The sequence below is a fragment of the Enterobacter bugandensis genome (genome assembly GCF_900324475.1).
Classification (GTDB): Bacteria; Pseudomonadota; Gammaproteobacteria; order Enterobacterales; family Enterobacteriaceae; genus Enterobacter; species Enterobacter bugandensis.
Genome location: NZ_LT992502.1, coordinates 4,643,112 through 4,700,782 on the forward strand (window position 1 = coordinate 4,643,112; position 57,671 = coordinate 4,700,782).

The following is a 57,671-nucleotide window of genomic DNA, read 5'->3' on the forward strand; positions in this document are numbered from 1 at the left end:
AGGGGGAAGTTCCGGCCATTCATACTTTACGCCTCCGTCCCGGTGGCGCTGGTCGCGACGGCGCAGTTTATGGCCAACGACTTTAGCCTGACGGTCAAAACGGCGCTCGCCACCGTGCTCTTCATGATGTTTGGGCTCTGCTACAGCCTGATGAACTGTGCCTACGGTGCGATGGTCCCTGCCATCACCAAAAACCCGAACGAGCGCGCGCAGCTGGCGGCGTGGCGACAGGGCGGCGCCACGGTGGGGCTGTTGCTCTGCACCGTCGGCTTTATGCCCATTCAGGCGCTGTTCGTCCACCAGCCCTCCCTCGGCTATCTGGTGGCTGCGCTGGTGTTCGTCACCGGCGGCCTGTTCTGCATGTGGTGGTGCTACAGCGGGGTGAAAGAGCGCTATGTCGAGATAACGCCCGATCACCATAAGCCCGGCATTCTGAAATCGTTCTGCGCGATTTTTCGCAATCCGCCGCTGCTGGTGCTGTGCATTGCCAACCTGTGTACTCTCGCCGCGTTCAACATCAAGCTGGCGATTCAGGTCTATTACACCCAGTACGTGCTGAACGATCTGCATCTGCTGTCGTGGATGGGCTTTTTCAGCATGGGCTGCATTCTGATTGGCGTGTTTCTGGTGCCCGGCGCGGTGAAGCGCTTTGGCAAGAAGCCCGTCTATCTGGGCGGGCTGGCGCTGTGGGCGGTGGGCGACGTGCTGAACTTCTTCTGGGGAACCAGCTCCCTGCTGTTTGTTCTCTTTTCCTGCATGGCCTTTTTCGGCACCGCGTTTGTGAACAGCCTGAACTGGGCGCTGGTGCCGGATACCGTTGATTACGGCGAGTGGAAAACCGGCATTCGCGCCGAGGGATCGGTTTACACCGGCTACACCTTCTCGCGCAAAATCTCCGCCGCTCTCGCCGGCTTCCTGCCCGGCATCATGCTGACCCAGATCGGTTACGTTCCTCATGCCGTGCAGAGCGCGGGCACGCTGCTGGGTTTGCGTCAGCTTATTTTCCTCTGGCCGTGCGCCCTGGCAATCGTCGCCGCCGTGACCATGGGGCTGTTTTATAAACTCAACGAAGCGCGCTTCGCCTTTATTATCGAGGAGATTGGAAAACGGAAAAAACAGTCAGCGAATACCCCTGAGATAACACCCAACAATAAAGCGTCAGCAGTCACTTTATAACAATAAATTCGGCCCGTATTTCCTTCCTGTTCATCAGGAGGGAGGCCTTTCTGTACCTGATACATGGACAAATTATGAAAAGAATCATCACTGTACTGATCGTGTCGTCTGTGTCCTGCCCGGTATTCGCCGGGGCCTATGTCGAAACCCGTGAAGCCTACAATACGGCCTCTGAGCTGCACGAAGTGATCCTGCGTGCTGGCTATAACTTCGATATGGGCGCGGGGTTGATGTTCACCAACGCCTACAACGTGGGGAGGTGGGATGAGCTCAAGCACAGCTATAACGAAATAGAGGGGTGGTATCCGCTCTTTAAACCGACCGACAAACTCACCTTCCAGCCGGGCGGGTTGATCAACGACAGCAGCGCCGGTTCGGGTGGCGCGGTTTATTTAGATACCAACTATAAATTCACGGACGGGTTTAATCTGACGTTCCGCTATCGCTATAACCATAACAATTACGATACGCCGGACTATAACGGGCAGATGGATAAGAACGACACGCACGAATTTGCCAACTACTGGAATTTCAAGGTGACGGATGCGTTTTTCTACACCTTTGAGCCGCATTTTTTCCAGCGGATAAATGATTACCACAGCAAAAATGGCAAAGACCATCACTGGGAAATTACCAACAAGTTCAGCTATAAGATCGACAGAAACTGGCTGCCGTATCTTGAGCTGCAGTGGCTGGACAGATGGAATGATTACAACCGCGAGCAGTACAGGATCCGCCTGGGGTTACGTTATTCGTTCTAATAAAAAAGCCGCTGATTTCTCAGCGGCTTTTTTTACTACGGATTGACCGTATTAGTCTTCTTTCGCACCGCGCATAGCACGTTTACGATCGTTCTCGGTCAGGTGACGTTTACGGATACGAATTGACTGTGGAGTCACTTCTACCAGTTCGTCATCATCAATGAACTCCAGAGCTTGCTCCAGGGTCATCTTGATCGGTGGAACCAGAACCGTTGCTTCGTCAGTACCGGACGCACGCATGTTGGTCAGCTTCTTACCGGTCAGGCAGTTTACCGTCAGGTCGTTAGAACGGCTGTGAATACCGATGATCTGGCCTTCGTAAACTTCAGCACCGTGACCCAGGAACAGCTTACCGCGATCCTGCAGACCGAACAGCGCAAACGCAACCGCTTTACCCTGACCGTTGGAGATCAGTACGCCGTTGTTACGCTGGCCCACTTCGCCCGGACGAACGTCGTCGTAGTGGCTGAAGGTGGAGTACAGCAGGCCGGTACCGGAGGTCATGGTCATGAACTCAGAACGGAAGCCGATCAGGCCACGGCTTGGGATCACGTAGTCGAGACGTACGCGGCCTTTGCCGTCTGGATTCATGTTTTTCAGGTCGCCTTTACGCTCGCCCAGCGCCTGCATCACAGAACCCTGGTGCTGCTCTTCTACGTCCAGCGTTACGTTTTCGAACGGCTCTTGTTTACGGCCATCGATTTCGCGGAAGATTACTTTCGGACGGGAAACCGCCATCTCGAAACCTTCACGACGCATGTTTTCGATCAGAACAGACAGGTGCAGCTCACCACGACCGGAAACGCGGAATGCATCAGCGTCTTCGGTTTCTTCAACGCGCAGCGCAACGTTGTGCACCAGCTCTTTGTTCAGACGGTCAAGGATCTGACGAGAGGTAACGAACTTACCTTCTTTACCACAGAACGGAGAGGTGTTGACGTTGAAGAACATGGATACGGTTGGTTCATCAACGGACAGGGCTGGCAGCGCTTCGACGTTCTGCGGATCGCAGATGGTGTCGGAGATGTTCAGCTCACCCAGACCGGTGATCGCGATGATGTCGCCCGCTTCAGCGATGTCGCTCTCGATACGCTCAAGACCCAGGTGAGTCAGGACTTTACCGACTTTACCGTTACGGGTTTTGCCTTCGCTATCGATGATAGTGACCTGCTGGTTAGGCTTCACTTTGCCGCGCTTGATACGGCCAATGCCGATTACGCCAACGTAGTTGTTGTAGTCGAGCTGGGAGATCTGCATCTGCAGGGTGCCTTCCAGGTCAACGTTTGGCGCAGGCACACGGTCAACAATCGCCTGATACAGCGGGGTCATGTCTTCAGCCATGTCTTCGTGGTCCAGACCTGCGATACCGTTCAACGCAGAGGCGTAAACGATAGGGAAGTCCAGCTGCTCGTCGGTCGCGTCGAGGTTAACGAACAGGTCGAAGACCTGGTCAACAACCCAGTCAGGACGCGCGCCAGGGCGGTCAACTTTGTTGATAACAACGATTGGCTTCAGACCATGGGCAAAAGCTTTTTTGGTCACGAAGCGCGTCTGTGGCATTGGGCCATCCATTGCGTCAACGACCAGCAGAACGGAGTCTACCATGGACATTACACGTTCAACTTCACCACCGAAGTCGGCGTGCCCTGGGGTATCAACGATGTTGATACGGTAGTCATTCCATTTAATCGCGGTGTTTTTCGCGAGGATGGTAATCCCACGCTCTTTCTCCAAATCGTTGGAGTCCATCACGCGTTCTTGGGTTTCGGCACGCGCATCAAACGTACCGGATTGCTGCAGCAGCTTATCAACCAGGGTAGTTTTACCATGGTCAACGTGCGCGATGATGGCGATGTTACGCAAATTTTCGATCACAACTTTGCCTCAGGCATTTAGAAATAGCGCGTTATTGTACACGGATTAATCGCACTACAAAACAGGATCACAAACATCCCCCGCAAACAAGTATTGCAGAGATGCTTTGTGATCGCTTTCACGGAGCGGTAAAAGGGCACTTTAACGTAAATTGCACCAATATGGTGCTTAATGTTCACATTGAAGCACTATACTGGTGCAACAAATCCATCATGGTGCAGCCCTTTTGCACTATGGTGCGCATGATAACGCCTTTTTGGGGTGTTTTAAAAGTTGGCACAGATTTCGCTTTATAAAAAATACATGGCAACAGCCAGTACCAACAGAAATTGAAGACCTCGTTACCACGACGACAATGACCAATCTGGAGAGTTAAGTATGTCCGCTGAACACGTTTTGACGATGCTGAACGAACATGAAGTGAAGTTTGTTGATCTGCGCTTCACCGATACCAAAGGTAAAGAACAGCACGTCACAATCCCTGCTCATCAGGTGAACGCCGAATTCTTTGAAGAAGGCAAAATGTTTGACGGCTCCTCCATTGGTGGCTGGAAAGGCATTAACGAATCCGACATGGTTCTGATGCCAGACGCAACCACTGCGGTCATTGATCCGTTCTTCGAAGAACCAACCCTGATCATCCGCTGCGACATCCTCGAGCCCGGCACGCTGCAGGGCTACGACCGCGACCCACGTTCTATCGCAAAACGCGCTGAAGAGTACCTGCGTTCTACCGGCATCGCGGACACCGTTCTGTTCGGGCCAGAGCCAGAGTTCTTCCTGTTCGACGACATCCGCTTCGGTGCCTCTATTTCTGGCTCCCACGTGGCTATCGACGACATCGAAGGCGCATGGAACTCTTCCACCAAATACGAAGGTGGTAACAAAGGTCACCGTCCTGGTGTGAAAGGCGGTTACTTCCCGGTTCCTCCGGTCGACTCTGCGCAGGACATTCGTTCCACCATGTGTCTGGTGATGGAAGAGATGGGCCTGGTTGTTGAAGCGCACCACCACGAAGTGGCGACTGCGGGTCAGAACGAAGTGGCAACCCGCTTCAACACCATGACCAAAAAAGCGGACGAAATTCAGATCTACAAATACGTTGTGCACAACGTTGCGCACCGTTTCGGTAAAACCGCGACCTTCATGCCAAAACCAATGTTTGGCGACAACGGTTCCGGTATGCACTGCCACATGTCTCTGTCCAAGAACGGTACCAACCTGTTCTCTGGCGACAAATATGCCGGTCTGTCCGAGCAGGCGCTGTATTACATCGGTGGTGTTATCAAACACGCTAAAGCGATCAACGCCCTGGCGAACCCAACCACTAACTCCTACAAGCGTCTGGTCCCGGGCTACGAAGCGCCAGTTATGCTGGCCTACTCTGCGCGTAACCGTTCTGCTTCCATCCGTATCCCGGTGGTGGCGTCGCCAAAAGCGCGTCGTATCGAAGTGCGCTTCCCGGACCCAGCGGCTAACCCATACCTGTGCTTCGCTGCGCTGCTGATGGCCGGTCTGGACGGTATCAAGAACAAGATCCACCCAGGCGAAGCGATGGACAAAAACCTGTACGACCTGCCGCCAGAAGAAGCGAAAGAGATCCCACAGGTTGCTGGCTCTCTGGAAGAAGCCCTGCAGGCGCTGGATGCAGACCGCGAGTTCCTGACTGCGGGTGGCGTATTCACTGACGACGCTATCGATGCTTACATCGCCCTGCGTACTGAAGAGAACGACCGCGTGCGTATGACTCCGCATCCGGTTGAGTTCGAACTGTACTACAGCGTTTAATTTAGTTGTTTTACCCGGCGTCAAAAGCGCCGGGGGTAGTTGCCGTGGAAACTTTTAGCCCATCTCCGGATGGGCTTTTTTCTCCACCAACAACCTGATCTCTCGCGCTTTTTACGCCGAAACCGCTATACTGCACTAAAACAGTGCAACGACTCCAGGAGACTGCTGAATGGCAACTGGCACGCTGCCCGATGCTGGGCAGATCCTCAATTCTTTGATTAACAGCATCCTGCTGGTCGACGACGAGCTGGCCGTCCACTATGCCAACCCGGCGGCTCAACAGCTGCTCGCCCAGAGTTCACGCAAACTGTTTGGCACCCCGCTTCCTGAATTGTTGAGCTATTTCTCGCTGAATATTGGCCTGATGCAGGAAAGTTTGCAGGCCGGTCAGGGGTTCACCGATAACGAAGTCACGCTGGTGATCGACGGGCGCTCACATATTCTTTCCCTTACCGCGCAACGTTTGCCGGAAGGACTGATCCTGCTGGAAATGGCGCCGATGGATAATCAGCGTCGCCTGAGCCAGGAGCAGCTTCAGCACGCGCAGCAAATTGCCGCCCGTGACCTGGTGCGCGGTCTCGCGCATGAAATCAAAAACCCGCTGGGTGGGTTACGCGGCGCGGCGCAGCTTCTGACCAAGGCCCTGCCCGACCCTGCGCTGGCGGAGTACACCAACGTCATCATTGAGCAGGCGGACCGCCTGCGTAACCTGGTCGATCGCCTGCTCGGGCCGCAGCAGCCGGGTATGCACGTTTCAGAAAGCATTCATAAAGTCGCTGAACGGGTGGTGAAGCTCGTCTCCATGGAGCTGCCGGAGAACGTCACGCTGGTGCGTGATTACGACCCAAGCCTGCCGGAACTGGCGCATGACCCGGACCAGATTGAGCAGGTTCTGCTGAATATTGTGCGCAATGCCCTGCAGGCGCTGGGGCCGGAAGGCGGCGAGATTATTTTACGCACCCGCACCGCCTTCCAGCTTACGCTGCACGGCGTGCGCTATCGTCTGGCGGCACGCATCGACGTTGAGGATAACGGGCCTGGCATTCCTTCTCATCTGCAGGACACCCTGTTCTACCCAATGGTAAGCGGGCGCGAAGGCGGTACGGGACTGGGCTTATCTATCGCCCGCAGCTTGATCGATCAGCACTCCGGAAAAATTGAATTTACCAGTTGGCCGGGACATACCGAGTTTTCGGTTTTCCTGCCGATTAAAAAATAAAGGTGACGTTTATGCAACGAGGGATAGTCTGGGTAGTCGATGACGATAGCTCCATCCGTTGGGTGCTTGAACGCGCGCTCACAGGGGCAGGTTTAAGCTGCACGACGTTTGAGAGCGGCAGCGAGGTGCTCGACGCACTCACCACCAAAACGCCGGACGTTCTGCTGTCGGATATTCGCATGCCGGGCATGGACGGGCTGGCGCTGTTAAAGCAGATCAAACAGCGCCATCCTATGCTTCCGGTCATCATAATGACGGCTCATTCCGACCTGGATGCCGCGGTGAGCGCCTATCAGCAAGGGGCATTCGATTATCTGCCCAAACCGTTCGATATCGACGAAGCGGTGGCGCTGGTTGAGCGCGCGATTAGCCACTACCAGGAGCAACAACAGCCGCGCCACGCGCCCGATTTTGGGCCAACCACTGACATCATCGGGGAAGCGCCGGCGATGCAGGACGTGTTTCGCATTATTGGCCGTCTGTCCCGCTCGTCCATCAGCGTGTTGATTAACGGGGAATCGGGTACAGGTAAAGAGCTGGTGGCGCATGCGTTACATCGCCACAGCCCGCGGGCAAAAGCGCCGTTTATCGCCCTCAATATGGCGGCGATCCCGAAGGATTTGATTGAGTCCGAGCTGTTCGGCCACGAAAAAGGGGCGTTTACCGGCGCGAATACCATTCGCCAGGGGCGCTTTGAGCAGGCTGACGGCGGCACGCTGTTCCTGGACGAGATCGGCGATATGCCGCTGGACGTTCAAACTCGCCTGCTGCGCGTGCTGGCCGACGGGCAGTTTTACCGCGTGGGCGGCTATGCGCCGGTGAAGGTGGACGTGCGTATTATCGCCGCGACGCACCAGAACCTGGAGCTGCGCGTGCAGGAGGGCAAATTCCGTGAGGATTTATTCCATCGCCTGAACGTGATCCGCGTCCACCTGCCGCCGCTGCGCGAGCGTCGGGAAGATATCCCGCGCCTGGCGCGTCATTTCCTGCAGGTGGCGGCCCGCGAGCTGGGCGTGGAAGCCAAGCAGCTTCACCCGGAAACCGATGCCGCCCTCACCCGTCTGGCGTGGCCGGGCAACGTACGCCAGCTGGAAAACACCTGCCGCTGGCTGACCGTGATGGCCGCCGGCCAGGAAGTGTTGATTCAGGATCTCCCTGCCGAACTGTTTGAAGCCACCGCGCCCGAAAGCAGCACCGGGCACGCGCTGCCAGACAGCTGGGCAACGCTGCTGGCGCAGTGGGCCGACCGCGCGCTGCGTTCCGGTCATCAAAACCTGCTGTCTGAGGCTCAGCCAGAGATGGAGCGTACGCTGTTGACCACCGCGCTTCGTCATACGCAGGGCCATAAGCAGGAAGCCGCGCGCCTGCTGGGATGGGGTCGTAATACCCTGACGCGCAAGCTGAAAGAGCTGGGAATGGAGTGAACGTACGCCGCTGTGTAAAGGTTATTAATTGAGCGCAAATTGCCGTTATTTTGCGCTTTACTGTTCCGATGAGTTTTGTATGATCGTGCCCGGAAATTGGGGGGAACCATCATGCTGGAATCATTAGTGACTTTACTGTCGAGCGGAGCAGCTGAAAGCCACACGCCACAAACTGCCGTTGCGGCGGTATTATGTGCGGCGCTGGTTGGGCTGTTTAGCTAGCAGGTTGAAATGTAAAAGCCGGGTAGCGGCTTCGCCTTACCCGGCTTTGCGCCTTAAATCACCCGTGAAAACTGCTGCATACGCGCCTTCTGGCGCAGATACGCGTCAAAGCACATGCAGATATTACGGATCAACAGACGCCCTTTCGGCGTGACCTCAATCGCGTTTTCTGACACATCCACCAGCCCGTCTTTCGCCAGCGGTGCAATCAGCTTCAGGTCTTCCGCAAAATATTCGCTGAATGTCAGATCCCACTGTGCTTCCACGTCGCTAAAGTCGAGACGGAAGTTGCAGATAAGCGCCTTAATCACATCACGACGAATGCAGTCGTCACGGCTCAGCGCGATGCCGCGCCACAGCGCGTTGCCGGTTGCATCAACCTGCTGGTAGTAGAGCTTCAGCTCTTTCTGGTTCTGCGCGTAGCTATCACCGATCATGCTGATGGCGGAGACACCCATGCCGAGCAGATCGGTATCGCCCTGAGTGGTGTAACCCTGGAAGTTGCGGTGCAGAACGCCGTCACGCTGGGCAATCGCCAGCTCGTCATCCGGACGGGCAAAGTGATCCATGCCGATAAATTGATAGCCGCTCTCCGTCAGAGAGGTGATAGTTTCCTGCAGGATATCCAGCTTCTGCTGGGCAGAAGGCAGATCGGCATCTTTGATTTTGCGCTGGGCGGCAAATAGCGTCGGCAGGTGCGCATAGTTAAAGACGCTCAGGCGGTCTGGGCTAAGTTCAGCCACGCGCTTCAGCGTGAAGGCGAAGCTCTCCGGCGTCTGCTTTGGCAGGCCGTAAATCAGGTCGATGTTGGTCGAGGTAAAGCCGATATCACGCGCGTGGTTGAGTAAGGCGAAGATAAATTCCTCGTCCTGCTCGCGGTTGACCAGACGCTGCACCTCTTTATTGAAATCCTGCACGCCCATGCTCAGACGATTAAAGCCTTCGGCGCGTAAGTGATCCAGTACATCCAGCTCAATTTCACGCGGATCGACTTCGATCGAGATTTCAGCGTCGTCGTTAAAATTGAAATTTCCGCGCAGCAGCGTCATCAGGCGGCTTATTTGCGCCTTATTGAGATACGTTGGCGTGCCGCCCCCCCAGTGAAGCTGGCTGACGTGACGACCTTTAAAAAGCGGCGCGCGGTGCACAATTTCCTGTTCGAGCGCATCGAGGTATTGGTCGGCTTTATGCTGCTGACGGGTCACGATTTTATTGCAGCCGCAGAAGTAGCAGAGCTTGTGGCAGAACGGAATATGGACGTAGAGCGACAGCGGACGCTCTGGATAGCGCGTGACGGCCTGCTGAAAATCCTCCTCGCCGAAGGCATCGGAGAACTCCAGCGCGGTGGGGTATGAGGTATAACGCGGCCCGGAATAGTTATACTTCTGGATTAGGGCCAAATCCCAGTCGATAGTTGGTGCTGACATGCTCACTCCTTCCGTTGGTGTCGCGTTCGTATACGGCGGCCCGTTCTGGCCCCATCGCGGGCCATCATTCGGGTGCGCAGCCACTTCTGTCGCCGCGACAACCGCCGTAGTTTAACGAATAACCACACCAGATAACATATAACCGGAAGGGTTATAAGCAGGACTATCGTGCCTGCCGGGTGCAAATGTTAGTTTCCACCTTTCAGAAGACGCATCATATCTTCCTGCTTTTCTTCTTCCTCTTCGTCGTCTTCGTCATCGTAAGACAGACCCAGCTTCTGCATCAGCTCATCAATGCGGTCCAGTTTGGCATCTACCCATGACTGCTCTTCGGCGGTCAGGGTTTCACCCTCTTCAAGACGTTCCAGCAGCGCGTCCAGGCGCTCATCGTTCTCCAGCATATCCAGCTCAGCCTGCGGTGAAAGCATAGGTTTCTCGCTCTTTGGTTTGTGCTGCTTAGTGACCGGGGTGTCTGTCACGCCCAGTGGAATGGGAGTTTTACTGCCGATACGAGGGTCTTTCTGCTGTTTGCCTTTTGCAGAAGCGCCCGCTGCACCACCGCCGTTGGCACGGCTACCCGCAGCATGACCGCGATGTTTTTTGTCGCGTTTGCGGTCGCGCGCTTCCTGGTTCAGTTCTTCGCGCGTTTTGCGGCGTGCTTTTGCAGGGCGTTTCGCGCCCGCAGCGGAGGTTGGTTTTTTCATGATGTTTTATCTTAAAGTCGTTTTCTTCAGTATAGAATTGCGGCGAAATCTAGCAGAAAGCAAGCAAAGAAAAAAGGCGACAGAGCAATCTGTCGCCTTTTTTCCTGACTCACAACCCTTAACGGGTCAGACGTTCCATGTTTACCAACAACACACCCTGTTTATCCTTTGGCTGATACCGTCCGTGTATGGTTCCATTTCCTGTTAAAACGCCTCCAGGCGCTGGTCGTCCTGACTATCCTGCGTCTTCGCCTCCTGGCGCTCCTGACCCTAATCCTTAAGTCGATTTCCTGTTGGCTTCCTCGCCTTGCCGCATACTTTACCTTGTTCCGTTAAACTAACAAGCAACTAAACGGTACAAATACGGATTTTCAGATAATTACCTGGAAATAAGATTATGATTTAAAACAGTTTGCATTTTTTAACGCCTGCGAATTCTCTGAAATCTCCCATAGCAACATTAGCCGATCTCTTACAGCCGTTTGGGCATTCGCCTGCAAGCCTCGTGCAATCAGAAAAGCCTTTTGCCCGCATTCGGGTATAATCCCTCCAGATTACGATTTTTGGAGACGACCACGTGACTACCTGGAACTACCAACAGACGCATTTTGTCACCAGTGCGCCCGATATTCGCCACCTGCCTTCTGATACCGGTATTGAAGTGGCATTTGCTGGCCGCTCAAATGCGGGGAAATCCAGCGCCCTGAATACGCTGACCAATCAGAAGAACCTGGCGCGTACCTCAAAAACACCTGGCCGTACCCAGCTGATTAACCTCTTTGAAGTGGCTGAAGGCAAACGCCTCGTAGACTTGCCGGGATACGGTTATGCGCAGGTGCCGGAAGAGATGAAGATCAAGTGGCAGCGTGCGCTGGGCGAATACCTGGAAAAACGCATGTGCCTGAAAGGTCTGGTGGTGCTGATGGATATTCGCCATCCCCTGAAAGATCTGGATCAGCAGATGATCGACTGGGCGGTGGCAAGCGATATTGCCGTGCTGGTACTGCTGACGAAAGCCGACAAGCTGGCAAGCGGCGCGCGTAAAGCGCAGGTGAATATGGTTCGCGAAGCGGTACTGGCCTTCAATGGCGATGTACAGGTTGAGCCTTTCTCTTCGCTGAAAAAACAGGGCGTGGACAAGCTGCGTCAGAAGCTCGACAGCTGGTTTAACGAGCTGGAACCCGCGACGGAAGCGGAAGAAGAGTAATACCGAGCGCGGCGATGTCCGCGCTTTTTTTTGCCCGAACTTTTCTTTGCCGCAATAAAAAACGCCCCAGTCATTACTGACTGGGGCGGCTAAAATATTCAGCCAAATCCGATTACGTGAAGTAAAAGGTCTGAAAGATAGAACATCTTACCTCTGTACCCTACGTCGATAACTCTACCCCTTTTTTTGCTGTAGAAAAAGCACTTTTTGTAGTTTTTTTTCATTCTTTACATAGGGAATTCTAATGATCGTCACAAAACGCGCGTTGTTATGTTGCTAACTTACATAAAAAGCGCGTTATTCACAGAACCTTTAGTGAGCCTGATCCCAGTTTTCACCACTTCCTACTTCCACCAGCAACGGCACGTCCAGCGTCATGCTGCTTTCCATCAGTTCGTGGATCTTCTTCGACACGGCGTCGAGGTCGTCCTTGTGCACTTCAAATACCAGTTCATCGTGTACCTGCATGATCATTTTCACGCGCGGCTTCTCTTTCTCCAGCCAGGCATCAACGGCGATCATTGCGCGCTTGATGATGTCCGCTGCGGTACCCTGCATCGGGGCGTTGATCGCAGCACGCTCTGCACCAGCGCGGCGCGCCGCGTTACTGGATTTGATGTCCGGGAGATAGAGACGACGGCCATCCAGGGTTTCAACGTAACCTTTCTCTTTCGCCTGCGCGCGGGTGCGTTCCATATATTCCAGAACGCCCGGATAACGCTCGAAGTAAAGATCCATATACTTCTGCGACTCTTTGCGCGGAATGTTTAGCTGGCGTGAAAGGCCAAACGCGCTCATGCCGTAGATTAGACCGAAGTTGATCGCTTTTGCACTGCGGCGCTGTTCGTTGGTCACGTTGTCCAGCGGTAAACCAAAGACCTCCGCCGCGGTCGCCCGGTGGATGTCTTTTCCTTCCGCAAATGCCGTCAGCAGACCTTTATCGCGGGACAGGTGCGCCATAATGCGCAGTTCAATTTGCGAGTAGTCAGCCGAGACAATCAGGTAGTCATCAGGGGCTATAAAGGCCTGACGAATGCGGCGCCCTTCCTCGTTACGCACCGGAATATTCTGCAGGTTAGGATCGGTTGACGAGAGACGCCCGGTTGCCGCTACCGCCTGATGATACGACGTGTGCACACGGCCCGTTTTCGGGTTGATCATCAGCGGAAGTTTGTCCGTGTAGGTAGACTTCAGCTTCGCGAGACCGCGGTACTGCAGAATCACTTTTGGCAGCGGGTAGTCCAGCGCCAGCTCTTCCAGCACCTCTTCAGAGGTTGAAGGCGCACCGCCAGGGGTTTTCTTCAGCGGCTTGATGCCCTGCTTTTCAAACAGAATGGTTTGCAGCTGCTTCGGTGAAGAGAGGTTAAACGGCTCGCCGGCAAGGTCATGCGCTTTCTGCTCGAGCTCGGTCAAACGCTGCGCGAGCTCGCCAGAGTGGTTTTGCAGCACCGTTGGATCGATCTTAACGCCATTGCGTTCGATACGGGACAGCACGGGCACCAGCGGCATTTCAATATGCTGGAATACGTTCAGCGGACCTTCGTGCTTCTGCAGTTTTGGCCACATCTTCAGATGCAGTTGCAGCGTGACGTCGGCATCTTCCGCCGCGTAGCGCCCTGCTTCTTCAAGAGCAATCTGGTTAAAGGTGAGCTGATTTTTCCCTTTACCGGCAATCTCTTCAAAGGTAATGGTTTTGTGCTTGAGCCAGCGGTCAGATAAGGAATCCATATCATGGCGGCCCGCCACGCTGTCCAGAATGTAGGATTCGAGCATAGTGTCAAAGGCAATCCCGCGCAGCTCAATGCCGTAGTTCTGCAGAATGCCGCGGTCGTACTTGAGGTTTTGACCAACCTTCAGCGCCTTTTCGTCTTCCAGAATCGGCTTCAGTAGCTCGAGCGCGCGCTCGCGGGAGATCTGCTCCGGCGCATCCAGGTAGTCGTGCGCCACGGGAACGTAGGCGGCAATACCCGGCTCTGTCGCAAAGGACAATCCCACCATATTGGCTGAGATGTTGTCGAGGCTGTCTGTTTCGGTGTCAAAGGCAAAGACCGGCGCTTTTTTCAGTTTCTCGATCCAGGCGATCAGCTGTGACTCTTCCAGAATGGTTTCGTAGTTGTCGAAGGAGAGCGCTGCGGCTTCTTCTTCCGCCTGATCTTCGGCATCAACGACAATCGTCTCTTTCGGCTTAGCAGCAGGTTTGGCCCCTTTAGCCTGCAGCCATTTACCGGCTTCCACGTCAGTGGTCCAGCGCTTGAATTCGTATTTCTTAAACAGGTTCAGCAGGTCGTCAGCGGAAGGCTGTTGCACTTCCAGCTGCTCACAGCCCAGCTCCAGTTCCACATCGGTTTTGATTGTTGCCAGCTTATAGGAGAGATAAGCCACCTCTTTGTTCTCTTCCAGCTTCCCGGCCATGGTTTTTGCGCCACGGAAGGAAAGTCCGGCGATTTTGTCTGGCTCAGCGTAGAGCGTGTCCAGACCACCCAGCCCCTGAAGCAGCGCCTGCGCGGTTTTTTCACCGACGCCAGGAACGCCAGGTATGTTATCCGAGGAGTCGCCCATCAACGCGAGGAAGTCGATAATCAGCTCTGGCGGCACGCCATACTTAGTGACTACTTCTTCTGGCCCCAGAATGGTGTTGGTCATGGTGTTGATCAGGGTAATACCTGGAGTCACCAGCTGCGCCATATCTTTATCACCGGTGCTGATCAGCACCGGACGGCCCATTTTTTCAGCTTCACGCGCCAGCGTACCGATGACGTCGTCAGCCTCCACGCCAGAGACGGCCAGCAGCGGCAGGCCCATTGCTTTCACCATGGCGTGCAGTGGCTCAATCTGCGCACGCAGATCGTCAGGCATTGGCGGACGATGGGATTTGTAATGTTCGAACAGCTCATCGCGGAAGGTTTTGCCTTTCGCATCAAAAACGACAGCCGCATGGGTGGGCTGATACTGAAGAATCAGGCTGCGCAGCATGTTCAGCACGCCGTACATCGCGCCGGTAGGTTCCCCTGCGCTATTGGTCAGAGGAGGAAACGCATGGTACGCCCGATACAGGTAAGAAGAGCCGTCGACGAGAATAAGTGGGTTTTCTGGGATCTGAACCATAATGTCCGTGCCTTTAATCAATTTATGCGTAAAGGATGCCACAGAAGGATGAAAACATCAGTTATTCAGGTTCGATACAGAAAAAGATTTTGCGATCGTGAGGATCGCTCGCAAAATTCAAACTGTGGATAAGTTTGTGAATATTTTCACTTCAAATGAAAAACAGATACAAAAAGCAGGCACGCGCTGATAATAAATTATTATATATCATAATGTTAACAACTAACACTGCATGAAAATAGCCTGCTGATGGCAATTTAGTCTATGTGGATATAAGTCCTGATTAGCGCACAATAATAGAGAAATCTTCTGCTTCAGGGGAAAAGCCGTCTATTGACGATATGAAAGCGCCATAATTTTGTCACTTTTCTGATAAAATCAGCCCCCAGCGCCGTATCATCGGCCGGTCCATTAAAGCTAACCACCTGAAAAAGCTCATCATGTCGAGATTGCTCGCTGCAATAACATTACCGCTAAGCATCATTTTAACTATTCTGGTGACGATTGCGTGTTCTGTGCCAATCATTATCGCCGGGGTCGTTAAACTGCTGCTGCCTGTGCCTGCGGTGTGGCGATCCGTCTCTGCGTTTTGTAATTTCATGATGTATTGCTGGTGTGAAGGGCTAGCGATCCTGCTGTGCCTGAATCCGCATCTGAAGTGGGATGTCGAAGGGCTGGAGAGCCTCAACAAAAAGAACTGGTACCTGCTGATTTGCAATCATCACAGCTGGGCGGACATCGTGGTGTTATGCGTGCTTTTTCGCAAACATATCCCGATGAACAAGTACTTCCTCAAGCAGCAGCTCGCCTGGGTGCCCTTTATCGGGCTGGCCTGCTGGGCGCTTGATATGCCGTTTATGAAACGCTATTCGCGCAGCTATCTGATTCGTCATCCGGAGCGTCGCGGTAAGGATGTGGAGACCACGCGCCGCTCCTGTGAAAAGTTTCGCGCACATCCAACGACCATCGTGAACTTTGTTGAAGGCTCACGGTTTACGGAAGATAAACGTCAACAAACACGCTCCCCTTATCAGAACCTGCTTCCGCCAAAGGCGGCGGGTATTGCGATGGCACTTAACGTGCTGGGTGCACAGTTCGATAAACTTCTGAACGTTACGCTCTGCTATCCGGAAAATGACAGGACGCCATTCTTCGATATGCTCAGCGGCAAGCTGACGCGGATTGTTGTTCGGGTGAATTTAGTGCCGATCGATACCGGGCTGCACGGTGACTACGTTAACGATAAGAATTTCAAACGTGGTTTCCAGCAGTGGCTTAATACGCTCTGGAAAGAGAAAGACGAACAGATAGACAGCATTAAATCTTCATACAAAAACGCCGGTCAGTGACCGGCGTTTTCATATCAACGAAATTACTTCTTCTCAACCAGGTATTTCACGGTGTCAGCATACTGCTGTACGAAAATATCCATGCTGCTGGTGTCCATGCCCTGCATGTTCAGCTGATATTTGCCGTTAACAAACATCGCCGGAACGCCCTGAAGCTGCAGATCAGCGGCCGCTTTTTCCTGCTGAGCAACCAGAGATTTCACTACAAAGCTGTTCCACGCGGCGTCGTACTCTTCACCTTTCACACCGGCATCAACGAACACTTTGCGGATATCCGCAGTGGTCTGAACGGTCTGGGTTTTCTGTACGGCTTCGAACATTGGAGCAGTGATTTTATCTTCCACGCCCAGCGCCATCGCAACCGCCCACGCCTGAGTCAGGTCTTTACCCAACGGGCCCAGGAACTCAACGTGGTACTTGGTCATTTTGGTGCCTTCCGGCAGCTTCTTCTTCACGTTGTCAGAAACATGCAGCACCTCTTCGAATTGATAGCAGTGCGGGCAATAGAATGAGAAGAACTCCAGAACCTGTGGCTCGCCAGCAACCGGCTTTTCCAGCGTGATAAACTGTTTACCGTCGGTAAACTGCGCAGCAGAAGCGCTAAATGCCAGAATCATACCTGCCAGCGCCAGCCAAATTTTTTTCATGATTAACTCTCTCCTGGGTGTGTCCAATTAATACATCGGCGTTAATTGCAGAGGGGGTTCCTGAAGAACCTTAACCTGCTGAGTGAATGTAGATATCTGGCTGCGCCAGTAATCTTCTCCGGTAAGCCACGGGAAATTACGAGGAAATGCGGGGTCGTCCCAACGCCTGATTAACCATGCGAGATAATAAACAAAACGCATCGCACGTAAAGGCTCAATCAGGGCAATTTCGTCTGAATTAAACGGGCTAAATTCTTCATAGGCTTCAATAATCGTTTCAAGCTGCATGCGCTGCTCGGCTTTGTCGCCATTGAGCAGCATCCACAGATCCTGAACCGCTGGTCCCATGCGCGCATCGTCGAGATCGACAAACAGTGGACCATCGCGCCAGAGAATATTTCCGGCGTGACAATCGCCATGCAGGCGCAGAACGGAAATATCATCACGCCAGCAGGTTTTCACCGCAGCAATAAGCTTATCGGTGGCGTTGAGGAAATCATCCTTTAACGCAGCGGGGATCAGCGCAGACGTTTCGAATATCTGACGTGGTTCGGTGAGATATTCATGAATCCCGATCGTTGGTCGGACAGTGAACTCTGTTTTACGTCCCGTCTGATGAATGCGTCCCAGATAGCGAGCAACCCACTCCATCTGATCGATATTATCCGCTTCAAACTGGCGGCCACCCAGACTGGGGAATACGGCGTAGTAAAACCCTTCATGCGTGAGCAGCGTTTGGTTATTGAACTTTATCGGCGCGGCAACGGGAACGTCATCAACCAGCAGATCGTGAGCAAACTGGTGCTCCTCCTGAATTTGCTGTGCAGACCAACGTTCAGGGCGATAGAACTTTACGACGAAGCGCTGACGATCCTCGTCCTGAAATTGATAGACGCGGTTTTCGTAGCTGTTTAACGGAGTTAGCCCGGAATCCACACGAATACCCTGTTCAAACAGGGCATCCATAATGGTATCCGGGTGTAGTGTCTGGAAAGTAAAAGCCTGGTCGTTCATCCGATCATCCGGAAATTATACGAATGATTCAGGATATCATCTTGTAGCGATTTCGGTGGCTCCGCTTACAAGCTTTTACTCTTTAATTACGCCTCGGGCGCGCAGCAATGCAGTTTTAAAATCTTCCTCATAATCCTTCTGAATACCAGGAATAACAGCATCTTTGGCTGAGTCGCGCATTTTGAGGTGGTAGATCAGGATGTCGTCAGAAAGGTCTGCCAGATCGCCGTCAAAACCTGACTCTTTTGCCAGTTTCTGTAAGAATTGCATCAGATTCAGCTCTGGCTCTTTTTGCCAGGCCGGCTGGAGGAGTTCAATGACTTCATTCAGACGTTTACATTTCATGGTGGTGCTCCTTTCATTTAGAGTGACACGTTAGCAGGGTCAATCCCACAATAAAAGAGGCGATATTCGTGAATCTTAGCCTGGAAATCACTGGGGTCGTTCTGGCAGGCGGCAGAGCTACACGTATGGGCGGGGAAGATAAGGGACTACAGCTCCTGAAAGGCAAGCCCTTATGGCAGCATGTCGCTGATACGCTTGTCGATCAGGTATCGGCAATGGCGCTGAGCGCAAATCGCCATATCGATATTTACCAGCGCAGCGGGTTTCCCGTTTATCAGGATAATCTTGCTGATTTTCCGGGGCCGCTGGCCGGCATGCTTTCGGTGATGCAGCAGTCGCAGGGAGAGTGGTTTATCTTTTGTTCGTGTGATACGCCATTTATACCCACCTGCCTGGTGGAACGGATGGTGCAACAGCGAGGTGATTCACCTGTGGTCTGGGTGCATGACGGCGAGCGCGACCACCCAACTATCGCGCTCATTAACCGATCCTTGATTCCTGCTATGAGCGACTATCTGGCTTCCGGAGAACGAAGAGTGATGGTGTTTATGCGTAAGGTCGGCGGACATGCTGTTGATTTTAGCGACATGAAAACATCGTTCGTGAATGTGAACACATTAGAAGATTTACAGGCCATGCAGGAGAAGAGATGAACTCTGTTTTAGCCATTTCAGCCTGGAGTGGGACAGGAAAAACCACGTTGCTGAAAAAACTGATACCCGCTCTGTGCGCCCGCGGTATTCGTCCAGGCTTGATTAAGCATACTCACCATAATATGGATGTCGATAAGCCGGGTAAAGATAGCTATGAGCTGCGCAAAGCGGGTGCCGCGCAGACAATGGTAGCAAGCAACCAGCGTTGGGCATTGATGACAGAAACGCCGGATGAGGCACCGCTGGATCTCGCGTATCTGGTGAGCCGGATGGATCACTCCACGCTGGATCTGGTGCTGGTTGAGGGATTTAAGCATGAGGCCGTGCCTAAGATCCTGCTGTTCAGAAGTGATGCCGGGCATGACATCAGCGAGTTAACGCTGGATGAGCATGTGATTGCGGTGGCCAGCGATGTTGCTCTCGATATTGAGGTTCCGGTGCTGGATTTAAATGATGAGGATGGGATTGCTGAGTTTATTGTGAAGTGGTGTGCGGTCTGACTTGCCGGGTGGCGGCTTCGCCTTACCCGGCCTACATTTTTCGGTATATAAACGCAAAAAGGCCATCCTTTCGGATGGCCTCTTCACTTAATTGATGCCTGGCAGTTCCCTACTCTCACATGGGGAGACCCCACACTACCATCGGCGCTACGGCGTTTCACTTCTGAGTTCGGCATGGGGTCAGGTGGGACCACCGCGCTAAAGCCGCCAGGCAAATTCTGTTAATCTGTATCAGGCTGAAAATCGTCTCTCTCACCGCCAAAACAGCTTCGGCGTTGTAAGGTTAAGCCTCACGGTTCATTAGTACCGGTTAGCTCAACGCATCGCTGCGCTTACACACCCGGCCTATCAACGTCGTCGTCTTCAACGTTCCTTCAGGAGACTTATAGTCTCAGGGAGAACTCATCTCGGGGCAAGTTTCGTGCTTAGATGCTTTCAGCACTTATCTCTTCCGCATTTAGCTACCGGGCAGTGCCATTGGCATGACAACCCGAACACCAGTGATGCGTCCACTCCGGTCCTCTCGTACTAGGAGCAGCCCCCCTCAATTCTCCAGCGCCCACGGCAGATAGGGACCGAATGGTCCGACGTTCTAAACCCAGCTCGCGTACCACTTTAAATGGCGAACAGCCATACCCTTGGGACCTACTTCAGCCCCAGGATGTGATGAGCCGACATCGAGGTGCCAAACACCGCCGTCGATATGAACTCTTGGGCGGTATCAGCCTGTTATCCCCGGAGTACCTTTTATCCGTTGAGCGATGGCCCTTCCATTCAGAACCACCGGATCACTATGACCTGCTTTCGCACCTGCTCGAGCCGTCACTCTCGCAGTCAAGCTAGCTTATGCCATTGCACTAACCTCCTGATGTCCGACCAGGATTAGCTAACCTTCGTGCTCCTCCGTTACTCTTTGGGAGGAGACCGCCCCAGTCAAACTACCCACCAGACACTGTCCGCAACCCGGATTACGGGTCCACGTTAGAACACCAGCCATTAAAGGGTGGTATTTCAAGGATGGCTCCACGCAGACTGGCGTCCACGCTTCAAAGCCTCCCACCTATCCTACACATCAAGGACCAGTGTTCAGTGTCAAGCTATAGTAAAGGTTCACGGGGTCTTTCCGTCTTGCCGCGGGTACACTGCATCTTCACAGCGAGTTCAATTTCACTGAGTCTCGGGTGGAGACAGCCTGGCCATCATTACGCCATTCGTGCAGGTCGGAACTTACCCGACAAGGAATTTCGCTACCTTAGGACCGTTATAGTTACGGCCGCCGTTTACCGGGGCTTCGATCAAGAGCTTCGCGTTGCCGCTAACCCCATCAATTAACCTTCCGGCACCGGGCAGGCGTCACACCGTATACGTCCACTTTCGTGTTTGCACAGTGCTGTGTTTTTAATAAACAGTTGCAGCCAGCTGGTATCTTCGACTGATTTCAGCTCCGTCCGCAGGGACTTCACCTACATATCAGCGTGCCTTCTCCCGAAGTTACGGCACCATTTTGCCTAGTTCCTTCACCCGAGTTCTCTCAAGCGCCTTGGTATTCTCTACCTGACCACCTGTGTCGGTTTGGGGTACGATTTCGTGTTACCTGATGCTTAGAGGCTTTTCCTGGAAGCAGGGCATTTATCACTTCAGCACCGTAGTGCCTCGTCATCACGCCTCAGTGTTAAAGTGAACCGGATTTGCCTGGAACACACACCTACACGCTTAAACCGGGACAACCGTCGCCCGGCTGACATAGCCTTCTCCGTCCCCCCTTCGCAGTAACACCAAGTACAGGAATATTAACCTGTTTCCCATCGACTACGCCTTTCGGCCTCGCCTTAGGGGTCGACTCACCCTGCCCCGATTAACGTTGGACAGGAACCCTTGGTCTTCCGGCGAGCGGGCTTTTCACCCGCTTTATCGTTACTTATGTCAGCATTCGCACTTCTGATACCTCCAGCATGCCTCACAGCACACCTTCGACGGCTTACAGAACGCTCCCCTACCCAACAACGCATAAGCGTCGCTGCCGCAGCTTCGGTGCATGGTTTAGCCCCGTTACATCTTCCGCGCAGGCCGACTCGACCAGTGAGCTATTACGCTTTCTTTAAATGATGGCTGCTTCTAAGCCAACATCCTGGCTGTCTGTGCCTTCCCACATCGTTTCCCACTTAACCATGACTTTGGGACCTTAGCTGGCGGTCTGGGTTGTTTCCCTCTTCACGACGGACGTTAGCACCCGCCGTGTGTCTCCCGTGATAACATTCTTCGGTATTCGTAGTTTGCATCGGGTTGGTAAGCCGGGATGGCCCCCTAGCCGAAACAGTGCTCTACCCCCGAAGATGAGTTCACGAGGCGCTACCTAAATAGCTTTCGGGGAGAACCAGCTATCTCCCGGTTTGATTGGCCTTTCACCCCCAGCCACAGGTCATCCGCTAATTTTTCAACATTAGTCGGTTCGGTCCTCCAGTTAGTGTTACCCAACCTTCAACCTGCCCATGGCTAGATCACCGGGTTTCGGGTCTATACCCTGCAACTTAACGCCCAGTTAAGACTCGGTTTCCCTGCGGCTCCCCTATACGGTTAACCTTGCTACAGAATATAAGTCGCTGACCCATTATACAAAAGGTACGCAGTCACACCACGAAGGTGCTCCCACTGCTTGTACGTACACGGTTTCAGGTTCTTTTTCACTCCCCTCGCCGGGGTTCTTTTCGCCTTTCCCTCACGGTACTGGTTCACTATCGGTCAGTCAGGAGTATTTAGCCTTGGAGGATGGTCCCCCCATATTCAGACAGGATACCACGTGTCCCGCCCTACTCTTCGAGTTCACAACCTGTGCATTTTCGTGTACGGGACTGTCACCCTGTACCGTGCGACTTTCCAGACGCTTCCACTAACACACAAGCTGATTCAGACTCCGGGCTGCTCCCCGTTCGCTCGCCGCTACTGGGGGAATCTCGGTTGATTTCTTTTCCTCGGGGTACTTAGATGTTTCAGTTCCCCCGGTTCGCCTCGTTAACCTATGTATTCAGTTAACGATAGTGTGACGAATCACACTGGGTTTCCCCATTCGGACATCGACGGGTCAAAGGTTCATATCACCTCGCCGTCGCTTTTCGCAGATTAGCACGTCCTTCATCGCCTCTGACTGCCAGGGCATCCACCGTGTACGCTTAGTCGCTTAACCTCACAACCCGAAGATGTTTCTTTCGATTCATCATCGACTTGCGAAAATTTGAGAGACTCGAACACACCTTAAAGATGTGTCGTTTCAATTTTCAGCTTGATCCAGATTTTTAAAGAGCAAATATCTCAAACATGACTCGCAAGTCAGTTTTGAGATATGACGGCAGGTGACTTTCACTCACGAACCAGCAAGTGGCGTCCCCTAGGGGATTCGAACCCCTGTTACCGCCGTGAAAGGGCGGTGTCCTGGGCCTCTAGACGAAGGGGACACTGAAGTCTCAATCGCAAGACGCCTTGCTGTTTACTTTTCATCAGACAATCTGTGTGGACACTACAAAGGCAGGTTCTTTAAGGTAAGGAGGTGATCCAACCGCAGGTTCCCCTACGGTTACCTTGTTACGACTTCACCCCAGTCATGAATCACAAAGTGGTAAGCGCCCTCCCGAAGGTTAAGCTACCTACTTCTTTTGCAACCCACTCCCATGGTGTGACGGGCGGTGTGTACAAGGCCCGGGAACGTATTCACCGTGGCATTCTGATCCACGATTACTAGCGATTCCGACTTCATGGAGTCGAGTTGCAGACTCCAATCCGGACTACGACGCACTTTATGAGGTCCGCTTGCTCTCGCGAGGTCGCTTCTCTTTGTATGCGCCATTGTAGCACGTGTGTAGCCCTACTCGTAAGGGCCATGATGACTTGACGTCATCCCCACCTTCCTCCAGTTTATCACTGGCAGTCTCCTTTGAGTTCCCGGCCTAACCGCTGGCAACAAAGGATAAGGGTTGCGCTCGTTGCGGGACTTAACCCAACATTTCACAACACGAGCTGACGACAGCCATGCAGCACCTGTCTCAGAGTTCCCGAAGGCACCAATCCATCTCTGGAAAGTTCTCTGGATGTCAAGAGTAGGTAAGGTTCTTCGCGTTGCATCGAATTAAACCACATGCTCCACCGCTTGTGCGGGCCCCCGTCAATTCATTTGAGTTTTAACCTTGCGGCCGTACTCCCCAGGCGGTCGACTTAACGCGTTAGCTCCGGAAGCCACGCCTCAAGGGCACAACCTCCAAGTCGACATCGTTTACGGCGTGGACTACCAGGGTATCTAATCCTGTTTGCTCCCCACGCTTTCGCACCTGAGCGTCAGTCTTTGTCCAGGGGGCCGCCTTCGCCACCGGTATTCCTCCAGATCTCTACGCATTTCACCGCTACACCTGGAATTCTACCCCCCTCTACAAGACTCTAGCCTGCCAGTTTCGAATGCAGTTCCCAGGTTGAGCCCGGGGATTTCACATCCGACTTGACAGACCGCCTGCGTGCGCTTTACGCCCAGTAATTCCGATTAACGCTTGCACCCTCCGTATTACCGCGGCTGCTGGCACGGAGTTAGCCGGTGCTTCTTCTGCGGGTAACGTCAATCGACAAGGTTATTAACCTTATCGCCTTCCTCCCCGCTGAAAGTACTTTACAACCCGAAGGCCTTCTTCATACACGCGGCATGGCTGCATCAGGCTTGCGCCCATTGTGCAATATTCCCCACTGCTGCCTCCCGTAGGAGTCTGGACCGTGTCTCAGTTCCAGTGTGGCTGGTCATCCTCTCAGACCAGCTAGGGATCGTCGCCTAGGTGAGCCGTTACCCCACCTACTAGCTAATCCCATCTGGGCACATCTGATGGCAAGAGGCCCGAAGGTCCCCCTCTTTGGTCTTGCGACGTTATGCGGTATTAGCTACCGTTTCCAGTAGTTATCCCCCTCCATCAGGCAGTTTCCCAGACATTACTCACCCGTCCGCCACTCGTCACCCGAGAGCAAGCTCTCTGTGCTACCGTTCGACTTGCATGTGTTAGGCCTGCCGCCAGCGTTCAATCTGAGCCATGATCAAACTCTTCAATTTAAGTTTGATGCTCGTGAATTAAACTTCGTAATGAATTACGTATGTTCACTCAGAGACTTGGTATTCATTTTTCGTCCGAGGACGTTAAGAATCCATGTCACTTTGAGTGCCCACACAGATTGTCTGATAAATTTTTAAAGAGCAGTGCCGCTTCGTTTTCGCTGCGGCGCGGGGTGTGCATATTACGCTTTCCCGCTTCAGAGTCAAGCGTTTATTTCGCTTTTCTCTGCTGACCCGGCGGCGTGTGTGCCGTTGTTCCGTGTCAGTGGAGGCGCATTATAGGGCGTTATTCTTAAGTGACAAGAGGAAATTCAAAAAAAGTTTCTGACCGTGTTTTTTTTCACCAACAGAGGTGATATCAAGCTACAAATTGTTCTATTTGATGTATCTGCAACCATAATCACATTCGAGGTGGCATAATTAACAGCATGAAACATTAAGGAATAAAAGCGATGCCATTAAGCGCACAACAGCTGGCCGCCCAAAAAAATCTGTCCTATGTGCTGGCAGAAAAGCTGGCGCAGCGGATTTTAGCGGGGTAAATATGCCCCGGGGAGCATCCTGCCGGGTGAATTGGAGCTGGGTGAGCAGTTTGGAGTAAGCCGTACCGCGGTTCGCGAGGCGGTGAAAACCCTGACGGCAAAAGGCATGGTGCTTCCACGCCCTCGTATTGGCACGCGCGTGATGCCACAGAATAACTGGAATTTTCTCGATCAGGAGCTGCTCTCCTGGTGGATGACCGAAGACAACTTTCATCAGGTCGTCGATCACTTTCTGGTAATGCGCAGCAGTCTTGAACCTCAGGCATGCCTGCTTGCCGCCACGCTCGGGACAGCAGAGCAGAAAGCGCAGCTTAACGCACTCATGGAAGAGATGGTATTCCTGAAAAAACACTTCAACCGGGAACGATGGATTGAGGTCGATATGGCCTGGCATGAACATATCTATATGATGAGCGCCAATCCGTTCCTCACTTCCTTTGCTTCGTTATTCCATTCGGTGTACCACACCTACTTTACCTCTATTACACAAGACGAAGTGGTAAAGCTGGATTTGCATCAGGCGATAGTAGATGCCATTCAGGAGAGCGACGGGCAGCGAGCCCTGACTGCATGTCAGGCATTGCTGACCGCACCAACCCACCAGCAGGTAAATAAATGACAGAGAAAAAAGCGCGCAGCATGGCCGGATTGCCGTGGATTGCAGCCATGGCGTTCTTTATGCAGGCACTGGATGCCACCATCCTCAATACGGCGCTTCCCGCCATTGCGCAAAGCCTTAACCGCTCCCCGCTGGCAATGCAGTCCGCCATCATCAGCTACACCCTCACGGTGGCGATGTTGATCCCGGTAAGTGGCTGGCTGGCCGATCGCTTCGGTACCCGCAGAGTTTTCATGCTGGCCGTAACGCTCTTTACGCTCGGTTCACTGGCCTGCGCGCTCTCCACTTCATTAACGGAGCTGGTTATCTTTCGCGTACTGCAGGGAATAGGCGGCGCGATGATGATGCCGGTGGCGCGCCTCGCTTTGCTGCGTGCCTACCCACGCAGCGAACTGCTCCCCATACTCAACTTTGTCACCATGCCAGGGCTGGTCGGCCCAATACTTGGCCCGGTCCTCGGGGGTGTGCTGGTTACCTGGGCAAGCTGGCACTGGATTTTCCTGATTAATATTCCGATTGGCGTGGCAGGGCTGATCTATGCCCGCAAATATATGCCGAACTTCACCACGCCAAGGCGCAGCTTCGATATGGGCGGCTTTTTCCTGTTTGGACTGAGCCTGGTGCTGTTCTCCAGTGGCATGGAACTCATTGGCGAGAAGCTCGTTGAAACGTGGCTGGCGCTCGCCGTCATCCTCAGTGGTATTCTGCTTTTCCTTCTTTATATACGCCATGCGCGTCGTCACCCGACACCGCTTATCTCTTTATCTCTCTTTAACACCCGAACCTTTTCCGTCGGGATCGCGGGCAATATTGCCTCACGTCTGGGCACGGGCTGCGTACCGTTCCTGATGCCATTGATGCTGCAGGTGGGGTTCGGCTACCCGGCGCTGATTGCCGGCTGCATGATGGCGCCCACGGCAATGGGTTCCATTCTGGCGAAATCAACGGTCACGCAGGTACTGCGCTGGTTTGGCTATCGTAAAACGCTGGTTGGCGTGACGGTCTTTATCGGTCTGATGATTGCGCAGTTCTCGCTGCAATCCGCGGCGTTACCGGTCTGGATGTTGATCCTGCCGCTGTTTGTGCTGGGAATGGCGATGTCAACGCAGTTCACGTCGATGAACACCATCACCCTTGCGGACCTGACCGACGAGAACGCGAGCAGCGGCAACAGCGTACTGGCGGTGACCCAACAGCTGTCGATCAGCCTCGGGGTAGCCGTGAGCGCGGCGGTGCTGCGGTTTTATGAAGGGTTTGGCGGCACGAATACCGTTGAGCAGTTCCACTATACCTTTATCACCATGGGCGCGCTTACCGTGGTGTCGGCGCTGGTCTTTATGTTGTTAAAACCGAAAGATGGCCGGAACCTGATTAAAGAGCGTCACAAAGAGAAAGCTAAACCGAACCGCGTTCCATCAGAACAGGAGTAAGCTGCAAACGTTGCTGTTGCAGCGTGGGCTGCGCCATACGGTGGATCAACACGTCGATGGCCAGCTCACCCAGTTCATCCTTCGGCTGATGGATCGTGGTCAGCGGCGGCGTCATGTAGCGCGCCAGTTCGATATCATCGTAGCCCACGATAGCCATATCGTCCGGAACGCGCAGTCCCGCCTGATACAGCGCCTGATAGGCACCAAACGCCATCGCATCGTTGCCGATAAACACCGCCTGCGGGCGAGGCTCTTGCGCCAGCAGCGTCTGCATTGCCTCGAAACCGCCGTTAAACTCGAAATCGCCGGTGATGCGATAGCCATCAGGAATGGCAAGCCCTGCCCGCTCCATTGCCGAAAGATAGCCTTCCAGACGCAAGCGCGCCGGGGTTTTATCCAGCGGGCCGGTAATGCAGGCAATGCGGGTATGGCCTTTATCAATCAGGTGCTGCGTCGCCATATCGCCGCCCAGCAGCGAGTTATCCTGAATCAGATCGCTGGTCCCGTCGAACGGCGCCCAGTCCATCATTACCGTGGGAATAGAAGGATAGCGCTGAATGATCTCTTTTGAAGGTTGATGCGTTTCGGTACAGAGCAGCAGCAGCCCGTCGACGCGTTTTTGCATCAGCGTTTCCAGGTTGCGGTTCATGCGCTGCTCGTCGCCTTCAGTATTGCACAGCACCAGACTGTAGCCACGCTCGAAGCAGCTGCGCTCTACGCCACGAACAAGTTCAGAATAGAAAGGATTGGTACTGGCCGTGATCAGCATGCCGATGGTGCGCGTCTGGTTAAGCTTCAGACTGCGCGCCAGCGCCGACGGCGCATAGTTGAGATCTTTTACTGCGGCTTCGACTTTCTCCCGAATCGCCTCGCTGACGAAGCGGTCGTTATTAATAACGTGAGAGACGGTCGAAGTAGAAACGCCCGCCATGCGGGCGACATCTTTCATCGTAGCCAAGCGTTACCCCTGCTGACTTAAGAATTCATCGATCTCTTTACGCCACGGAACGGAAGGCTGTGCGCCTTTGCGCGTCACCGCAATCGCGGCGGCGGCATGCGCAAAGCGGATCGCGTCATCCATCGCTTTTCCTTCCAGCAATGCCGTCACCAGCGCACCGTTGAAGGTGTCTCCAGCGGCGATGGTATCAATGGCTTTGACCTTAAAGCCCGGCACGCGACGGCCTTCGCCATTGACGCTAGCCCACACCCCGCGGCTACCAAGAGTAATGATAACGGTCCCGATGCCTTTTGCATGCAGCACTTTCGCCGCACGCGCGGCATCATTGTCATTTTCAACGCGAATGCCCGTCAGCTTTTCCGCTTCGGTTTCGTTCGGCGTAATGATGTCTACCAGCGCCAGCAGTTCATCTGATAATACACGGGCAGGCGCAGGGTTAAGTACGACAGTGGTATGATTTTCATGCGCAATTTTCGCGGCGGTCAGCACGCTTTCAACCGGAGACTCCAGCTGCATCAGCAGGGCTTCCGCTCCGGCGATGATCCCACGCTGCGCTTCGACGCGTTCAGTCGTTAACGCGGCGTTAGCCCCCGCATGAATACCGATGACATTCTCACCTTCCGCATTGACGAAGATCAGCGCCACACCGGTAGATTCCCCTTCAACAACGCTGACGGGTGCAGTATCGATGTTGTCACTTGCCAGCTGCTTGCGTACGCGCTCGCCGGTATCGTCATCACCCGTACAGGCGATAAACGCGATATTCGCCCCGCTGCGCCCGGCGGCAACTGCCTGGTTTGCGCCCTTACCGCCGAACGCGACCTGATACTGATTACCGGTGACGGTTTCGCCCGGAGTGGGGAACGTTTCAAGGTTAAGAATGTGATCGGCATTGATACTGCCAAGGACGACGAGGTTGCCTGCGGTTTTCATGTATTGAGGTGTCCATCTGAGAGCGCCACCGGTATTACCCGGTGGCGTATGCCACACTTTTCTTTTATTTGGTGTCCCTCAGGCAGCCAGCGACTGCCTGAATCGCCTTTACTGCTTAATGACCAGCTTCAGGTCAACAGGATATTTGGCCTGAACTTTTTCGCCCTTCAGCACTTTGTCGGCAGTTTCAACGCCAGTCGCGCCAATCTGCTCAGGCAGCTGAGCGATAGTCGCAGCCAGTTTGCCATCATTTACTGCTTTTTCACCATCCGGCGTGCCGTCAAATCCGACAACCATCACATCTGATTTACCTGCGGTCTGCAGGGCACGCAGCGCACCCAGCGCCATTTCATCGTTCTGTGCAAATACCGCCTGCACATCTGGATGCGCGGTCAGCAGGTTCTGCATGACGTTCAGACCCTTAGTACGGTCGAAGTCTGCCGGCTGGCTGGCCAGCACGTTGAATTTGTGTGCAGCCACGGCCTGCTGGAAGCCTTCACCACGTTCACGGGCCGCGGAAGTCCCGGCAATGCCCTGCAGTTCGATAACTTTCGCGCCTTCACCGGCTTTCTTCGCGATGTAGTCACCAGCAATTTTACCGCCCAGCACGTTATCAGACGCAATGTGGCTCACAACTTCGCCTTTCGTTGCCTGACGGTCCAGAGTGATCACCGGAATTTTCGCCTGGTTTGCCATCTTCACGGCGTTGCCTACGGCATCAGAATCGGTTGGGTTGATCAGCAGAATTTTGGTGCCACGAACGGTTAAGTCCTGAACGTTAGCCAGCTCTTTCGCCGGGTTGTTCTGTGAATCCAGCACCACCAGGTTGTAGCCCAGTTTGTCCGCTTCTTTCTGCGCACCGTCCTTCAGGGAGACGAAGAACGGGTTGTTCAGGGTAGAGACAACCAGCGCGATGGTGTCTTTCGCCATGGCGTTAGCACTTACGGTTGCGCTCAGCGCGACAGCGGAAACCAGGGTAGCCAGTTTTTTCATGTTCATATCTAAGATGTCCTGTAGTGTCGTCAGTTACTGTTTTTTGTTGTCTACCAGTACCGCCAGCAAAATCACCACTGCCTTAACGATCATCTGGTAATAGGAGGAAACACCTAACAAATTCAAACCATTATTCAGGAAACCGAGGATCAGTGCGCCGATCAATGTCCCAACAATGCGACCTTTACCGCCCGCAAGGCTCGTACCGCCCAGAACCACCGCCGCGATGGCATCCAGCTCGTACCCCGTCCCCGCCGTTGGCTGTGCGGAAGAGAGGCGCGCCACTTCGATGATGCCCGCCAGAGAGGCCAGCAGGCCGCACAGGGAGTACACGATAATTTTGACTTTATTAACGCTGATACCGGACAGGCGCGTGGCCGCTTCGTTACCACCCAGCGCATAGATATAACGGCCCAGGCGGGTATGGTGCAGCATGTACCACGCCGCCAGGAAGACGATAGCCATGATCCAGACCGGGGTCGGGACACCTAGCGGGCGACCGATACCGAACCAGCCAAACAGATCCGCGTTATCCGTAAACCCGGTATTCACCGGGCTACCGTTGGTGTAAACCATGGTCACACCGCGCAGCAGCAGCATCATCACCAGCGTGGCGATAAACGCCTGAACGCGGCCTTTTGCCACAATCACGCCAGTTACGGCACCAATCGCCGCGCCAGCCGCCAGTGCAGCCGCAACGGCCACCAGCGCGTTGACCTCAATTCCCACAATTGAAGCGGCGATCGCACCGGTGAGCGCCAGCAGGGAACCGACGGACAGATCGATACCCGAGGTCAAAATCACCAGCGTCATGCCGACCGCCATAATGGCGTTCACCGACGTCTGCTGCAGAATGTTGAACAGATTATTGACGGTAAAAAAGTTCGGGCTCATGGTCGAGACAATCGCGATCAGCACCAGCAGGGCAATCAGCGATTTTTGTTCCATCAGCCATGCCTTTGTGAAATAGCGGCGACCAGAAACAGCCTGGGTAGTCATCTTCTTACTCCTGATTCACGCGATTAAGCTTGCCCACAGCGGCAGCCATCAGAACTTCCTGGGTGGCCTGCTCGCGAGTGAATTCACCGCCGAGATGCCCTTCATGCATGACGATAATGCGATCGCTCATGCCTAATACTTCTGGCATCTCGGAAGAGACCAGAATGATGCTCAGACCGTCGGCCTTGAACTGGTTAATCAGCTGATAGATCTCTTTTTTCGCGCCCACGTCCACGCCGCGGGTTGGCTCGTCGAGGATCAGCACCTTCGGGCGCGTCATCAGCCCGCGGGCAATCGCCACTTTCTGCTGATTCCCGCCGGACAGCAGGCCAATAGCCTGCTCCATCGACGGGGTTTTAACGTTGAAGAGACGGATAAAATCGCTGACCGCCTGCTGCTCATCTTTATGCTTCAGGCTGCCGCCGCTATGGCTGAAATAGCGCAGCGCGGTGAGGGACATATTCTCTTTCACCGACATGCCCAGCACTAAGCCGTCGCGCTTGCGGTCTTCGGAGATATAGACGATGCCGTTCGCCAGCCCGTCCTGCGGCGAGCGGGTCACCACTTCATGGCCGTCAAGAGTAACGTAACCGCTGGTGCGCGGCAGTGCGCCGTACAGCACTTTCATCAGCTCGGTACGGCCCGCGCCCATCAGGCCCGCCACGCCCAGGATCTCGCCCTGACGCAGGGTAAAGGTCACATCGTTTACGCCTGGGCCGCAGAGGTTATCTACCTTCAGGCGGATCTCGCCCGGCGCTTTGTCCAGATGCGGATATTGGTCTTCGAGCTTACGTCCCACCATCATTTCGATCAGCGTATCTTCGGTCAGCGTCGCCACTTCGCGCTCGGCGATAAACTGGCCGTCGCGGAAGACGGTCACGTCGTCGCAAATTTCGAAGATCTCTTTCATGCGGTGAGAGATATAGACAATGCCGCGCCCCTGCGCTTTCAGTTCGCGGATCACGCGGAACAGGGATTCGGTTTCGGTATCGGTCAGGGCATCGGTCGGTTCATCCATAATGATGACCTTCGACTCGAAGCTCAGCACCTTCGCGATTTCCACCATCTGCTGATCGCCGATGGAGAGGTCGCCCACCAGACGGTCACTCTTAAAGCGCAGGTTCAGCTTCGCCAGCAACTTGTCCGCTTCGGCGTACATGGTTTTCCAGTCGATTTTGCCGAACCGGTTCACGAACTCGCGGCCCAGGAAGATGTTTTCCGCAATGGTCAGTTGCGGGATCAGGTTCAGCTCCTGGTGAATAATGCCGATGCCCGCTTCCTGAGAGGATTTCGGGCCGTTAAAGGTGGTTTCTTTACCCAGCCAAACGAGTGAACCGGCATCGCGCTGGTAGATCCCGGTCAGCACTTTCATCATGGTGGATTTGCCGGCACCGTTTTCGCCCACCAGCGCCATCACGCGTCCTGGGTAGACGTTAAGCGCCGCACCGGAGAGGGCTTTTACGCCCGGGAACGACTTATCGATCCCTTTGAGTTGCAGTAATGCGTCCATGATGGCCTCAGAAGGTGACGCCAGCACAGAGAATGATATTCGCATACGGGGAACACTCCCCGCTGCGAATCACCGCCTGACTGTCTGCGGTTTGTTGTTTGAACTGTTCGTGCGTTGTGTAACGAATTTCTATGGTGTTTCCCTGGTGTTGTTGCAGTTGCTCAATGTGGCTGAGCAACGTTTCGTGGAGTTGCGGATTATGTTGTTTGATTTCCGCCGCGAGAATGGCCGCCTCAACCTGCATCTCCGCCGTCACTACCTCCAGTACCTGCATAAACGAGGGCACGCCCTGCGTTAACGCCATATCGATACGGGTTGTGCTGCGCGGAACCGGTAAGCCTGCATCGCAAACCACCAGCGTATCGGTATGCCCAAGACGGGAAATAACCGATGAGATTTCTGAGTTGAGAACCGTGCCTTTCTTCATTTTCTTGCTCCACTAGCGAAACGTTTCGCTAAAAATAGTGTAGCCGCATAAATGTTCAGAAAACCATCATGACGTAACGGATTTGTGATCAACGTCGAAACGTTTCGCTAAGTGAAATGGAGGGGAGGTAAATGCAAAACGGTAACCGTCAGGTTACCGTTTTAGATGTTTGCGCCCTCTCCCTGTGGGAGAGGGACGGGGTGAGGGCATCAGGCCGCACGGAGACTTAAATCTCGACCTGCGTCCCCAGCTCAATGACGCGGTTAGGCGGGATCTCAAACTGGTCAGGGGCGCGCAGGGCGTTACGCTGCAGGATCAGATACAGCTTACCGCGCAGACGCAGATACCATGGGCGCTTGCCGATGATCAGCGACTCGTGGGACATAAAGAACGACGTCTCCATCATCCGGCAGCTTAACCCTTCCAGACCGCAGCGGTGGAACACCTCTTCCACGTTCGGCGTTTCGCGCCAGCCGTAGCTCGCCACCACGCGCCAGAAGGTCGGGGACAGCTGCTCAATCTGTACGCGGCGCACGTTGTGAACGTACGGCGCATCTTCGGTGCGCAGCGTCAGCAGGATCACGCGCTCGTGCAGCACTTTGTTGTGCTTAAGGTTATGCATCAGCGCAAACGGGATCACATTCAGGGCACGAGACATGTAAACCGCGGTACCCGGCACGCGCACCGGCGGGGATTTCTCAAGCGACGCGATCATCGCCTCCAGAGAATTACCGTGCTCATGCATGCGGCGCAGCAGGCGGAAGCGCTCGCTTTTCCATGTGGTCATGACAATGAACATCAACAGGCCCAGCGTCAGCGGCAGCCAGCCACCGGAGACAATTTTGTCGAGGTTCGCAGAGAACAGCGGCACGTCAATGCACAGGAAGCCCACCAGAATCATCCCCACGAGGAACTTATTCCAGTGCCAGTTGCGGTACGCCACCGTGGTGGAGAGAAGCGACGTCAGCACCATCGTACCGGTCACGGCAATACCGTAGGCCGCCGCCAGATTACTGGAGTGTTCGAAGCTAACAATCACGATCACAACAGCGAAGTAGAGCAGCCAGTTAACGAACGGGATGTAGATCTGGCCCGACTCCATCTCTGAGGTATGGATGATGCGCATTGGCGAGAGATATCCCAGACGAACGGCCTGACGGGTCAGAGAGAACACCCCGGAAATCACCGCCTGAGAGGCAATCACGGTCGCCAGCGTTGCGAGGATCAGCATAGGCACCAGCGCCCAGTCAGGTGCCAGCAGGAAGAATGGGTTCTTAATCGCTTCCGGGTTCTTGAGCAACAGCGCGCCCTGACCGAAGTAGTTCAGCACCAGCGACGGGAGCACCACAATAAACCATGCCACGCGGATAGGCAGCTTCCCGAAATGCCCCATGTCAGCATAGAGCGCCTCCACACCGGTGATGGAGAGCACGACAGCTCCCAGCGCCACGAAGGAAACCACTTTATATTCAAGGAAGAAATGCACCGCCCAGTAAGGGTTCAGCGCATGCAGCACTTCCGGGTTCGCAATAATGCTGCGCAAACCGAGCGCCGCCAGGATCAGGAACCAGGCCAGCATAATCGGCGCAAACAGTTTGCCCACCAGCCCGGTACCGTGTTTCTGGATCATGAACAGCAGCGTCAACACGATGATTGCCAGCGGGACAACCCAGGCATCAAGCTGCGGGGCAATAATCTCCAGCCCTTCAATCGCCGAGAGCACCGAGATAGCCGGTGTTATCACCACTTCCCCGTAGAAGAAGCTGCCACCTATCAGGCCGATAATCACCAGCACAGACGTCATTCTGGCCGAGGTATTGCGACCGGCAAGGGACATCAGGGTCAGGATCCCGCCTTCGCCCGCATTATCTGCACGCATAACGAAGGAGAGATATTTAACGGAAACGACCAGGATCAGCAGCCAGAAGATGAGGGACAGGAAGCCAAACACGGCATCGCGCTCAACACCAAAGCCAAACTGGCCGGACAAACATTCACGAAGCGTATAAAGCGGGCTGGTGCCGATATCACCGTAGACAACCCCGATCGCCGCAAGCGTTATTGCGGGTAATGATTGCTTATTATCAGTGCTCATAGACTAGTCTTTTCGTTTAAATAACAAATGTGTTCCTGTCCCTTGGTCCACAAAAAGCGCACAGTATGCACGATTCATTGCAAAATCGTACCCCTAAATGCAACCGCATTAATGTAGCGCAAAGAAAATTGCGCCGCACTTCAGCCTATTACCAGCCCTGACTGAAACGTCTATACTCGCTTCAATTGGCCGCCACAACGGCGAAAGGATGCAAAACTATTATGGCTCACTCACATTTATTAGCAGAAAGAATTTCCCGCCTCAGCAGCGCGCTGGAGAAAGGCCTTTACGAGCGTAGCCACGCCATTCGCCTTTGCCTGCTGGCGGCATTGAGCGGTGAAAGCGTATTTCTGCTGGGACCGCCGGGCATTGCCAAAAGTTTGATTGCACGCCGCCTAAAGTTCGCTTTCCAGAACGCTCGCGCATTTGAATATTTGATGACGCGCTTCTCCACGCCAGAAGAAGTTTTCGGCCCGCTTTCTATTCAGGCGCTGAAAGATGAAGGGCGCTATGAGCGTCTGACGGCGGGCTATCTCCCGGAAGCGGAAATCGTCTTTCTTGATGAGATCTGGAAAGCCGGCCCGGCCATTCTGAATACCCTGCTGACGGCAATCAACGAACGTCGCTTCCGCAACGGCGCGAGCGAAGAGAAGATCCCCATGCGCCTGCTGGTGGCCGCGTCAAACGAACTGCCCGAAGCCGACAGCAGCCTGGAAGCGCTGTATGACCGCATGCTGATCCGCCTGTGGCTGGATAAAGTCCAGGATAAATCAAACTTCCGTTCAATGCTGGTGAGCCAGCAGGACGAAAACGAAAACCCGGTGGCACCTTCACTGCAGGTGACGGACGAGGAGTACCATCAGTGGCAGGACGAGATCGGCAAAATTAAGCTGCCCGACGCCGTCTTTGAGCTGATCTTCATGCTGCGCCAGCAGCTTGATTCCCTGCCTTCCGCCCCGTACGTCTCAGATCGTCGCTGGAAAAAAGCGATCCGTCTGCTCCAGGCCAGCGCGTTGTTCAGCGGTCGCGACGCGGTCGCCCCTATCGATCTGATCCTGCTAAAAGACTGCCTCTGGCACGACGCAGAAGGCATGAACCTGATGCAGCAGCAGCTGGACGTTTTGATGACCGGGCACGCCTGGGGGCAGCAGGCGATGCTCAACCAGCTGGGGGCGATTGCCCAACGGCGCATTCAGCTCCAGCAGCAGCAAAGCGATAAAACCGCGCTAAAAGTGAACCGACTGGGCGGCATGTTCGCCCGCAAACCGCATTACGAGCTACCCGCCGATCTGACCGGCACGACGCTGACACTGCTGCTCCAGCAGCCCCTCAAGCTGCATGATATGCAGGTGGTGCACATTACGATTGAACGCGAGCCGCTGGCGCAGTGGCTGGATAAGGGCGGGGAGATCCGCGGAAAGCTCAACGGCATCGGTTTCGCGCAGCCGCTGAATATGGAAGTGGACAGCAGTCAGCACCTGGTGATCCGCGACGTGAGCCTTCAGGGATCGCGTCTTGCGCTTCCCGGCACCGCCTCGGACAGCGTGCCGGAAGAGATTAAACAGCAGCTGGAAGCGCTGGATACCGAATGGCATCAGCAGCACACCCGCTTCAGCGAGCAGCAAAAATGCCTCTTTATTCATAGCGACTGGCTAGGTCGCATTGAAGCCAGCCTGCAGGACGTCAGCGCGCAGATCAAACAGGCGCGTCAATGCTAACGCTGGACACGCTCAATATGATGCTGGCCGTCAGCGAGGAAGGGTTGATCGAGGAGGTGGTGATTACCCTTCTGGCATCGCCGCAGCTGGCGGCCTTCTTTGAAAAATTCCCGAAACTCAAAAAAGCGATGACGGACGATCTCCCGCGCTGGCGCGACAATCTGCGGCAGCGGTTTAAGGAGACAGAAGTCCCGCCTGAACTGACGGAGGAAGTCGCGGCCTATCAGCAGTGTCAGCGGCTATCGACGCCACAGTTTATCGTCCAGATCCCGCAAACCCTTACCCTGCTCGATAAAGTCCACTCTCCGTTTGCCAGCCAGGCCAGAACGCTGGTCACAGAAAACGTCACCTTTACCCCGGCGCTGCACACCCTCTTTTTACAGCGCTGGCGCCTGAGCCTGGTCGTCCAGGCTACCACGCTGAACCAACAGCTTCTGGATGAAGAACGGGAACAGCTGCTCAGCGAAGTCCAGGAACGCATGACGCTGAGTGGCCAGCTCGAGGAGGTGCTGGTAGAAAATGAAAACGCCGCTGGTCGCCTCTGGGATATGAGCGCCGGGCAGCTGCGGCGCGGGGATTATCAGCTGATCGTGAAGTACGGCGACTTTCTTACCCAGCAGCCGGAGCTGATGAAGCTCGCGGAACAGCTCGGCCGCTCGCGAGAGGCCAAATCGGTCCCAAAGAAAGATGCCCCGATGGAAACCTTCCGCACCCTTGTACGCGAACCGGCTACCGTGCCGGAGCAGGTCGACGGACTCCAGCAAAGCGATGACATCCTGCGCCTGCTGCCGACCGAGCTAAGCACGCTGGGGATGACCGAACTGGAGTATGAGTTTTACCGTCGGCTGGTGGAAAAACAGCTTCTCACCTATCGGCTGCACGGCGAAGCCTGGCGAGAGAAGCTCAGCCAGCGCCCGGTCGTGCATCAGGACTTTGATGAGCAGCCGCGCGGGCCGTTTATTGTCTGCGTGGATACGTCCGGATCAATGGGTGGCTTTAACGAGCAGTGTGCGAAGGCGTTCTGTCTGGCGCTGATGCGCGTGGCGCTCGCTGACCGCCGTCGCTGCTTTATCATGCTCTTCTCCAGCGAAGTCGTGGGCTACGAGCTGACGAACCAGCAGGGCATTGAGCAGGCCATCCGCTTTTTAAGCCAACGTTTTCGCGGCGGCACCGATCTGGCCAGCTGTTTTCGCAGCATTGTAGAACGGATGCAGGGCGGCGACTGGTACGACGCTGACGCGGTGGTGATTTCCGATTTCATTGCCCAGCGGCTGCCGGAAGATGTGGTAAATAAAGTGAAGGAGCTGCAGCGCGTGCACCAGCATCGTTTTCATGCCGTGGCGATGTCCGCACATGGAAAACCCGGCATCATGCGCATCTTCGATCATATCTGGCGCTTTGATACCGGGTTGCGTAGCCGTCTGCTCAGACGCTGGCGGCGTTAATTAAAGAAGAGAATCGACGCTTTCACGTACCTGCTGCGGCCAGACTCCACATTGCACCTGACCAATGTGAGACAGTTGCAGCAGCAGCATGGTCAGACGGGACTGCCCGATACCGCCGCCGATGGTCTGCGGCATTTCACCGCGCAGCAGCGCCTGATGCCACTCTAATTTAAGGCGATCTTCATCACCGGTCACCGCCAGCTGGCGCTTCAGCGCCTCTGCATCCACGCGGATCCCCATCGAAGAGAGCTCAAACGCATCTTCCAGAACCGGGTTCCAGACCAGAATATCGCCGTTCAGACCGGCATATTCGCTTTCGCCCGCGGTGCTCCAGTCATCATAATCCGGCGCACGAACGTCGTGACGTTTGCCATCAGACAGTTTGCCGCCGATGCCAATCAGAAATACCGCGCCCAGTTCTTTGGCGATCGCCCGCTCGCGGCCTTTGGCATCAAGATCCGGGAAGCGGCTCAGCAGTTCCTGGCTGTGGACAAAGTGGATCGTATCCGGCAGGAACGGTACCAGACCAAACTCTTTGCTCACGGCCGCTTCGGTCGCTTTGATCCCCGCGTAGATCGCCTCAACGGTGGATTTCAGCGTGCCGACGTGGCGTTCACCATCTCCCATTACTCGCTCCCAGTCCCACTGGTCAACGTAGACAGAGTGAATTGGGGAGAGGCGGTCTTCATCGGGGCGAAGGGCTTTCATGTGCGTGTAGAGCCCTTCGCCCGCGCTGAAGTCGTGTTGTCCCAGGGTTTGACGCTTCCACTTCGCCAGGGAATGCACCACTTCGAACTGGGCGTCTGGCAGTGTTTTCACTTTCACCTGTACCGCTTTTTCGCATCCAGACAGGTTATCCTGCGTCCCGTCACCCACGCGGCTAAGAATCGGCGCCTGAACTTCAATAAGACCAAGCTTCTCTTCCAGCTGGCGGGAAAAATGGGATTTTACGAAACTGATCTGGCGTTGTTTTGCGATGTAAGCGGTTTTCATTATTTATACTCCTGCGTCCTGTTGATAATGATTAAGCAACAGAACCGGCACTTAATTCAATAACCCATCAACAAAAAGCCACCTTAACTTTTGATTCGTTAAAATAAGACGCTAGAATAGACGTATTCATTAATCTTCATAAGAAAAAGCTATGGAAAATTATCAGATCGACAATCTGGACCGCGGCATCCTTGAGGCCTTAATGGCCAATGCCCGTACAGCCTACGCTGAACTGGCGAAACAGTTTGGCGTCAGCCCGGGAACCATTCACGTTCGCGTAGAGAAGATGAAGCAGGCAGGGATCATTACCGGTGCGCGCATCGACGTCAGCCCGAAGCAGTTGGGTTACGACGTCTGCTGCTTCATCGGCATTATTCTTAAAAGCGCAAAAGACTACCCCTCCGCGCTGGCAAAGCTGAACGCACTCGATGAAGTCACCGAGGCGTACTACACCACCGGGCACTACAGCATCTTTATCAAGGTGATGTGCCGCTCCATCGATGCCCTCCAGCAGGTACTTATCAACAAGATCCAAACAATCGATGAAATTCAGTCCACCGAAACACTGATCTCCCTGCAAAACCCGATCATGCGTACCATCCGCCCGTGATCGGGCAAATTCATTCCCACATTTTCCACAGGTAGATCCCAGCTCGTTCACAGCGTACAATGATCCCCTCTTTATCTGAGCGAGCGATCAATGGCGGACATTACCCTTATCAGCGGCAGCACTCTTGGCGGTGCGGAATACGTAGCGGAACATCTGGCTGAAAAGCTGGAAGATGCAGGCTTTTCTACACAAACGCTGCACGGGCCGCTGCTTGAAGATCTCCCGGCTGACGGGGTCTGGCTGCTGATCACCTCCACGCACGGCGCGGGCGATCTGCCGGATAACCTGCAACCTTTATATGACGAACTGCTGGAACAGCAGCCCGACCTGTCAAACGTCCGTTTTGGCGCAGTGGGGATCGGCAGTCGTGAATATGACACCTTTTGCGGGGCAATAGAGAAGGTCGAAGCCGCTGTTACCGCTTGCGGAGCAAAACAGCTGGGTGAAACGCTCAAGATCAACATCCTCGATCATGACATTCCGGAAGATCCAGCCGAGATCTGGCTCGCGGAATGGAAAAATTTACTCAAAAACGATTAAAGATCGCGCGAACAGATGTGGATAACTCTGGTTAAAAGCTCGTATTAACCCGTAGTTATCCAAAGAACAACCCTAGCGTCGTTTTTGGCCTGTGTATAAAGTCGCGATCTGATCCCAGCTTATACGGTCCTGGATCACTGATCATTCACAGCAAACGATCCTTCCTAACTGCATGATCTTATTTGCAGGATCGGACTTATCCACACGTGTCCGCGATCCTAATAAGAGATCACAATAGAACAGATCTCTAAATAAAAAGATCTTCTTTTTAATAGCCCAGGATCCCAATGCTTTCTCGAAAGACTAAAGTTGAGTAGAATCCACGGCCCGGGCTTCAATCCATTTTCATACCGCTTTACGCGAGGCAGACCACCATGTTTTATCAGGATCCTTTTGACGTCATCATCATTGGCGGGGGTCATGCAGGCACTGAGGCCGCAATGGCCGCAGCGCGAATGGGTCAGCAGACCCTGCTTTTGACACACAATATCGACACGCTGGGACAAATGTCCTGTAATCCGGCGATTGGCGGCATTGGGAAAGGACACCTGGTAAAAGAAGTGGATGCACTTGGCGGCTTGATGGCGAAAGCGATCGATCATGCGGGCATTCAGTTTAGGATACTAAACGCGAGTAAAGGCCCTGCTGTTCGCGCCACTCGTGCGCAGGCAGACCGCGTGCTTTACCGCCAGGCCGTGCGCACCGCGCTGGAGAACCAGCCGAACCTGATGATCTTCCAGCAGGCGGTAGAAGATCTTATCGTTGAGAACGATCGCGTCGTGGGCGCCGTGACCCAGATGGGCCTCAAGTTCCGCGCCAAAGCCGTGGTGCTTACGGTCGGGACATTCCTGGACGGCAAAATCCATATTGGTCTGGACAACTACAGCGGTGGCCGTGCTGGCGATCCGCCGTCCATTCCGCTGTCTCGTCGTCTGCGTGAACTGCCGCTGCGCGTCAGCCGTCTGAAAACCGGCACGCCGCCGCGTATCGATGCGCGCACTATTGATTTCAGCGTACTGGCCCAACAGCACGGCGATAACCCGATGCCGGTTTTCTCGTTCATGGGCAACGCGGCGCAACACCCGCAGCAGGTACCGTGCTACATCACGCATACCAACGAAAAAACTCATGACGTGATCCGCAATAACCTCGATCGCAGCCCAATGTACGCTGGCGTGATCGAAGGGATCGGCCCACGTTACTGCCCGTCGATCGAAGACAAAGTGATGCGCTTTGCCGATCGTAACCAGCACCAGATCTTCCTGGAGCCGGAAGGGCTGACCTCGAACGAAATTTACCCGAACGGCATCTCCACCAGCCTGCCATTCGACGTGCAGATGCAAATTGTTCGCTCAATGCAGGGGATGGAGAATGCGAAAATCGTTCGCCCTGGCTACGCTATTGAGTACGATTTCTTCGACCCACGTGACCTGAAGCCGACGCTGGAGAGCAAATTCATCCACGGCCTGTTCTTCGCGGGGCAGATTAACGGCACCACCGGCTACGAAGAAGCCGCAGCGCAGGGTTTGCTTGCCGGTCTGAACGCTGCCCGCTTCTCTGCCGAGAAAGAGGGCTGGGCACCGGCGCGTTCTCAGGCCTATCTGGGCGTTTTGGTCGACGATCTCTGCACGCTGGGCACCAAAGAACCGTACCGTATGTTTACCTCTCGCGCGGAATATCGTCTGATGCTGCGCGAGGACAACGCCGACCTGCGTCTGACCGAGATAGGCCGCGAGCTGGGTCTGGTGGATGACGAACGCTGGACGCGCTTCAACGAGAAGCTGGAACGTATTGAACAGGAACGTCAGCGCCTGAAAACCACGTGGGTAAACCCACAGGCGGAAACCGCTGCCGAAGTGAACGCTCACTTAACAGCGCCGCTGTCGCGTGAAGCCAGCGGCGAAGATCTGCTGCGTCGTCCTGAAGTCACATACGAGAATCTGGTCAAACTGACCGCGTTCGCACCGGGCCTTGAAGACGCTGAAGCTGCCGAGCAGGTCGAAATTCAGGTGAAGTACGAAGGCTACATCGCGCGTCAGCAGGATGAGATCGAAAAACAGCAGCGCAACGAAAACACGCTGCTGCCGGAAATGCTGGACTACCGTCAGGTGACGGGCCTTTCCAACGAAGTGATCGCTAAGCTGAACGATCACAAACCGGTATCGATTGGCCAGGCCTCCCGTATCTCGGGCGTTACGCCGGCGGCGATTTCGATCCTGCTGGTGTGGCTTAAAAAGCAGGGCATGCTGCGCCGTAGCGCGTAATTGACATTGCTTTTGGCGGGTGGCGCTTCGCTGACCCGCCCTACTTATTCGTAGGCCCGGTAAGCGGCAGCGCCACCGGGCAAAAAAACTCTCAACAGGTATTCACCGTGCTCAACAAACTCTCTCGTCTGCTGGATCAGGCAGGTATTTCGCTCACCGATCACCAGAAAAACCAGCTGGTGGCGTATGTCGATATGCTGAACAAATGGAATAAAGCGTACAACCTGACGTCTGTGCGCGATCCCAACGAGATGCTGGTTCGCCATATTCTCGATAGTATCGTGGTGGCGCCGTACCTGAAAGGTGAACGTTTTATCGACGTGGGGACGGGGCCGGGTTTGCCGGGCGTTCCGCTGTCGATTGTCCGACCTGAGAGCCATTTCACGCTGCTGGACAGCCTGGGCAAGCGCGTGCGCTTTTTACGCCAGGTTCAGCATGAACTGAAGCTCGATAACATCACGCCCGTACAGAGCAGGGTAGAGGAGTTTCCGGCAGAGCCGCCGTTTGACGGCGTTATCAGCCGTGCGTTTGCTTCGCTCAATGACATGGTGAGCTGGTGTAAGCATCTGCCGGCAGAAGATGGCCGTTTTTATGCGCTGAAAGGACAGCTGCCCGGTGATGAAATTGAACAGCTTCCGGACGGTTTTAGCGTTGAAACCATCGAGAAATTAAACGTTCCGCAGCTCGACGGTGAACGTCATCTGGTGATAATTAAGCCAAACAATTTTTAAAAAAATAATAAAAAATGTGGAATTTGTGCTGTTCTGAGTATGTTAAAAAACAGCACAACTACCCGGGATTAACCAGAGAGCGTTTAACCGCTTTTTTACCAGGGATTTTCTTGTGGTTAACCTCACGTCGATTATTCATCGTGAAGATAGTCAACTATGAAAATATCAGCCTGCTAAAAGTGGAAGGCTGTAACCAGAACGCAATGTTAATTATTTATTAAGAATGTCAATAAAAGGTTTTTATTGTGTACGGGGCTGTTTTGAAAATAGTTGCGATATTTTGTGTTTAATTTCAGAAAGATAATCTTGGGCGATTTACGTCTTTGATAAATACAACCTTATCGCAAATGTGTGTTTTGTGATCTCGTGCACGCTTTGTAGTCAACGTTTTCGCGCTGTTTGCAGTTTTGCTCGAAGGTCGGTGCTTTCTACGAAAGTTAAAAAATAGCGCTGGGGAAAAATATTTAAACATTTATTCACCTTTTCGCTACTTAATGTTTGAAATCACGGGTACGCACCGTATAATTTGTCCGCTTTTTGATGCTTGACTCTGAGCCTTAAAGGACGTTTTATACGACACGCGGCATACCTCGAAGGGAGCAGGAGTAAAAACGTGATGTCTGTGTCGCTCTTGAGTAGAAACGTTGCTCGTAAGCTTCTGTTCATTCAGTTTCTGGCTGTGATAGCAAGTGGACTGCTGTTTAGCCTCAAAGACCCCTTCTGGGGCATCTCCGCCGTGTGCGGGGGTTTGGCGGTCGTGCTGCCAAACGTGTTGTTTATGATTTTTGCCTGGCGTCATCAGGCGCATACACCCGCCAAAGGCCGCGTGGCCTGGTCCTTCGCCCTCGGCGAAGTGTGTAAGGTGTTGCTGACCTTTGCTCTACTGGTGATGGCGCTGGCGGTTTTGAAAGTGGTATTCATGCCGCTGATAGCAACGTGGGTTTTGGTGCTGGTGGTACAAGTTCTGGCTCCAGCTGTAATCAATAACAAAGGGTAAAAGGCATCATGGCTTCAGAAAATATGACGCCGCAGGATTACATAGGTCACCATCTGAATAACCTTCAGCTGGACCTGCGTACATTCTCGCTGGTGGATCCACATAACCCCCCGGCCACCTTCTGGACGATCAACATCGACTCCATGTTCTTCTCGGTGGTTTTGGGTCTTCTGTTCCTGGCCATGTTCCGCAGCGTTGCTAAAAAAGCGACCAGCGGTGTTCCAGGGAAATTCCAGACGTTCGTTGAGATGATCATCGGCTTCGTCCATGGCAGCGTGAAAGACATGTACCATGGTAAGAGCAAGCTGATTGCTCCGCTGGCCCTGACCGTGTTCGTTTGGGTCTTCCTGATGAACCTGATGGACCTGCTGCCAATTGACCTGCTGCCGTTCATCGGCGAGCACATCTTCGGCCTGCCTGCGCTGCGTGTTGTACCGTCTGCGGACGTGAACATCACCCTGTCGATGGCGCTGGGCGTGTTTATCCTGATTCTTTTCTACAGCATCAAAATGAAAGGCGTAAGCGGCTTTGTGAAAGAGCTTACCTTGCAGCCGTTCAACCACTGGGCGTTTATTCCGGTCAACCTGATCCTGGAAGGCGTTAGCCTGCTGTCCAAACCTGTTTCACTGGGTCTGCGACTGTTCGGCAACATGTATGCGGGTGAGCTGATTTTCATTCTGATCGCGGGTCTTCTGCCGTGGTGGTCACAGTGGGTTCTGAATGTGCCATGGGCCATTTTCCACATCCTGATCATTACGCTGCAAGCCTTTATCTTCATGGTTCTGACGATCGTCTATCTGTCGATGGCGTCTGAAGAGCACTGATTTTTTACCAACACTACTACGTTTTAATTGAAACAAACTGGAGACTGTCATGGAAAACCTGAATATGGATCTGCTGTACATGGCTGCCGCTGTGATGATGGGTCTGGCGGCTATCGGTGCTGCGATCGGTATCGGCATCCTCGGAGGTAAATTCCTGGAAGGCGCAGCGCGTCAACCTGATCTGATTCCTCTGCTGCGTACTCAGTTCTTTATCGTTATGGGTCTGGTGGATGCTATCCCAATGATCGCTGTAGGTCTGGGTCTGTACGTGATGTTTGCTGTCGCGTAGTAGTTGTTTTAAAACCCCAAGCCACAGAAATTTAAGAGGTATTGTGCTGTGAACATGAACGCAACAATCCTCGGCCAGGCCATCGCGTTTATTCTCTTTGTCTGGTTCTGCATGAAGTATGTATGGCCGCCTTTAATGGCTGCCATCGAAAAACGTCAGAAAGAAATTGCTGACGGTCTGGCTTCCGCAGAACGCGCTAAGAAAGATTTGGACCTTGCACAGGCCAACGCGACAGACCAGCTGAAAAAAGCGAAAGCTGAAGCTCAGGTAATCATTGAACAGGCTAACAAGCGCCGTTCTCAGATCCTGGACGAAGCCAAAGCTGAAGCAGAACAGGAACGTACTAAGATCGTGACACAGGCTCAGGCTGAAATTGAAGCTGAGCGTAAACGTGCTCGTGAAGAACTGCGTAAGCAGGTTGCGATTCTGGCTGTTGCTGGCGCCGAGAAGATCATCGAACGTTCCGTGGATGAAGCTGCTAACAGCGACATCGTGGACAAACTTGTCGCTGAACTGTAAGGAGGGAGGGGCTGATGTCTGAATTTGTTACGGTAGCTCGCCCCTACGCCAAAGCAGCTTTTGACTTTGCTGTCGAACACCAAAATGTCGATCGCTGGCAGAATATGCTGGCGTTTGCCGCTGAGGTGACGAAAAACGAACAAATGGCCGAGTTGCTTTCCGGTGCGTTAGCGCCTGAAACCCTCGCCGCGTCGTTTATCGCCGTGTGCGGAGAGCAACTGGATGCCAACGGCCAGAACCTGATTAAGGTCATGGCAGAAAATGGTCGTCTCCGTGTGCTCCCGGATGTTCTCGAGCAGTTTGAGCACTTACGTGCCCTTAGTGAAGCAACTGCAGAAGTCGAAGTGACTTCCGCGACTGAACTGAGTGACGAACAGCTTGCGAAAATCACCGCCGCGATGGAAAAACGTCTGTCACGCAAAGTTAAGCTGAATTGCAAAATCGATAAGTCTGTAATGGCAGGCGTAATCATCCGCTCGGGTGATATGGTCATTGATGGCAGCGTACGCGGCCGTCTTGAGCGCCTTGCAGACGTCTTGCAGTCTTAAGGGGACTGGAGCATGCAACTGAATTCCACCGAAATCAGCGAACTGATCAAGCAGCGCATTGCTCAGTTCAATGTTGTGAGTGAAGCTCACAACGAAGGTACTATTGTTTCTGTAAGTGACGGTGTTATCCGCATCCACGGCCTGGCCGATTGTATGCAGGGTGAGATGATTTCCCTGCCGGGTAACCGTTACGCTATCGCACTGAACCTGGAGCGCGACTCCGTAGGTGCAGTTGTGATGGGTCCATACGCTGACCTCGCCGAAGGCATGAAGGTTAAGTGTACTGGCCGTATTCTGGAAGTGCCGGTTGGCCGTGGCCTGCTGGGTCGCGTTGTTAACACCCTGGGTGCGCCAATCGACGGTAAAGGTCCGGTTGAGCACGATGGCTTCTCCCCAATCGAAGTTATCGCACCAGGCGTTATCGACCGTCAGTCCGTTGATCAGCCAGTGCAGACTGGTTATAAGTCCGTTGACGCCATGATCCCAATCGGTCGTGGTCAGCGTGAACTGATCATCGGTGACCGTCAGACCGGTAAAACCGCGATGGCAATCGACGCCATCATCAACCAGCGTGACTCCGGCATCAAATGTGTGTACGTGGCTATCGGCCAGAAAGCGTCCACCATTTCTAACGTGGTTCGTAAACTGGAAGAGCACGGCGCACTGTCTAACACCATCGTTGTGGTAGCAACCGCGTCTGAATCTGCTGCACTGCAATACCTGGCGCCATACGCCGGTTGCGCAATGGGCGAATACTTCCGTGACCGCGGTGAAGATGCGCTGATCGTATACGATGACCTGTCTAAACAGGCTGTTGCTTATCGTCAGGTTTCCCTGCTGCTCCGTCGTCCACCAGGACGTGAAGCATTCCCGGGCGACGTATTCTACCTCCACTCTCGTCTGCTGGAGCGTGCTTCCCGCGTTAACGCGGAATACGTCGAGAACTTCACCAAAGGTGAAGTGAAGGGTAAAACAGGTTCTCTGACCGCGCTGCCGATCATTGAAACCCAGGCGGGTGACGTTTCTGCGTTCGTTCCGACCAACGTAATCTCCATTACCGATGGTCAGATCTTCCTGGAAACCAACCTGTTTAACTCCGGTATTCGTCCGGCTGTTAACCCGGGTATCTCCGTATCCCGTGTGGGTGGTGCTGCTCAGACCAAGATCATCAAGAAACTGTCCGGTGGTATCCGTACCGCGCTGGCACAGTATCGTGAACTGGCTGCGTTCTCTCAGTTCGCATCCGATCTGGACGAAGCAACCCGTAAACAACTGAGCCACGGTCAGAAAGTGACCGAGCTGCTGAAGCAGAAACAGTACGCTCCAATGTCTGTTGCTCAGCAGGGCCTGGTGCTGTTCGCGGCTGAACGCGGTTACCTCGAAGATGTGGAACTGGCGAAAATCGGTAGCTTCGAAGCCGCTCTGCTGGCTTACGTCGACCGTGATCACGCTCCGCTGATGCAAGAGATCAACCAGACCGGTGGCTATAACGACGAAATCGAAGGCAAGCTGAAAGCTATCCTCGATTCCTTCAAAGCAACCCAATCCTGGTAATCGTCCGGCGGCTTGTCTCAGGGCAAGCCGCCTGGCATTGAGGAGAAGCTCATGGCCGGCGCAAAAGAGATACGTAGTAAGATCGCAAGCGTCCAGAACACGCAAAAGATCACTAAAGCGATGGAGATGGTCGCCGCTTCCAAAATGCGTAAATCGCAGGATCGCATGGCGGCCAGCCGTCCTTATGCAGAGACCATGCGCAAAGTGATTGGTCACCTTGCAAACGGTAATCTGGAATATAAGCACCCTTACCTGGAAGAACGCGACGTTAAGCGCGTGGGCTACCTGGTGGTGTCGACTGACCGTGGTCTGTGTGGCGGCTTGAACATTAACCTGTTCAAAAAACTGCTGGCGGATATGAAAGGCTGGTCTGATAAAGGCGTTCAGTGCGATCTGGCACTGATTGGCTCTAAAGGCGTCTCTTTCTTTAACTCCGTTGGTGGCAACATTGTCGCTCAGGTGACCGGTATGGGTGATAACCCGTCCCTGTCCGAACTGATCGGCCCGGTTAAAGTGATGTTGCAGGCCTACGATGAAGGCCGTCTGGACAGACTGTACGTTGTCAGCAACAAATTCATTAACACCATGTCTCAGGTTCCAACGCTCACTCAGATGCTGCCGTTACCGGCATCAGAAGATGACGAGCTGAAGCAGAAAGCCTGGGATTACCTGTATGAACCCGATCCGAAACCGCTGCTGGATACCCTGCTGCGTCGTTACGTTGAATCTCAGGTTTATCAGGGCGTTGTAGAAAACCTGGCCAGCGAGCAGGCCGCACGAATGGTGGCGATGAAAGCCGCGACCGATAATGGCGGCAGCCTGATTAAAGAGCTGCAGTTGGTTTACAACAAAGCTCGTCAGGCCAGCATTACTCAGGAACTCACCGAGATCGTCTCGGGGGCCGCCGCGGTTTAACCAGGTTTACGAATTACGTAGAGGATTCAAGATGGCTACTGGAAAGATTGTCCAGGTAATCGGCGCCGTGGTGGACGTCGAGTTCCCTCAGGACGCCGTACCACGCGTGTACGACGCGCTTGAGGTACAGAATGGTAACGAGAGCCTGGTGCTGGAAGTTCAGCAGCAGCTCGGCGGCGGTATCGTGCGTACCATCGCCATGGGTTCTTCCGACGGTCTGCGTCGTGGTCTGGAAGTTAAAGACCTTGAGCACCCGATCGAAGTCCCGGTAGGTAAAGCAACGCTGGGTCGTATCATGAACGTATTGGGTCAGCCAATCGACATGAAAGGCGACATCGGCGAAGAAGAGCGTTGGGCTATCCACCGCGCGGCACCTTCCTACGAAGAGCTGTCCAGCTCTCAGGAACTGCTGGAAACCGGCATCAAAGTTATCGACCTGATGTGTCCGTTTGCGAAGGGCGGTAAAGTTGGTCTGTTCGGTGGTGCGGGTGTAGGTAAAACCGTAAACATGATGGAGCTGATCCGTAACATCGCGATCGAGCACTCCGGTTACTCTGTGTTTGCGGGCGTAGGTGAACGTACTCGTGAGGGTAACGACTTCTACCACGAAATGACCGACTCCAACGTTCTGGACAAAGTATCCCTGGTTTACGGCCAGATGAACGAGCCACCAGGAAACCGTCTGCGCGTTGCGCTGACTGGTCTGACGATGGCTGAGAAATTCCGTGACGAAGGCCGTGACGTTCTGCTGTTCGTTGATAACATCTATCGTTACACCCTGGCCGGTACCGAAGTATCTGCACTGCTGGGTCGTATGCCTTCAGCGGTAGGTTATCAGCCTACGCTTGCGGAAGAGATGGGTGTTCTTCAGGAACGTATCACCTCTACCAAAACCGGTTCTATCACCTCTGTTCAGGCGGTATACGTACCTGCGGATGACTTGACTGACCCATCTCCAGCAACCACCTTTGCGCACTTAGACGCAACCGTGGTACTGAGCCGTCAGATCGCGTCTCTGGGTATCTACCCGGCCGTTGACCCGCTGGACTCCACCAGCCGTCAGCTGGATCCACTGGTTGTTGGTCAGGAACACTACGACACCGCGCGTGGCGTACAGTCCCTGCTGCAGCGTTACCAGGAACTGAAAGACATCATCGCCATCCTGGGTATGGATGAACTGTCTGAAGAAGACAAACTGGTGGTAGCACGTGCGCGTAAGATCCAGCGCTTCCTGTCCCAGCCGTTCTTCGTTGCGGAAGTATTCACCGGTTCTCCGGGTAAATACGTTTCCCTGAAAGACACCATCCGTGGCTTTAAAGGCATCATGGAAGGCGAATACGATCACCTGCCAGAGCAGGCGTTCTACATGGTTGGTTCCATCGAAGAAGCCGTGGAAAAAGCCAAAAAACTTTAACGCCTTAATCGGAGGGTGATATGGCAATGACTTACCACCTGGACGTCGTCAGCGCAGAGCAACAAATGTTCTCTGGTCTGGTCGAGAAAATCCAGGTAACGGGCAGTGAAGGTGAACTGGGTATTTTCCCGGGTCACGCACCGCTGCTCACCGCCATTAAGCCTGGTATGATCCGCATCGTTAAACAGTTCGGTCACGAAGAGTTTATCTATCTGTCCGGCGGCATTCTTGAAGTGCAGCCTGGCAGTGTGACCGTTCTGGCCGATACCGCTATTCGTGGCCAGGATCTCGACGAAGCGCGAGCCCTGGAATCGAAGCGTAAGGCTGAAGAGCACATTAGCAGCTCTCATGGTGACGTGGATTACGCTCAGGCGTCTGCGGAGCTGGCCAAAGCGATCGCGAAACTGCGCGTTATCGAGTTGACCAAAAAAGCGATGTAACACCGGCTTGAAAAGCACAAAAGCCAGTCTGGATACCAGACTGGCTTTTTTTTTCATCCTTAATTCATGATGAAAAAGATGTAGAATTTTAGGCATCAAACGTTTTTACTTCTCACTCAAACTACCGTCAGGATGCGTATGTCAAACAGTGCGATGAGCGTGGTGATCCTTGCCGCTGGCAAAGGTACCCGCATGTATTCCGATCTGCCTAAAGTGCTCCACACGCTGGCAGGAAAGCCAATGGTGCAGCATGTTATTGATGCAGCGAATGAACTGGGTGCCCGTCAGGTTCACCTGGTCTACGGCCACGGCGGCGATCTGCTTAAAAAGACGCTGAGCGATGATGCGCTCAACTGGGTGCTTCAGGCTGAACAGCTGGGTACCGGTCATGCGATGCAGCAGGCTGCGCCGTTCTTTGCCGATGACGAAGATATTCTGATGCTTTACGGCGACGTTCCGCTGATCTCCGTTGAAACGCTGACTCGCCTGCGTGCAGCCAAGCCGCAGGGCGGCATCGGTTTATTGACCGTTGTGCTGGACGATCCAACGGGCTATGGCCGTATCACGCGTGAAAACGGCAACGTAACGGGTATCGTTGAACATAAAGATGCCAGTGATGAACAGCGCAAGATTCAGGAGATCAACACCGGCATCCTGATTGCCAATGGCGCGGACATGAAGCGCTGGCTCTCTCAGCTCGACAACAATAACGCGCAAGGTGAGTACTACATCACCGACATCATTGCGATGGCGTATCACGAAGGGCGTGAGATCGCCGCCGTTCATCCGGCGCGCATCAGCGAAACGGACGGCGTGAATAACCGCCTGCAGCTTTCCCGTCTTGAGCGTATTTATCAGTCCGAGCAGGCCGAAAAACTGCTGCTCGCGGGCGTGATGCTGCGCGATCCGGCGCGTTTCGATTTGCGCGGCACCGTGTCTCACGGGCGCGACGTTGAGATCGATACTAACGTTATTCTTGAAGGCAACGTCACGCTGGGCAACCGCGTCAAAATTGGCGCCGGCTGCGTGATTAAAAACAGCGTCATCGGTGACGACTGCGAAATCAGCCCGTACAGCGTGGTGGAAGATGCTCATCTTGACGCAGCGTGTACTATCGGCCCGTTTGCGCGTCTGCGCCCGGGTGCTGAGCTGCTGGAAGGCGCGCACGTGGGCAACTTCGTGGAAATGAAAAAAGCGCGTCTGGGTAAAGGCTCCAAAGCGGGTCATTTAACCTATCTGGGCGATGCGGAGATTGGCGACAACGTGAATATTGGTGCAGGAACCATTACCTGTAACTATGACGGCGCCAATAAGTTTAAAACCATCATCGGCGATGACGTGTTCGTGGGCTCGGACACGCAGCTGGTGGCACCGGTTACCGTGGGTAACGGCGTAACCATTGCCGCCGGCACGACCGTCACGCGCGACGTAGCGGATAACGAGCTGGTGTTAAGCCGCGTGCCGCAGGTACACAAGCAGGGCTGGAAACGCCCGGTGAAGAAAAAGTAACAACAAGGCGGGTGGCGCTACGCTTACCCGCCCTACGATTGAGTAGGCCTGATAAGGCGTAGCCGTCATCAGGCAAACCCGGGAGAGGAGATAAATATATATCTCCCCCCACAAGCAGTACCCATAAAAATAACCCCACTCTCTACAAGGCTCGGGGCGCCCGGAAAGGGTAAATACAGGTCAGCGACAACGCAGGCATAATGCCTAAATTCGGAATCTAAAATATGTGTGGAATTGTTGGCGCAGTTGCGCAGCGTGATATTGCTGAAATCCTTCTCGAAGGTTTACGTCGTCTGGAATACCGTGGTTACGACTCTGCCGGTCTGGCTGTCGTCGATGCAGAAGGGCATATGACCCGTCTGCGTCGTCTCGGTAAAGTGCAGATGCTGGCCCAGGCCGCGGAAGAACACCCGCTGCACGGGGGTACCGGTATTGCGCACACCCGCTGGGCGACGCACGGCGAACCGTCTGAAGGTAACGCGCACCCGCATGTGTCTGAACACATCGTGGTGGTGCATAACGGCATTATCGAAAACCACGAACCGCTGCGCGAAGAACTGAAAGCGCGCGGCTATACCTTCGTCTCTGAAACCGACACCGAAGTGATTGCTCACCTGGTGCACTGGGAGCTGGCAAAGGGCGGTACGCTGCGTGATGCGGTGCTGCGCGCTATCCCTCAGCTGCGCGGTGCATATGGTACGGTGATCATGGACTCCCGCGATCCATCTACCCTGCTGGCCGCGCGTTCCGGTAGCCCGATGGTTATCGGTCTGGGCATGGGTGAAAACTTTATCGCCTCCGATCAGCTGGCGCTCCTGCCGGTCACCCGTCGCTTTATCTTCCTGGAAGAGGGCGATATCGCCGAAGTGACTCGCCGCAGCGTGACCGTCTTCGATACCAAAGGCGAGCAGGTGAAGCGTCAGGAGATCGAATCTAACCTGCAGTACGACGCGGGCGACAAAGGCGCTTACCGTCACTACATGCAGAAAGAGATCTACGAGCAGCCAAACGCCATCAAAAATACCCTGACCGGGCGCATTAGCCACGGCGAGGTGGATCTGAGCGAGCTGGGGGCAAACGCCAACGAACTGCTCGGCAAGGTTGAACATATTCAGATCGTAGCCTGCGGTACTTCTTATAACTCCGGTATGGTCTCTCGCTACTGGTTTGAATCCCTGGCGGGTGTGCCGTGCGACGTGGAAATCGCGTCTGAGTTCCGCTATCGCAAGTCTGCGGTGCGTCGTAACAGCCTGATGATCACCCTTTCCCAGTCCGGCGAAACGGCGGATACGCTGGCAGCGCTGCGTCTGTCTAAGGAATTGGGTTATCTGGGCTCGCTGGCCATCTGTAACGTTCCGGGCTCATCCCTGGTGCGTGAGTCCGATCTGGCGCTGATGACCAAAGCGGGCACCGAAATCGGCGTGGCCTCCACCAAAGCGTTTACCACTCAGCTGACCGTTCTGCTGATGCTGGTGGCGAAGCTGGCGCGTCTGAAAGGCGAAGATGCTTCCGTTGAGCACGACATCGTTCACGGTCTCCAGGCGCTGCCGAGCCGTATTGAGCAGATGCTGTCTCAGGACAAACGTATTGAAGCGCTGGCGGAAGATTTCTCTGACAAACATCACGCCCTGTTCCTGGGTCGTGGCGATCAGTACCCTATTGCGCTGGAAGGCGCACTGAAGCTGAAAGAGATCTCCTACATCCACGCGGAAGCCTACGCGGCAGGCGAGCTGAAGCATGGCCCGCTGGCGCTGATTGACGCGGATATGCCGGTCATTGTTGTCGCACCGAACAACGAACTGCTGGAAAAACTGAAATCCAACATCGAAGAGGTGCGCGCCCGCGGCGGCGTGCTGTACGTCTTCGCTGATAAAGATGCCGGTTTCGCCAGCAGCGACAATATGCACATCATCGAGATGCCGCACGTTGAAGAGGTGATTGCACCGATCTTCTACACCGTTCCGCTGCAGCTGCTGGCTTACCACGTGGCGCTGATCAAAGGCACCGACGTTGACCAGCCGCGTAACCTGGCGAAATCGGTCACCGTAGAATAATCCCTTCTGTTAATGGCTACACGACGTGTAGCCATTTCTTCCTTACTTTTTTCTCATCAGCTTTCTCTTTGCTATCAATCATCTTACTCTGACGTATTTCGTTACTTTATTGTGTGAATAATGAACGAGATTGCTTCTGAGCATTAGTATTTTCTATTTTGATCACTAAACGATCAGCTTTTATTAACGGAATCCTAAAAATGGTTTGTTTATAAAATATGTGTCCTTTTTATGTGTATACTGAAAAGGAATTTTAATGATAAAGCAAAAATAATATTATATTTGTTTTTCTCTATTATTATTCCAGCTCTGGTTCGTCATTATTCCATTAATTTAAACTCCCCCCTTGAAGATCATTCTTCCCGAAGAATATTATTTCATCGCATTTGGGATGGCGTTGTCTTTATGATAAACGCAATATTGATTTAATTAATGGAGTTATCATGAAAAATAATGGAATTACGGTGGCGATTGCACTCGCATCGGCGTTAATGGCAGGACAATCATTTGCTGCGGATGGTACGGTTCATTTCCGCGGAGAGGTTATTGATTCAACGTGTGAAGTGACGCCTGATACCGCCGATCAGACGGTGAATATCGGCCGCGTTGCCAAAACGACGTTCTCCGGCATTGACTCAACGGCGTCAGTAAAAGATTTCCATATTAAACTGGAGAAATGCCCTGCAACCTATACTCAGGCAGCAGTTCGTTTTGACGGAACAGAAGATAAAGACACCATCGGCAAAGGATATTTGTCTATTGGCACGCCTGTTAACGGTGAAGCGGATACTGACGGTATTTACACCGGCGAAGGTGAAGCCGTTACGGCTACCGGCGTTGCAATCAAGCTCTTCAACCTGAACGATGATACGGCGATCCCGCTGTATAACAATTCAAATTATGTTGCTATCACCGACGGCAAAGCGGACATGGGCTTTAAAGCGAAGTTTGTGCAGACGCTGGCTACGGTTACGCCGGGTACAGCGAACGCGGATTCCCAGTTCACCATTGAATACCTGAAATAATCTTCAGCTGTTCGCCAGGAGCCTGTTTTATCCTTTTTGCAGGCTCCTCCACAGGATGTGAGGATAACTGATGTATTTACGGCGTTTGTTGACTCTGTTCATCATGCTCTCTTTTTCATTTTTAACACCCTTGTCGACGGCTGGCGTCATTATTGGCGGAACCCGCGTTGTTTATAGTAGCGATAAATCCGATGCGACAATTAGCATAAAAAATAACGAAGCGACCACGCCTTATCTCATACAGAAGTGGGTCGATCCTTTTAAAGGCGATACAGCGTCGAATAAACCTCCTTTTACCGTTATTCCGCCGGTTTCAAGGCTGGAGGCCGGGCAGGAGAAAGTATTGCGCATCATGAAAGTGAAGGGCGAACTGCCTCACGATCGGGAATCGCTGTTCTGGCTCAACATCAAAAATATTCCGCCGTCCAGTTCAAACCCCAATTCGCTCGAAATTGCGATTAAGACGCGGATAAAACTTTTTTGGCGTCCGGCGACCCTGAATATCACGCCTGAACGGGCTGCGGCGAAGGTTAAATGGCGTGTTCAAAACCAGCAGCTAGTGATTGAAAATCCGAGCCCGCTACATATTAACGTTATGAATGTCACCGTCGATAAAAAAGACGTTCCCTTAAACATCATTCCCCCTTTTGACACCATTCGTTTGCCGCTTCCGGAAGGGATTAACGGCCACGCGCTGGTCTGGCGTTTCGTTAACGATTTTGGGGCAATCAGTCAGGAAATTCACGTCACGCTGTAAACATAGGGATGTTTGATATGGGGTGTTTCCGTTTTTTCATTGCGCTGGCCTCGGGGGTATCTCTCGGCTTTTCAGGCGTGACGCTGGCAAAAGATATCTTTAACCCTGCGCTTCTTGAAATTGACCATCCGGTGGATGTTGATATCCACCAGTTTAACCGCGCCAATACGTTACCTGCGGGCTCTTATAAGGTTGATATTCATGTTAACGATGAGTTTATCGATAGCCGGGAGGTCACCTTTATTGAAGATAAGGCTGGCGATAGGCTGCATCCCTGTTTTAAGCACGTCAGGACGGTGCTTGCGGAGCTCGGGGCTAAGGTGGCGGCGATCGGTTCGCTGGATCGCCTGGACGAAAACGCCTGTGTGGACCCTACCCCGCTGATCCCTGGCGCCACATGGACGTTCGATACCGATAAGCTGCTGCTCAACGTCACGCTGCCGCAGATTTACATTGATACCACCGCCCGCGGCACCATCAATCCTGCCCGCTGGGATGAAGGTATTAATGCGTTGATGATGAACTATGACTTTTCCGGCTCCAGCACGTTGCAGTCTGATGATGACGACAATAGCGATTTCTACTATCTGAACCTGCGAAACGGGGCGAACATTGGCGCGTGGCGTTTACGCAATTACAGCACGCTAAACATCATTGACGGTCATTCGGATTACCATTCCATCAGCACCTATGTGCAGCGAAACCTCGCGACGTTACGCAGCCAGATCATGATGGGTGATACCTGGACCGCGAGCGATGTCTTCGACAGTACCCAGGTGCGCGGCGTGCGCCTGTATACCGATGATGAAATGCTTCCTTCCAGCCTGACGGGCTTTGCGCCGGTCGTTCGGGGCGTAGCGAAAAGCAATGCGACGGTGATTATTCGGCAGAACGGCTACATCATTTACCAATCTGCCGTGCCGCAGGGACCGTTTGCGCTAAAGGATTTAAACACCACCAGCTCCGGCGGCGACCTGGACGTGACCATCAAAGAAGAAGACGGCAGTGAGCAACACTTCACGCAGCCCTACGCCTCGCTGGCCATCCTCAAGCGTGAAGATCAGACCGACGTCGATATCAGCGCAGGTGAACTGCGCGATCAAAGCGAATTCCAGCCCAACGTTTTTCAGGCGCAGATTCTGCACGGCTTTCCTGCCGGGATAACGGTTTACGGTGGCGTGCAGGCCGCGGAAGCGTATCGCTCGGCAGCGGTGGGGGTCGGCAAAGATATGGGGGCAGTTGGCGCGTTTTCCGTCGATATCACCCAGGCACGTGCGCAGTTTACGGACGAGGACTCAGAGGAGTCCGGCCAGTCCTGGCGTTTTCTCTATTCGAAAAGGTTTGATGAAACGGATACCACGCTGAGGCTGGTGGGGTATCGCTACTCAACACAGGGCTACTACACCCTCAATGAATGGGCGTCACGCCAGAACAGTCAGCGCGATTTCTGGGTAACGGGCAACCGACGCAGCCGGCTTGAAGGGTCCTGGACGCAGAATTTCGGCGATGGCATGGGGAACATTTATCTC

At 53.9% G+C, this 57,671-nt stretch carries 47 protein-coding genes, 1 tRNA gene, 3 rRNA genes and 1 pseudogene (2 of these 52 cut by a window edge); 32 read left to right on the forward strand and 20 right to left on the reverse strand.

The features are described from left to right. Together DG357_RS22525 and ompL are read left to right on the forward strand one after the other, a co-directional pair. A protein-coding gene (locus DG357_RS22525) for an MFS transporter (RefSeq protein ID WP_088204718.1) crosses the window boundary here: on the forward strand, nucleotides 1-1,176 show its 3' portion. It extends 249 nt beyond the left edge of the window; 1,176 of the gene's 1,425 nt are visible here — the last part of the coding sequence; its start codon lies off the left edge, out of view; its stop codon occupies nucleotides 1,174-1,176. A gap of 74 nt (nucleotides 1,177-1,250) precedes the next feature. Continuing rightward, the gene (gene ompL / locus DG357_RS22530; protein ID WP_045260222.1) at nucleotides 1,251-1,937 is read left to right on the forward strand and encodes a porin OmpL; all 687 of its coding nucleotides are present in this window, start codon (nucleotides 1,251-1,253) and stop codon (nucleotides 1,935-1,937) included. Between the two features lie 51 nt (nucleotides 1,938-1,988). Here ompL and typA read toward each other — a convergent pair whose 3' ends face one another. Continuing rightward, the gene (gene typA, locus DG357_RS22535; RefSeq protein ID WP_028014891.1) at nucleotides 1,989-3,812 is read right to left on the reverse strand and encodes a ribosome-dependent GTPase TypA; all 1,824 of its coding nucleotides are present in this window, start codon (nucleotides 3,810-3,812) and stop codon (nucleotides 1,989-1,991) included. A 378-nt stretch (nucleotides 3,813-4,190) separates the two neighbouring features. On the opposite strand from typA, the gene glnA reads away from it, so the two are divergent. The 4 genes from glnA (at nucleotide 4,191) to DG357_RS22560 (ending at nucleotide 8,465) form a co-directional block, all read left to right on the forward strand. Continuing rightward, nucleotides 4,191-5,600, forward strand: coding sequence for a glutamate--ammonia ligase (glnA, locus tag DG357_RS22545; RefSeq protein WP_008501856.1), 1,410 nt, complete (start codon nucleotides 4,191-4,193; stop codon nucleotides 5,598-5,600). 169 nt (nucleotides 5,601-5,769) lie between these two features. Continuing rightward, a complete protein-coding gene (gene glnL, locus DG357_RS22550) occupies nucleotides 5,770-6,819 on the forward strand; it encodes a nitrogen regulation protein NR(II) (RefSeq protein WP_014172250.1) in 1,050 nt (349 codons plus the stop codon). 11 nt (nucleotides 6,820-6,830) lie between these two features. After that, nucleotides 6,831-8,243, forward strand: a complete 1,413-nt coding sequence (glnG, locus tag DG357_RS22555) for a nitrogen regulation protein NR(I) (RefSeq protein ID WP_028014893.1) — start codon at nucleotides 6,831-6,833, stop codon at nucleotides 8,241-8,243. Nucleotides 8,244-8,354: 111 nt separating this feature from the next. Further along, nucleotides 8,355-8,465 carry a YshB family small membrane protein gene (locus DG357_RS22560; RefSeq protein WP_017382667.1) on the forward strand — a complete coding sequence of 37 codons (111 nt, stop codon included), beginning with the start codon at nucleotides 8,355-8,357 and terminating at the stop codon, nucleotides 8,463-8,465. A gap of 53 nt (nucleotides 8,466-8,518) precedes the next feature. On the opposite strand, the gene hemN is transcribed toward DG357_RS22560, so the two are convergent. Next, nucleotides 8,519-9,892, reverse strand: coding sequence for an oxygen-independent coproporphyrinogen III oxidase (hemN, locus tag DG357_RS22565; protein WP_088204717.1), 1,374 nt, complete (start codon nucleotides 9,890-9,892; stop codon nucleotides 8,519-8,521). Nucleotides 9,893-10,080: 188 nt separating this feature from the next. Next, on the reverse strand, nucleotides 10,081-10,596 hold the full coding sequence (gene yihI / locus DG357_RS22575; RefSeq protein ID WP_028014895.1) for a Der GTPase-activating protein YihI: 516 nt from the start codon (nucleotides 10,594-10,596) through the stop codon (nucleotides 10,081-10,083). A 577-nt stretch (nucleotides 10,597-11,173) separates the two neighbouring features. On the opposite strand from yihI, the gene yihA reads away from it, so the two are divergent. Next, nucleotides 11,174-11,803: a ribosome biogenesis GTP-binding protein YihA/YsxC gene (gene yihA, locus DG357_RS22585; RefSeq protein ID WP_014885764.1), complete on the forward strand. Its 630-nt coding sequence runs from the start codon at nucleotides 11,174-11,176 to the stop codon at nucleotides 11,801-11,803. 98 nt (nucleotides 11,804-11,901) lie between these two features. Here yihA and DG357_RS23390 read toward each other — a convergent pair whose 3' ends face one another. Together DG357_RS23390 and polA are read right to left on the reverse strand one after the other, a co-directional pair. Then, nucleotides 11,902-11,949, reverse strand: a complete 48-nt coding sequence (locus DG357_RS23390; protein WP_071892919.1) for a spot 42 RNA, inhibition of DNA synthesis — start codon at nucleotides 11,947-11,949, stop codon at nucleotides 11,902-11,904. A 166-nt stretch (nucleotides 11,950-12,115) separates the two neighbouring features. Continuing rightward, nucleotides 12,116-14,908 (reverse strand): DNA polymerase I, encoded by a 2,793-nt coding sequence (gene polA, locus DG357_RS22590; RefSeq protein ID WP_088204716.1) that lies wholly within the window; start codon nucleotides 14,906-14,908, stop codon nucleotides 12,116-12,118. A 440-nt stretch (nucleotides 14,909-15,348) separates the two neighbouring features. Between polA and DG357_RS22595 the strand changes: the two genes are divergently transcribed. Next, the gene (locus DG357_RS22595; RefSeq protein ID WP_088204715.1) at nucleotides 15,349-16,257 is read left to right on the forward strand and encodes an acyltransferase; all 909 of its coding nucleotides are present in this window, start codon (nucleotides 15,349-15,351) and stop codon (nucleotides 16,255-16,257) included. A 23-nt stretch (nucleotides 16,258-16,280) separates the two neighbouring features. Here the strand turns inward: DG357_RS22595 and dsbA are convergent, their stop codons facing one another. The 3 genes from dsbA to DG357_RS22610 form a co-directional block, all read right to left on the reverse strand. Beyond that, a complete protein-coding gene (dsbA, locus tag DG357_RS22600; protein WP_028014899.1) occupies nucleotides 16,281-16,904 on the reverse strand; it encodes a thiol:disulfide interchange protein DsbA in 624 nt (207 codons plus the stop codon). Between the two features lie 27 nt (nucleotides 16,905-16,931). Further along, the gene (locus DG357_RS22605) at nucleotides 16,932-17,918 is read right to left on the reverse strand and encodes a serine/threonine protein kinase (RefSeq protein WP_049001344.1); all 987 of its coding nucleotides are present in this window, start codon (nucleotides 17,916-17,918) and stop codon (nucleotides 16,932-16,934) included. A 75-nt stretch (nucleotides 17,919-17,993) separates the two neighbouring features. After that, the gene (locus tag DG357_RS22610; protein ID WP_008501866.1) at nucleotides 17,994-18,263 is read right to left on the reverse strand and encodes a YihD family protein; all 270 of its coding nucleotides are present in this window, start codon (nucleotides 18,261-18,263) and stop codon (nucleotides 17,994-17,996) included. 68 nt (nucleotides 18,264-18,331) lie between these two features. Between DG357_RS22610 and mobA the strand changes: the two genes are divergently transcribed. Then, entirely contained in the window at nucleotides 18,332-18,916 is a 585-nt protein-coding gene (gene mobA / locus DG357_RS22615) for a molybdenum cofactor guanylyltransferase MobA (RefSeq protein WP_088204714.1), read from the forward strand. Then, the gene (gene mobB, locus DG357_RS22620) at nucleotides 18,913-19,416 is read left to right on the forward strand and encodes a molybdopterin-guanine dinucleotide biosynthesis protein MobB (protein ID WP_048959965.1); all 504 of its coding nucleotides are present in this window, start codon (nucleotides 18,913-18,915) and stop codon (nucleotides 19,414-19,416) included. The genes mobA and mobB overlap by 4 nt, the downstream gene beginning before the upstream one ends. 96 nt (nucleotides 19,417-19,512) lie before the next feature. On the opposite strand, the gene rrf is transcribed toward mobB, so the two are convergent. The 4 genes from rrf to DG357_RS22640 all read right to left on the reverse strand — a co-directional run bounded on the left by rrf (nucleotide 19,513) and on the right by DG357_RS22640 (nucleotide 24,490). Next, a 5S ribosomal RNA gene (rrf, locus tag DG357_RS22625) occupies nucleotides 19,513-19,628 on the reverse strand. Nucleotides 19,629-19,695: 67 nt separating this feature from the next. Then, a 23S ribosomal RNA gene (locus DG357_RS22630) occupies nucleotides 19,696-22,597 on the reverse strand. Nucleotides 22,598-22,789: 192 nt separating this feature from the next. Further along, a tRNA-Glu gene (locus DG357_RS22635) sits at nucleotides 22,790-22,865 on the reverse strand. 85 nt (nucleotides 22,866-22,950) lie between these two features. Next, a 16S ribosomal RNA gene (locus DG357_RS22640) occupies nucleotides 22,951-24,490 on the reverse strand. The 16S, 23S and 5S rRNA genes sit together here with 1 tRNA gene alongside, the layout of an rRNA operon. A 452-nt stretch (nucleotides 24,491-24,942) precedes the next feature. Here DG357_RS22640 and DG357_RS22645 point away from each other — a divergent pair. After that, a pseudogene (locus DG357_RS22645) lies at nucleotides 24,943-25,651 on the forward strand (FadR/GntR family transcriptional regulator). After that, the gene (gene mdtD, locus DG357_RS22650) at nucleotides 25,648-27,081 is read left to right on the forward strand and encodes a multidrug transporter subunit MdtD (RefSeq protein ID WP_088204432.1); all 1,434 of its coding nucleotides are present in this window, start codon (nucleotides 25,648-25,650) and stop codon (nucleotides 27,079-27,081) included. The pseudogene DG357_RS22645 and the gene mdtD overlap by 4 nt, the downstream one beginning before the upstream one ends. On the opposite strand, the gene rbsR is transcribed toward mdtD, so the two are convergent. The 7 genes from rbsR to kup all read right to left on the reverse strand — a co-directional run bounded on the left by rbsR (nucleotide 27,047) and on the right by kup (nucleotide 34,996). Beyond that, a complete protein-coding gene (rbsR, locus tag DG357_RS22655; protein WP_028014905.1) occupies nucleotides 27,047-28,039 on the reverse strand; it encodes a ribose operon transcriptional repressor RbsR in 993 nt (330 codons plus the stop codon). The genes mdtD and rbsR overlap by 35 nt on opposite strands. 3 nt (nucleotides 28,040-28,042) lie before the next feature. Then, entirely contained in the window at nucleotides 28,043-28,972 is a 930-nt protein-coding gene (gene rbsK, locus DG357_RS22660; protein ID WP_045631283.1) for a ribokinase, read from the reverse strand. Between the two features lie 108 nt (nucleotides 28,973-29,080). After that, nucleotides 29,081-29,971 carry a ribose ABC transporter substrate-binding protein RbsB gene (rbsB, locus tag DG357_RS22665; protein ID WP_010426610.1) on the reverse strand — a complete coding sequence of 297 codons (891 nt, stop codon included), beginning with the start codon at nucleotides 29,969-29,971 and terminating at the stop codon, nucleotides 29,081-29,083. Nucleotides 29,972-29,998: 27 nt separating this feature from the next. Further along, nucleotides 29,999-30,964 (reverse strand): ribose ABC transporter permease, encoded by a 966-nt coding sequence (gene rbsC, locus DG357_RS22670; protein WP_006808742.1) that lies wholly within the window; start codon nucleotides 30,962-30,964, stop codon nucleotides 29,999-30,001. Between the two features lie 4 nt (nucleotides 30,965-30,968). Beyond that, nucleotides 30,969-32,474: a ribose ABC transporter ATP-binding protein RbsA gene (gene rbsA, locus DG357_RS22675; protein WP_041911754.1), complete on the reverse strand. Its 1,506-nt coding sequence runs from the start codon at nucleotides 32,472-32,474 to the stop codon at nucleotides 30,969-30,971. 7 nt (nucleotides 32,475-32,481) lie between these two features. Continuing rightward, nucleotides 32,482-32,901: a D-ribose pyranase gene (rbsD, locus tag DG357_RS22680; protein WP_003862392.1), complete on the reverse strand. Its 420-nt coding sequence runs from the start codon at nucleotides 32,899-32,901 to the stop codon at nucleotides 32,482-32,484. 226 nt (nucleotides 32,902-33,127) lie between these two features. After that, nucleotides 33,128-34,996 carry a low affinity potassium transporter Kup gene (kup, locus tag DG357_RS22685; RefSeq protein ID WP_045261172.1) on the reverse strand — a complete coding sequence of 623 codons (1,869 nt, stop codon included), beginning with the start codon at nucleotides 34,994-34,996 and terminating at the stop codon, nucleotides 33,128-33,130. Between the two features lie 221 nt (nucleotides 34,997-35,217). Here kup and ravA point away from each other — a divergent pair, with 221 nt between their 5' ends. Both ravA and viaA read left to right on the forward strand, forming a co-directional pair. Next, nucleotides 35,218-36,714, forward strand: a complete 1,497-nt coding sequence (ravA, locus tag DG357_RS22690) for an ATPase RavA (protein WP_045631286.1) — start codon at nucleotides 35,218-35,220, stop codon at nucleotides 36,712-36,714. Then, nucleotides 36,708-38,159 carry an ATPase RavA stimulator ViaA gene (gene viaA, locus DG357_RS22695; RefSeq protein WP_028014911.1) on the forward strand — a complete coding sequence of 484 codons (1,452 nt, stop codon included), beginning with the start codon at nucleotides 36,708-36,710 and terminating at the stop codon, nucleotides 38,157-38,159. The genes ravA and viaA overlap by 7 nt, the downstream gene beginning before the upstream one ends. On the opposite strand, the gene asnA is transcribed toward viaA, so the two are convergent. Then, the gene (gene asnA / locus DG357_RS22700; RefSeq protein ID WP_041911750.1) at nucleotides 38,160-39,152 is read right to left on the reverse strand and encodes an aspartate--ammonia ligase; all 993 of its coding nucleotides are present in this window, start codon (nucleotides 39,150-39,152) and stop codon (nucleotides 38,160-38,162) included. A 151-nt stretch (nucleotides 39,153-39,303) separates the two neighbouring features. Between asnA and asnC the strand changes: the two genes are divergently transcribed. From asnC to DG357_RS22790, 18 genes are all read left to right on the forward strand, one after another. Further along, nucleotides 39,304-39,762, forward strand: a complete 459-nt coding sequence (asnC, locus tag DG357_RS22705; protein ID WP_008500198.1) for a transcriptional regulator AsnC — start codon at nucleotides 39,304-39,306, stop codon at nucleotides 39,760-39,762. A 90-nt stretch (nucleotides 39,763-39,852) separates the two neighbouring features. After that, on the forward strand, nucleotides 39,853-40,302 hold the full coding sequence (mioC, locus tag DG357_RS22710; protein ID WP_041911749.1) for an FMN-binding protein MioC: 450 nt from the start codon (nucleotides 39,853-39,855) through the stop codon (nucleotides 40,300-40,302). Nucleotides 40,303-40,676: 374 nt separating this feature from the next. Further along, on the forward strand, nucleotides 40,677-42,566 hold the full coding sequence (mnmG, locus tag DG357_RS22715; RefSeq protein WP_048961467.1) for a tRNA uridine-5-carboxymethylaminomethyl(34) synthesis enzyme MnmG: 1,890 nt from the start codon (nucleotides 40,677-40,679) through the stop codon (nucleotides 42,564-42,566). A gap of 107 nt (nucleotides 42,567-42,673) precedes the next feature. Further along, nucleotides 42,674-43,297, forward strand: a complete 624-nt coding sequence (gene rsmG / locus DG357_RS22720; protein WP_049001577.1) for a 16S rRNA (guanine(527)-N(7))-methyltransferase RsmG — start codon at nucleotides 42,674-42,676, stop codon at nucleotides 43,295-43,297. A 616-nt stretch (nucleotides 43,298-43,913) separates the two neighbouring features. Continuing rightward, a complete protein-coding gene (atpI, locus tag DG357_RS22725; RefSeq protein WP_008500194.1) occupies nucleotides 43,914-44,294 on the forward strand; it encodes a F0F1 ATP synthase subunit I in 381 nt (126 codons plus the stop codon). An 8-nt stretch (nucleotides 44,295-44,302) separates the two neighbouring features. Next, nucleotides 44,303-45,118, forward strand: coding sequence for a F0F1 ATP synthase subunit A (gene atpB / locus DG357_RS22730; protein WP_028014916.1), 816 nt, complete (start codon nucleotides 44,303-44,305; stop codon nucleotides 45,116-45,118). Between the two features lie 49 nt (nucleotides 45,119-45,167). After that, the gene (atpE, locus tag DG357_RS22735) at nucleotides 45,168-45,407 is read left to right on the forward strand and encodes a F0F1 ATP synthase subunit C (RefSeq protein WP_000429386.1); all 240 of its coding nucleotides are present in this window, start codon (nucleotides 45,168-45,170) and stop codon (nucleotides 45,405-45,407) included. 48 nt (nucleotides 45,408-45,455) lie between these two features. Then, a complete protein-coding gene (gene atpF / locus DG357_RS22740; protein ID WP_003862370.1) occupies nucleotides 45,456-45,926 on the forward strand; it encodes a F0F1 ATP synthase subunit B in 471 nt (156 codons plus the stop codon). Nucleotides 45,927-45,940: 14 nt separating this feature from the next. Further along, complete coding sequence (atpH, locus tag DG357_RS22745) at nucleotides 45,941-46,474, forward strand: F0F1 ATP synthase subunit delta (RefSeq protein WP_003862369.1); 534 nt, start codon at nucleotides 45,941-45,943, stop codon at nucleotides 46,472-46,474. Nucleotides 46,475-46,486: 12 nt separating this feature from the next. Then, complete coding sequence (gene atpA / locus DG357_RS22750; protein ID WP_003862367.1) at nucleotides 46,487-48,028, forward strand: F0F1 ATP synthase subunit alpha; 1,542 nt, start codon at nucleotides 46,487-46,489, stop codon at nucleotides 48,026-48,028. Between the two features lie 51 nt (nucleotides 48,029-48,079). After that, complete coding sequence (gene atpG / locus DG357_RS22755; protein ID WP_003862364.1) at nucleotides 48,080-48,943, forward strand: F0F1 ATP synthase subunit gamma; 864 nt, start codon at nucleotides 48,080-48,082, stop codon at nucleotides 48,941-48,943. Between the two features lie 31 nt (nucleotides 48,944-48,974). Then, nucleotides 48,975-50,357, forward strand: a complete 1,383-nt coding sequence (gene atpD / locus DG357_RS22760) for a F0F1 ATP synthase subunit beta (protein WP_003862362.1) — start codon at nucleotides 48,975-48,977, stop codon at nucleotides 50,355-50,357. Between the two features lie 20 nt (nucleotides 50,358-50,377). Continuing rightward, the gene (locus tag DG357_RS22765; protein WP_006177560.1) at nucleotides 50,378-50,797 is read left to right on the forward strand and encodes a F0F1 ATP synthase subunit epsilon; all 420 of its coding nucleotides are present in this window, start codon (nucleotides 50,378-50,380) and stop codon (nucleotides 50,795-50,797) included. Nucleotides 50,798-50,935: 138 nt separating this feature from the next. Then, a complete protein-coding gene (glmU, locus tag DG357_RS22770) occupies nucleotides 50,936-52,306 on the forward strand; it encodes a bifunctional UDP-N-acetylglucosamine diphosphorylase/glucosamine-1-phosphate N-acetyltransferase GlmU (protein ID WP_088204433.1) in 1,371 nt (456 codons plus the stop codon). Nucleotides 52,307-52,530: 224 nt separating this feature from the next. Beyond that, the gene (gene glmS, locus DG357_RS22775) at nucleotides 52,531-54,360 is read left to right on the forward strand and encodes a glutamine--fructose-6-phosphate transaminase (isomerizing) (RefSeq protein ID WP_047366743.1); all 1,830 of its coding nucleotides are present in this window, start codon (nucleotides 52,531-52,533) and stop codon (nucleotides 54,358-54,360) included. 443 nt (nucleotides 54,361-54,803) lie between these two features. Beyond that, on the forward strand, nucleotides 54,804-55,385 hold the full coding sequence (locus tag DG357_RS22780) for a chaperone-usher fimbrial major subunit (RefSeq protein ID WP_047366742.1): 582 nt from the start codon (nucleotides 54,804-54,806) through the stop codon (nucleotides 55,383-55,385). A gap of 70 nt (nucleotides 55,386-55,455) precedes the next feature. Then, nucleotides 55,456-56,142, forward strand: coding sequence for a fimbrial chaperone (locus DG357_RS22785; RefSeq protein ID WP_088204434.1), 687 nt, complete (start codon nucleotides 55,456-55,458; stop codon nucleotides 56,140-56,142). Between the two features lie 17 nt (nucleotides 56,143-56,159). Then, nucleotides 56,160-57,671: the 5' portion of a fimbria/pilus outer membrane usher protein gene (locus tag DG357_RS22790; RefSeq protein ID WP_088204496.1), read on the forward strand. 1,011 nt of this gene lie beyond the right edge of the window; the window shows 1,512 of its 2,523 coding nt (coding positions 1-1,512); the start codon lies at nucleotides 56,160-56,162; its stop codon lies off the right edge, out of view.

Excerpts from the sequence above, each read along its gene's own strand:
- ompL (WP_045260222.1), top strand. The coding sequence starts at position 1,251 with ATGAAAAGAATCATCACTGTACTGATCGTGTCGTCTGTGTCCTGCCCG.
- glnA (WP_008501856.1), top strand. The coding sequence starts at position 4,191 with ATGTCCGCTGAACACGTTTTGACGATGCTGAACGAACATGAAGTGAAG.
- glnL (WP_014172250.1), top strand. The coding sequence starts at position 5,770 with ATGGCAACTGGCACGCTGCCCGATGCTGGGCAGATCCTCAATTCTTTG.
- glnG (WP_028014893.1), top strand. The coding sequence starts at position 6,831 with ATGCAACGAGGGATAGTCTGGGTAGTCGATGACGATAGCTCCATCCGT.
- DG357_RS22560 (WP_017382667.1), top strand. The coding sequence starts at position 8,355 with ATGCTGGAATCATTAGTGACTTTACTGTCGAGCGGAGCAGCTGAAAGC.
- hemN (WP_088204717.1), bottom strand. The coding sequence starts at position 9,892 with ATGTCAGCACCAACTATCGACTGGGATTTGGCCCTAATCCAGAAGTAT.
- yihI (WP_028014895.1), bottom strand. The coding sequence starts at position 10,596 with ATGAAAAAACCAACCTCCGCTGCGGGCGCGAAACGCCCTGCAAAAGCA.
- polA (WP_088204716.1), bottom strand. The coding sequence starts at position 14,908 with ATGGTTCAGATCCCAGAAAACCCACTTATTCTCGTCGACGGCTCTTCT.
- DG357_RS22595 (WP_088204715.1), top strand. The coding sequence starts at position 15,349 with ATGTCGAGATTGCTCGCTGCAATAACATTACCGCTAAGCATCATTTTA.
- dsbA (WP_028014899.1), bottom strand. The coding sequence starts at position 16,904 with ATGAAAAAAATTTGGCTGGCGCTGGCAGGTATGATTCTGGCATTTAGC.
- DG357_RS22605 (WP_049001344.1), bottom strand. The coding sequence starts at position 17,918 with ATGAACGACCAGGCTTTTACTTTCCAGACACTACACCCGGATACCATT.
- DG357_RS22610 (WP_008501866.1), bottom strand. The coding sequence starts at position 18,263 with ATGAAATGTAAACGTCTGAATGAAGTCATTGAACTCCTCCAGCCGGCC.
- mobB (WP_048959965.1), top strand. The coding sequence starts at position 18,913 with ATGAACTCTGTTTTAGCCATTTCAGCCTGGAGTGGGACAGGAAAAACC.
- mdtD (WP_088204432.1), top strand. The coding sequence starts at position 25,648 with ATGACAGAGAAAAAAGCGCGCAGCATGGCCGGATTGCCGTGGATTGCA.
- rbsK (WP_045631283.1), bottom strand. The coding sequence starts at position 28,972 with ATGAAAACCGCAGGCAACCTCGTCGTCCTTGGCAGTATCAATGCCGAT.
- rbsB (WP_010426610.1), bottom strand. The coding sequence starts at position 29,971 with ATGAACATGAAAAAACTGGCTACCCTGGTTTCCGCTGTCGCGCTGAGC.
- rbsC (WP_006808742.1), bottom strand. The coding sequence starts at position 30,964 with ATGACTACCCAGGCTGTTTCTGGTCGCCGCTATTTCACAAAGGCATGG.
- rbsA (WP_041911754.1), bottom strand. The coding sequence starts at position 32,474 with ATGGACGCATTACTGCAACTCAAAGGGATCGATAAGTCGTTCCCGGGC.
- rbsD (WP_003862392.1), bottom strand. The coding sequence starts at position 32,901 with ATGAAGAAAGGCACGGTTCTCAACTCAGAAATCTCATCGGTTATTTCC.
- kup (WP_045261172.1), bottom strand. The coding sequence starts at position 34,996 with ATGAGCACTGATAATAAGCAATCATTACCCGCAATAACGCTTGCGGCG.
- ravA (WP_045631286.1), top strand. The coding sequence starts at position 35,218 with ATGGCTCACTCACATTTATTAGCAGAAAGAATTTCCCGCCTCAGCAGC.
- viaA (WP_028014911.1), top strand. The coding sequence starts at position 36,708 with ATGCTAACGCTGGACACGCTCAATATGATGCTGGCCGTCAGCGAGGAA.
- asnA (WP_041911750.1), bottom strand. The coding sequence starts at position 39,152 with ATGAAAACCGCTTACATCGCAAAACAACGCCAGATCAGTTTCGTAAAA.
- asnC (WP_008500198.1), top strand. The coding sequence starts at position 39,304 with ATGGAAAATTATCAGATCGACAATCTGGACCGCGGCATCCTTGAGGCC.
- mioC (WP_041911749.1), top strand. The coding sequence starts at position 39,853 with ATGGCGGACATTACCCTTATCAGCGGCAGCACTCTTGGCGGTGCGGAA.
- mnmG (WP_048961467.1), top strand. The coding sequence starts at position 40,677 with ATGTTTTATCAGGATCCTTTTGACGTCATCATCATTGGCGGGGGTCAT.
- atpI (WP_008500194.1), top strand. The coding sequence starts at position 43,914 with ATGTCTGTGTCGCTCTTGAGTAGAAACGTTGCTCGTAAGCTTCTGTTC.
- atpB (WP_028014916.1), top strand. The coding sequence starts at position 44,303 with ATGGCTTCAGAAAATATGACGCCGCAGGATTACATAGGTCACCATCTG.
- atpE (WP_000429386.1), top strand. The coding sequence starts at position 45,168 with ATGGAAAACCTGAATATGGATCTGCTGTACATGGCTGCCGCTGTGATG.
- atpH (WP_003862369.1), top strand. The coding sequence starts at position 45,941 with ATGTCTGAATTTGTTACGGTAGCTCGCCCCTACGCCAAAGCAGCTTTT.
- atpA (WP_003862367.1), top strand. The coding sequence starts at position 46,487 with ATGCAACTGAATTCCACCGAAATCAGCGAACTGATCAAGCAGCGCATT.
- atpG (WP_003862364.1), top strand. The coding sequence starts at position 48,080 with ATGGCCGGCGCAAAAGAGATACGTAGTAAGATCGCAAGCGTCCAGAAC.
- atpD (WP_003862362.1), top strand. The coding sequence starts at position 48,975 with ATGGCTACTGGAAAGATTGTCCAGGTAATCGGCGCCGTGGTGGACGTC.
- DG357_RS22765 (WP_006177560.1), top strand. The coding sequence starts at position 50,378 with ATGGCAATGACTTACCACCTGGACGTCGTCAGCGCAGAGCAACAAATG.
- glmU (WP_088204433.1), top strand. The coding sequence starts at position 50,936 with ATGTCAAACAGTGCGATGAGCGTGGTGATCCTTGCCGCTGGCAAAGGT.
- glmS (WP_047366743.1), top strand. The coding sequence starts at position 52,531 with ATGTGTGGAATTGTTGGCGCAGTTGCGCAGCGTGATATTGCTGAAATC.
- DG357_RS22780 (WP_047366742.1), top strand. The coding sequence starts at position 54,804 with ATGAAAAATAATGGAATTACGGTGGCGATTGCACTCGCATCGGCGTTA.
- DG357_RS22785 (WP_088204434.1), top strand. The coding sequence starts at position 55,456 with ATGTATTTACGGCGTTTGTTGACTCTGTTCATCATGCTCTCTTTTTCA.